Source organism: Embleya scabrispora DSM 41855, assembly GCF_000372745.1.
GTDB lineage: Bacteria > Actinomycetota > Actinomycetes > Streptomycetales > Streptomycetaceae > Embleya > Embleya scabrispora.
Genome location: NZ_KB889618.1, coordinates 57,672 through 115,342 on the forward strand (window position 1 = coordinate 57,672; position 57,671 = coordinate 115,342).

Annotated in this window: 48 protein-coding genes and 4 pseudogenes (1 of these 52 only partly in view); 33 read left to right on the forward strand and 19 right to left on the reverse strand. The window is 71.6% G+C overall.

The window, feature by feature from the left end:
- The 5 genes in view from A3IC_RS53990 to A3IC_RS0112485 are tightly spaced (at most 29 nt apart) and all read right to left on the reverse strand, a layout consistent with a single transcriptional unit that may run on beyond the window.
- A protein-coding gene (locus tag A3IC_RS53990; protein ID WP_020550386.1) for an APC family permease crosses the window boundary here: on the reverse strand, positions 1–58 show its 5' end (the start). It extends 1,454 nt beyond the left edge of the window; 58 of the gene's 1,512 nt are visible here — the first part of the coding sequence; the start codon lies at positions 56–58; its stop codon lies off the left edge, out of view.
- A 1-nt stretch (position 59) separates the two neighbouring features.
- Positions 60–1,037: a hypothetical protein gene (locus A3IC_RS0112470; RefSeq protein WP_020550387.1), complete on the reverse strand. Its 978-nt coding sequence runs from the start codon at positions 1,035–1,037 to the stop codon at positions 60–62.
- Positions 1,038–1,066: 29 nt separating this feature from the next.
- Positions 1,067–1,672, reverse strand: coding sequence for a flavin reductase family protein (locus A3IC_RS53995; protein ID WP_020550388.1), 606 nt, complete (start codon positions 1,670–1,672; stop codon positions 1,067–1,069).
- A complete protein-coding gene (locus A3IC_RS0112480) occupies positions 1,669–2,205 on the reverse strand; it encodes a hypothetical protein (protein WP_020550389.1) in 537 nt (178 codons plus the stop codon). The genes A3IC_RS53995 and A3IC_RS0112480 overlap by 4 nt, the downstream gene beginning before the upstream one ends.
- 28 nt (positions 2,206–2,233) lie before the next feature.
- Entirely contained in the window at positions 2,234–3,370 is a 1,137-nt protein-coding gene (locus A3IC_RS0112485) for an acyl-CoA dehydrogenase family protein (protein WP_020550390.1), read from the reverse strand.
- A gap of 234 nt (positions 3,371–3,604) precedes the next feature.
- On the opposite strand from A3IC_RS0112485, the gene A3IC_RS0112490 reads away from it, so the two are divergent.
- Together A3IC_RS0112490 and A3IC_RS54000 are read left to right on the forward strand one after the other, a co-directional pair.
- Positions 3,605–4,618 carry a DUF2156 domain-containing protein gene (locus tag A3IC_RS0112490; protein WP_026218177.1) on the forward strand — a complete coding sequence of 338 codons (1,014 nt, stop codon included), beginning with the start codon at positions 3,605–3,607 and terminating at the stop codon, positions 4,616–4,618.
- Between the two features lie 79 nt (positions 4,619–4,697).
- A complete protein-coding gene (locus tag A3IC_RS54000) occupies positions 4,698–4,898 on the forward strand; it encodes a hypothetical protein (protein ID WP_106668879.1) in 201 nt (66 codons plus the stop codon).
- Here the strand turns inward: A3IC_RS54000 and A3IC_RS0112500 are convergent.
- Both A3IC_RS0112500 and A3IC_RS0112505 read right to left on the reverse strand, forming a co-directional pair.
- Positions 4,872–6,392, reverse strand: a complete 1,521-nt coding sequence (locus A3IC_RS0112500; protein ID WP_020550393.1) for an MmgE/PrpD family protein — start codon at positions 6,390–6,392, stop codon at positions 4,872–4,874. The genes A3IC_RS54000 and A3IC_RS0112500 overlap by 27 nt on opposite strands.
- Positions 6,389–7,342 (reverse strand): diacylglycerol/lipid kinase family protein, encoded by a 954-nt coding sequence (locus A3IC_RS0112505; RefSeq protein ID WP_020550394.1) that lies wholly within the window; start codon positions 7,340–7,342, stop codon positions 6,389–6,391. The genes A3IC_RS0112500 and A3IC_RS0112505 overlap by 4 nt, the downstream gene beginning before the upstream one ends.
- Positions 7,343–8,023: 681 nt before the next feature.
- Between A3IC_RS0112505 and A3IC_RS0112510 the strand changes: the two genes are divergently transcribed.
- A complete protein-coding gene (locus A3IC_RS0112510; RefSeq protein WP_026218178.1) occupies positions 8,024–8,794 on the forward strand; it encodes an AfsR/SARP family transcriptional regulator in 771 nt (256 codons plus the stop codon).
- A 103-nt stretch (positions 8,795–8,897) separates the two neighbouring features.
- Positions 8,898–8,990, forward strand: a pseudogene (locus tag A3IC_RS68580).
- 301 nt (positions 8,991–9,291) lie between these two features.
- Here A3IC_RS68580 and A3IC_RS0112520 read toward each other — a convergent pair.
- Genes A3IC_RS0112520 through A3IC_RS0112540 form a run of 5 tightly spaced genes read right to left on the reverse strand, consistent with a single transcriptional unit; the run spans position 9,292 to position 19,426 of the window.
- Complete coding sequence (locus A3IC_RS0112520; RefSeq protein WP_020550397.1) at positions 9,292–10,266, reverse strand: LLM class flavin-dependent oxidoreductase; 975 nt, start codon at positions 10,264–10,266, stop codon at positions 9,292–9,294.
- A 51-nt stretch (positions 10,267–10,317) separates the two neighbouring features.
- Complete coding sequence (locus tag A3IC_RS0112525) at positions 10,318–11,109, reverse strand: thioesterase II family protein (protein WP_020550398.1); 792 nt, start codon at positions 11,107–11,109, stop codon at positions 10,318–10,320.
- The gene (locus A3IC_RS0112530; protein ID WP_020550399.1) at positions 11,106–12,734 is read right to left on the reverse strand and encodes a long-chain-fatty-acid--CoA ligase; all 1,629 of its coding nucleotides are present in this window, start codon (positions 12,732–12,734) and stop codon (positions 11,106–11,108) included. The genes A3IC_RS0112525 and A3IC_RS0112530 overlap by 4 nt, the downstream gene beginning before the upstream one ends.
- 46 nt (positions 12,735–12,780) lie before the next feature.
- A complete protein-coding gene (locus A3IC_RS0112535; RefSeq protein ID WP_020550400.1) occupies positions 12,781–19,080 on the reverse strand; it encodes a type I polyketide synthase in 6,300 nt (2,099 codons plus the stop codon).
- Positions 19,070–19,426: an acyl carrier protein gene (locus tag A3IC_RS0112540; RefSeq protein ID WP_020550401.1), complete on the reverse strand. Its 357-nt coding sequence runs from the start codon at positions 19,424–19,426 to the stop codon at positions 19,070–19,072. The genes A3IC_RS0112535 and A3IC_RS0112540 overlap by 11 nt, the downstream gene beginning before the upstream one ends.
- 418 nt (positions 19,427–19,844) lie before the next feature.
- On the opposite strand from A3IC_RS0112540, the gene A3IC_RS0112545 reads away from it, so the two are divergent.
- From A3IC_RS0112545 to A3IC_RS0112560, 4 genes are all read left to right on the forward strand, one after another.
- Positions 19,845–20,225, forward strand: a complete 381-nt coding sequence (locus tag A3IC_RS0112545) for a nuclear transport factor 2 family protein (RefSeq protein ID WP_020550402.1) — start codon at positions 19,845–19,847, stop codon at positions 20,223–20,225.
- Between the two features lie 187 nt (positions 20,226–20,412).
- Positions 20,413–21,876 (forward strand): MFS transporter, encoded by a 1,464-nt coding sequence (locus tag A3IC_RS54005; protein WP_020550403.1) that lies wholly within the window; start codon positions 20,413–20,415, stop codon positions 21,874–21,876.
- 110 nt (positions 21,877–21,986) lie between these two features.
- The gene (locus tag A3IC_RS0112555) at positions 21,987–23,186 is read left to right on the forward strand and encodes a cytochrome P450 (RefSeq protein ID WP_020550404.1); all 1,200 of its coding nucleotides are present in this window, start codon (positions 21,987–21,989) and stop codon (positions 23,184–23,186) included.
- A 263-nt stretch (positions 23,187–23,449) separates the two neighbouring features.
- A complete protein-coding gene (locus A3IC_RS0112560) occupies positions 23,450–24,250 on the forward strand; it encodes a helix-turn-helix domain-containing protein (protein ID WP_211232281.1) in 801 nt (266 codons plus the stop codon).
- Positions 24,251–24,272: 22 nt separating this feature from the next.
- Here A3IC_RS0112560 and A3IC_RS62200 read toward each other — a convergent pair whose 3' ends face one another.
- On the reverse strand, positions 24,273–25,412 hold the full coding sequence (locus A3IC_RS62200; protein WP_020550406.1) for a glycosyltransferase family 4 protein: 1,140 nt from the start codon (positions 25,410–25,412) through the stop codon (positions 24,273–24,275).
- Between the two features lie 634 nt (positions 25,413–26,046).
- Between A3IC_RS62200 and A3IC_RS68585 the strand changes: the two genes are divergently transcribed.
- The 6 genes from A3IC_RS68585 (at position 26,047) to A3IC_RS68595 (ending at position 31,010) form a co-directional block, all read left to right on the forward strand.
- A complete protein-coding gene (locus A3IC_RS68585) occupies positions 26,047–26,202 on the forward strand; it encodes a hypothetical protein (RefSeq protein ID WP_158695931.1) in 156 nt (51 codons plus the stop codon).
- A 79-nt stretch (positions 26,203–26,281) separates the two neighbouring features.
- Positions 26,282–27,256 carry an HEXXH motif domain-containing protein gene (locus A3IC_RS68590; protein WP_020550408.1) on the forward strand — a complete coding sequence of 325 codons (975 nt, stop codon included), beginning with the start codon at positions 26,282–26,284 and terminating at the stop codon, positions 27,254–27,256.
- Entirely contained in the window at positions 27,253–28,485 is a 1,233-nt protein-coding gene (locus tag A3IC_RS0112580) for a YcaO-like family protein (RefSeq protein WP_020550409.1), read from the forward strand. The genes A3IC_RS68590 and A3IC_RS0112580 overlap by 4 nt, the downstream gene beginning before the upstream one ends.
- A 73-nt stretch (positions 28,486–28,558) precedes the next feature.
- Positions 28,559–29,407 (forward strand): class I SAM-dependent DNA methyltransferase, encoded by an 849-nt coding sequence (locus tag A3IC_RS54015; protein ID WP_020550410.1) that lies wholly within the window; start codon positions 28,559–28,561, stop codon positions 29,405–29,407.
- On the forward strand, positions 29,404–30,744 hold the full coding sequence (locus tag A3IC_RS0112590) for a cytochrome P450 (protein ID WP_020550411.1): 1,341 nt from the start codon (positions 29,404–29,406) through the stop codon (positions 30,742–30,744). The genes A3IC_RS54015 and A3IC_RS0112590 overlap by 4 nt, the downstream gene beginning before the upstream one ends.
- The gene (locus A3IC_RS68595) at positions 30,741–31,010 is read left to right on the forward strand and encodes a ferredoxin (RefSeq protein ID WP_020550412.1); all 270 of its coding nucleotides are present in this window, start codon (positions 30,741–30,743) and stop codon (positions 31,008–31,010) included. The genes A3IC_RS0112590 and A3IC_RS68595 overlap by 4 nt, the downstream gene beginning before the upstream one ends.
- Positions 31,011–31,225: 215 nt before the next feature.
- Here A3IC_RS68595 and A3IC_RS0112600 read toward each other — a convergent pair whose 3' ends face one another.
- Complete coding sequence (locus A3IC_RS0112600; RefSeq protein WP_020550413.1) at positions 31,226–32,167, reverse strand: WD40 repeat domain-containing protein; 942 nt, start codon at positions 32,165–32,167, stop codon at positions 31,226–31,228.
- A gap of 456 nt (positions 32,168–32,623) precedes the next feature.
- Here A3IC_RS0112600 and A3IC_RS0112605 point away from each other — a divergent pair, with 456 nt between their 5' ends.
- From A3IC_RS0112605 to A3IC_RS0112630, 6 genes and pseudogenes are all read left to right on the forward strand, one after another.
- Positions 32,624–33,517, forward strand: a complete 894-nt coding sequence (locus A3IC_RS0112605; protein ID WP_245599243.1) for a hypothetical protein — start codon at positions 32,624–32,626, stop codon at positions 33,515–33,517.
- 97 nt (positions 33,518–33,614) lie between these two features.
- Positions 33,615–35,327 (forward strand): DUF885 domain-containing protein, encoded by a 1,713-nt coding sequence (locus A3IC_RS0112610; protein ID WP_020550415.1) that lies wholly within the window; start codon positions 33,615–33,617, stop codon positions 35,325–35,327.
- A 200-nt stretch (positions 35,328–35,527) separates the two neighbouring features.
- A pseudogene (locus A3IC_RS72995) lies at positions 35,528–35,782 on the forward strand (methyltransferase); the annotation flags it as partial.
- Between the two features lie 143 nt (positions 35,783–35,925).
- Complete coding sequence (locus tag A3IC_RS73000) at positions 35,926–36,189, forward strand: class I SAM-dependent methyltransferase (RefSeq protein WP_321184079.1); 264 nt, start codon at positions 35,926–35,928, stop codon at positions 36,187–36,189.
- A 365-nt stretch (positions 36,190–36,554) separates the two neighbouring features.
- A complete protein-coding gene (locus tag A3IC_RS0112620) occupies positions 36,555–37,277 on the forward strand; it encodes a neocarzinostatin apoprotein domain-containing protein (protein WP_020550417.1) in 723 nt (240 codons plus the stop codon).
- Between the two features lie 160 nt (positions 37,278–37,437).
- Positions 37,438–37,809 carry an STAS domain-containing protein gene (locus tag A3IC_RS0112630; RefSeq protein WP_020550419.1) on the forward strand — a complete coding sequence of 124 codons (372 nt, stop codon included), beginning with the start codon at positions 37,438–37,440 and terminating at the stop codon, positions 37,807–37,809.
- A 135-nt stretch (positions 37,810–37,944) separates the two neighbouring features.
- Here A3IC_RS0112630 and A3IC_RS54030 read toward each other — a convergent pair whose 3' ends face one another.
- From A3IC_RS54030 to A3IC_RS67385, 3 genes and pseudogenes are all read right to left on the reverse strand, one after another.
- The gene (locus A3IC_RS54030; protein WP_020550420.1) at positions 37,945–39,102 is read right to left on the reverse strand and encodes a hypothetical protein; all 1,158 of its coding nucleotides are present in this window, start codon (positions 39,100–39,102) and stop codon (positions 37,945–37,947) included.
- Between the two features lie 365 nt (positions 39,103–39,467).
- A pseudogene (locus tag A3IC_RS70880) lies at positions 39,468–39,841 on the reverse strand (SDR family oxidoreductase); the annotation flags it as partial.
- 74 nt (positions 39,842–39,915) lie between these two features.
- Entirely contained in the window at positions 39,916–40,839 is a 924-nt protein-coding gene (locus A3IC_RS67385) for a hypothetical protein (protein ID WP_020550422.1), read from the reverse strand.
- Positions 40,840–40,894: 55 nt separating this feature from the next.
- On the opposite strand from A3IC_RS67385, the gene A3IC_RS54045 reads away from it, so the two are divergent.
- Positions 40,895–42,358 (forward strand): pyridoxal phosphate-dependent decarboxylase family protein, encoded by a 1,464-nt coding sequence (locus A3IC_RS54045; RefSeq protein WP_052173434.1) that lies wholly within the window; start codon positions 40,895–40,897, stop codon positions 42,356–42,358.
- Positions 42,359–42,531: 173 nt separating this feature from the next.
- Positions 42,532–43,833, forward strand: coding sequence for a WS/DGAT domain-containing protein (locus A3IC_RS0112655; RefSeq protein WP_020550424.1), 1,302 nt, complete (start codon positions 42,532–42,534; stop codon positions 43,831–43,833).
- Between the two features lie 78 nt (positions 43,834–43,911).
- On the opposite strand, the gene A3IC_RS54050 is transcribed toward A3IC_RS0112655, so the two are convergent.
- Entirely contained in the window at positions 43,912–44,538 is a 627-nt protein-coding gene (locus tag A3IC_RS54050) for a PP2C family protein-serine/threonine phosphatase (RefSeq protein ID WP_020550425.1), read from the reverse strand.
- Between the two features lie 67 nt (positions 44,539–44,605).
- On the opposite strand from A3IC_RS54050, the gene A3IC_RS54055 reads away from it, so the two are divergent.
- The 11 genes and pseudogenes from A3IC_RS54055 (at position 44,606) to A3IC_RS0112715 (ending at position 56,988) form a co-directional block, all read left to right on the forward strand.
- Complete coding sequence (locus tag A3IC_RS54055) at positions 44,606–45,973, forward strand: ATP-grasp domain-containing protein (RefSeq protein WP_079026404.1); 1,368 nt, start codon at positions 44,606–44,608, stop codon at positions 45,971–45,973.
- Positions 45,970–46,806 (forward strand): annotated as a pseudogene (locus A3IC_RS54060) (Rossmann-like domain-containing protein); the annotation flags it as partial. The gene A3IC_RS54055 and the pseudogene A3IC_RS54060, both read left to right, overlap by 4 nt.
- 188 nt (positions 46,807–46,994) lie before the next feature.
- Positions 46,995–48,146 (forward strand): PLP-dependent cysteine synthase family protein, encoded by a 1,152-nt coding sequence (locus tag A3IC_RS0112675; RefSeq protein ID WP_020550428.1) that lies wholly within the window; start codon positions 46,995–46,997, stop codon positions 48,144–48,146.
- Positions 48,143–49,198 (forward strand): enolase C-terminal domain-like protein, encoded by a 1,056-nt coding sequence (locus tag A3IC_RS0112680; RefSeq protein ID WP_020550429.1) that lies wholly within the window; start codon positions 48,143–48,145, stop codon positions 49,196–49,198. The genes A3IC_RS0112675 and A3IC_RS0112680 overlap by 4 nt, the downstream gene beginning before the upstream one ends.
- Positions 49,195–50,499 (forward strand): MFS transporter, encoded by a 1,305-nt coding sequence (locus A3IC_RS0112685; RefSeq protein WP_020550430.1) that lies wholly within the window; start codon positions 49,195–49,197, stop codon positions 50,497–50,499. The genes A3IC_RS0112680 and A3IC_RS0112685 overlap by 4 nt, the downstream gene beginning before the upstream one ends.
- On the forward strand, positions 50,496–51,290 hold the full coding sequence (locus A3IC_RS0112690; protein ID WP_020550431.1) for a class I SAM-dependent methyltransferase: 795 nt from the start codon (positions 50,496–50,498) through the stop codon (positions 51,288–51,290). The genes A3IC_RS0112685 and A3IC_RS0112690 overlap by 4 nt, the downstream gene beginning before the upstream one ends.
- Before the next feature lie 43 nt (positions 51,291–51,333).
- Positions 51,334–52,932 carry an ABC transporter substrate-binding protein gene (locus A3IC_RS0112695; RefSeq protein ID WP_020550432.1) on the forward strand — a complete coding sequence of 533 codons (1,599 nt, stop codon included), beginning with the start codon at positions 51,334–51,336 and terminating at the stop codon, positions 52,930–52,932.
- Positions 52,929–53,882 carry an ABC transporter permease gene (locus A3IC_RS0112700; protein WP_020550433.1) on the forward strand — a complete coding sequence of 318 codons (954 nt, stop codon included), beginning with the start codon at positions 52,929–52,931 and terminating at the stop codon, positions 53,880–53,882. The genes A3IC_RS0112695 and A3IC_RS0112700 overlap by 4 nt, the downstream gene beginning before the upstream one ends.
- Positions 53,879–54,724, forward strand: coding sequence for an ABC transporter permease (locus tag A3IC_RS54065; protein WP_052173438.1), 846 nt, complete (start codon positions 53,879–53,881; stop codon positions 54,722–54,724). Before A3IC_RS0112700 ends, A3IC_RS54065 begins: the two co-directional genes overlap by 4 nt.
- Positions 54,721–56,442: an ABC transporter ATP-binding protein gene (locus A3IC_RS54070; RefSeq protein ID WP_020550435.1), complete on the forward strand. Its 1,722-nt coding sequence runs from the start codon at positions 54,721–54,723 to the stop codon at positions 56,440–56,442. The genes A3IC_RS54065 and A3IC_RS54070 overlap by 4 nt, the downstream gene beginning before the upstream one ends.
- Positions 56,443–56,643: 201 nt before the next feature.
- Positions 56,644–56,988, forward strand: coding sequence for a LysM peptidoglycan-binding domain-containing protein (locus A3IC_RS0112715; RefSeq protein ID WP_158695932.1), 345 nt, complete (start codon positions 56,644–56,646; stop codon positions 56,986–56,988).
- A gap of 74 nt (positions 56,989–57,062) precedes the next feature.
- Here A3IC_RS0112715 and A3IC_RS54075 read toward each other — a convergent pair whose 3' ends face one another.
- A complete protein-coding gene (locus A3IC_RS54075; protein WP_020550437.1) occupies positions 57,063–57,338 on the reverse strand; it encodes a peptidoglycan-binding domain-containing protein in 276 nt (91 codons plus the stop codon).
- Positions 57,339–57,671: the final 333 nt, after the last annotated feature.

Here is a 57,671-nt window from a genome sequence, read left to right on the forward strand (position 1 = left end):
GCGTGGTCAGCGTGCGCCGGAAGTCGGTGCCCGGCGCGGTGGATGCGGAGCCGGCCATGTCAGGTCAGCCGCAGGATCTCGACGGCTTCCGGCAGGCCCATGTACGCCAGACGGATCGCCGCCATCTCGTCGGTCCAGCGCTCGGCCGTCGCGTAACGCTCCTCGGCGTCGGTGTCCACCAGCCGAGTCCCCGGCCAGACCTCGTAGTCGCCGACCAGATCGGCGTGACGGCGCAGGCCCTCCTGGAACAGGTGCTCGCGGACCATGATGTATTTCCGGTCCGGGATGGTGTCCCACAACAACCGGCCGCGCCGGATCACCCGCAACAGCCGGTCGCGCGACTCGGGATGACGCAGCAGATGCTCGCGCACGATGGAACTGCCCACCGTCAGATGGCGGATCTCGTCGATCGCCGCCCCCCGGGCGATGGCCGCGGCGGCCGGGTCGAGCAGGCACCACTTGCGCTCGCTCAACTCGGCCGCCGGCGCCAACACACCCTCGATGACGATGGTGAACACCGCGACGCCGCCGATGAAGTCGCCGTCGTCGCGGACCGTGCGCACCGCGAAGTCGAGAATCGGGTCCAGCACGTCGTGCCGGTAGTCGGTGCTCAGCTCGTCGATCGTCGCGTGCAGGTCGGCGGCGGGCACGCCCATCTCCACCAGGTGCCCGCGGAAGACCATCGAGTGCCGGGCCTCGTCGAGCAACTGGGTGGCGAAGAAGTCCAGTTCGGCGAGCCCGGGAGCACTCGCCACATAGTGCGCCAGCGCCCGGGTGCCCTGCGCCTCGGCAACCGAGCGGCAACCCAGTTCCAACAGTTGCGCATCGCGCAACGGGCCGTCCACGCACATGTGTGCCGGCGTGGGCTCGGCCGCGGTGTGCCCGGTCCGCGCCCGGTCGCGCAGTGTGCCCTGGGCGACCCCGCGCAGCCAGTAGGCCAGATCGCACTGTTCGGCGGTCAACTCCAGGTTCATCGCGCCGTCGAGCAGGCCCGGCGCGGTGTCCCAATCGGTCTCGGGCGGTATGGACGTTGCCATGACGGGATCTCCCGGTTCGTGGGGGTGACTCAGTCGAGGGTGGTCGTGGTGTCGGTGCGCCAGCCCTGGCGGCGGCGCACCCCGTGGAACTCGACGTCGTGCAACCGGCCGGCGAAGCCGATCAGCGGCCGACCCGAGCCGGCGCGGGCGTGCACGATCTCCGCCACCAGCAGGTGCTCGCCCGCGCCCAACGGCACGTGATTGCGCAACCGGCAGTCGAACCAGGCCAACGCGTCCACCAGCAGCGGGATGTCGGTGCCCGGATCGAGCTCGGACCGGACCAGATCGAACTGGGCGATCCCGGGCGGACGGCGCGGATTGGCGAACCAGTCGGCGAGCAGGGCCTGGCGCGAGGAGAGCACGTTGACGAAGAACCGGCCGCTGCGCCGGATCAGCTCGGTCATCGGCGAGCCGCCGCGCAGGCACACGCCGAGCCGCAGCGGCTGTTGGGAGAGCACCGTGGTGGTGGAGACCGTGGCGCCGTGCGCCGACTCCTGGTGGGCCGAGGTCAACACCGCAACGCCGGTGGGCAGCAGCCGCGACATCTCACGCAACTCCCGCGCCCGGTCGCCCTGGGGCCGGGGCCGATCGGCGAGTCCCAGTGCCGGCTCCGGGCCGGTCGACTCCGCACTCATCGGCTCGGCCGGGCGGCGGAGGCCGCCGCCGGGGTCGATGCCGCGGTGGCCGCCGGGGTCGATACCCGCCCCGGATCGGTGCCCGGGCGGCCCTTGCCGAACAACCGCCGTGACAACCGCGCGAAGTCCTCGTCCGGGGTCGGCTCGAAGGGCAACGCGAAGGGCTTGAGGAAATTGCCGAACACGCCCCGATCGGCGCACAGGTGGATGGGGATCGCCAGCAGCGCCCACTCCGCACCGCTCAGCCCGATCCACACACCGATCACCGCCGCCTGGGTGATCAGGCTGTGCATCGTGTTGTAGGCGATGTAGTAACCCTTGGGGATGCGCTTGGTGGTGCTGCGCCGGAAGGCGATCGCCCCCGGGATGTAGCCGATGAGGTCGATGTAGACGAACAGCAGGACGGCCGGCAGCCAGCGCACGTCGCCGCTGTGCGCGATGAACAGCGCCAGCGAGACGCCCAGCCCGACCAGGTATTCGCCGCGGTGGAGGCGGAAGGTGGTGGGGGAATCGAACACGTTGACCTGATCCATCTGAACTCCACTGGTCGAGGGTGCCGGTTCAGATCCGCAGCGGTCCGCCGTTGAAGTACTCGACGAGGTGCGGCGAGGAGGAGGTCCGGCCGGGCGGGTGGAAGGCCAAGGGGTGCAGGGCCGAGGACAGGTAGGCGATCTCCGGCGACTTGATGAAGGCGATGCCGCCGAGGAGTTCCACCGCCTGCTCGGACACCGTCGCCAGCGACTTTTGAATGGCGAACCGGGCGGTCAGTGCCGCGGCGACGGATTCCTCGCCGGTGACGCCGTCCCGCAGCGCCCGGGCGGTGCCCTCGGTCAGGCCGACGGCCGCTTCCAGCTGGATGCCCAGCGCCGCCCGGTCGGTGACCGTGCCGCGTTCGCGCTTCATCACCGATTCGGTCAGCGCCGACGCCGCGCCCACGTAGGCGGAGGTGATCAACAACTCGAACCAGACGAAGGTGGCCTCCTGGAGGTCGTCCAGCCGGCTGGGATCGTCGGCCGTGCCCCGGATCACCAGGTGCTCGGGCACGTGCACGTCGTGCAGTCGCACCTCGTCGCTCTGCGCGGCGGCCAGTACCGGACTGTCCCAGAACGGATGCACCGAGATCCCGGCGGAGTCCGCCGGGATCAACAGCACCGCCAGCGAGGTCCGGCCGTCCGCATCGGGCACCGTGACGCTGGCCGTGAGCAGATCCATGGAGCGGGAGAGGCTGCACGGCTTCTTCGAGCCGTTGACGACGAACCCATCCGCGACCGCCTCGGCGGTCACCGCCGGGCTCAGGATGTCCTGTTGGGTGCGCCCCTCGGCCCAGCCCGAGGCCAGCAACATGCCCTCGGGCGCGATCCGGGCGAGCACCTGCTTCTGCTCCGGCGTCGGCGGCACCACGCGGTCCGCGAGGGCGAACAGCATCGCCACGGTGAAGTTGTGCATGGTGGCGCCGGCCGCCAGCGATGGCGAGTACGCGCCCAACGCCCGGGTGACCCGGACGGCGTCCAACGCGTCCGCACCGATGCCGCCGTAGGCCCGGGGCACGAGCAGACCCGCGCCGCCGTGCTCCTTGAAGATGTCCACCACGGGACTGCCGCTCGCCTCGCGCTCGGGCATCGGCAGTGCGTCCAGTGCCTTCAGCAGGCCGGGATGATGCCGTTCACAGGTCTCGCGGGCGATGTCGAGAGAAAGCATCCGGGGTTGCCTCCGGTATTTGATGGGAATGCCGTGGGCTCACCGTCACACGACACTCTGACTGCCGCCTGACATCATTCTGATGAAAGGAGAACCGACATCGGTGGCGATGCTTCTGACACGGTGATGACGCCCGACTGACAGTCGACCGACAAACTCGCACCGGCATTGCGTGCGACGGTGCTCCGCATCATCATGAGCGGTGGATCGTGACACCGCTGACCAGGAGCCCAAATGACACAGGGAACAGTGACAGAGGCGGCGCACGCCTCGGCGGAATACGCGCTCGAAGCGATACGCAAATACACCCGTGCGGAAAACCCGAGTTCCTTCCTCGCGGTCAACCGGGGGAATTCGTATTTCACACTTCCGGGACGCCCGGGAATCATCGTCTACCGCCCCGCCGGGAAATACCTGGTTCAGTTCGGCGGACCCTTCGCGCCGGACGAGTCCTACGTGGACCTCATGCGCGCGTTCACCGAGTACACCGTGGCACACGGCCGGCGTCAGGCGATCATCCAGCTCCAGCTGCACGACGCCCGCATCCACGCCCGGCACGGCTACACGGTGAACCAGGTGGGCGCGTCCTACGCCGTCGACCTGGGCGCCTTCACCGTCGCCGGCACCCGGTACATGCAGCTGCGCAACAAGATCTCGCGGGCCCTGCGCAGCGGCCTGACCGTGGTGGAGGCCGACTACGAACAGTGGCAGGAGGGCGTCGCGGACATCGACCGGCGCTGGCTCCCGCTCAAGGGCGAGGGCGCCCGTCCGCTGGAATACCTGGTCGGCCAGACGGGCGGGGACATGCAACGGCTGCGCCGGTTGTTCCTGGGCCACATCGACGGCGAGGCCATCGGATACGTCTCCTATTCACCTGTGTACGGCACGTACGACGGATGGATGCACGACCTGAGCCGGCGTCTTCCGGAAAGCCCGGCCGGTGTCATGGAGGCCTGCAACAAGGCGGCGATCGATACCTTCCGGGCCGAGGGAGTGCCCTGGCTGCATTTCGGCTTCACGCCGTTCACCACACTCGAGGAGGAGCGCGAGATGCCCGGCCACAGCCTCGGCTTCAAGTGGCTCATGCATTACCTCTGGGAGAACCAGGTCGTCTACCCGGCCTCGTCCCAGCTGGCCTATAAGGACAAATGGAACCCGACGCTGGTCACCACGGAGTACGCGGGATTTCCGGACGGGGCCAGTGCGGAGGGTTTCGTGAACATCTGGCGGGCCGCGAACGCGATGTGACGAGTCGGGAAACAAACGAAAACGTGATCGGGATCCACCGTTCGGACCCCACCCGAACCTTCGGGAGATGGAGATGTCGATGAGCGCGAACACGACCACGAATGTCGAGAGCGGCTCGATCGAGGCCATGCGGGAGCAGTTGACCTCGGGCTTCCTCGCGTTGTGCGCCGACCCGGACGACGCAGCGGCGGCCGGCCGCGCGGACGGCGCGCTGCACGCGCTGGATGTCCTGCTGGCGACGGCCGCGGAGGGTTCACAGGCCGAGGGCCTGTTCGAGTAGCGCACGCAGCCGTGTCGGGTCGGTCCGCGCCAGCCCCGGCCACTGCCGGGTCACCGCGGCCGGCCCGCCCAGCGCACGGAACTTCGCAGCGATCAACTCACGGTGACATGACCGTAGTTCCGGCCCGATGCCACCCTTGGGGATGCGGTACTCGCGGACCAGGACCCGACCGTCGCGCAGTTCGACCCGCACCCGGGCCGGCGTCGGCTTCTCGGCGGCGGTGAAGTCCTCGGCCGGTGCGCCCGGCGCGGGAGCGAGGTCGAGCAACTCCGCGCCGCCGAACTCCGCCAGCCAGGCCCGTCCCGCAGCGCCCGCCTGCCGCAGCGCCTCCCCGAACGGCGCGTCACCGGCCAGCAGTTCGCGAGTCATCTCGCGATCGTGCACGAGTCGGACCTTGGCCGCGAGCCGCCAGCGCTCGGGTGTGTCGACCCGGGGCGTGGTGAAGTCCTCGATGACCAGTTGCCCGGTCAACAGCGCGGTGGCCACCGGGTAGGGGGTATCGAGTACCAGGGCGCCGATCGGTGTCCGCGGCCCGTCGAGATAGGGCCCGGCCTTGCGGGCGGCGAAGAGCGTGTAGACGGAGCACTCCACGACTACCTCGTGCACGTCCTCCACCGCCCACGTGCCCAACTCACGGTGCAGGTCGATGGCGCAATCGACGGCCGCGTCGATGCCGGGACCGCCGGGGTGCAGCTTGAACGAGAGCGTCTCGGTGTGCCAGCGCCGGCCCAGGCCCAGGGCCGGCGCATCCGGCAGCGGAACGGTGGCGAACCGGGCGAGGAAGCCGTCGGGATGCTCGACGATGTCGGCCGCGCCGTGCAGGCCGCCGGTCGCGGCGTCGCAAGCGTCCAGGCCCATTCGCACGGCGACCGGGACGTGCAGCAGTCGGGCGTCGCCCGCGATGAAGCCGCGCAGCAGGGTCCACGGCGGCGCGCTCAGGGCCAGTGCGAGGGCGTCGAGCCACCGTCCGGCAGGGGCCCGTTCGCACGCGAGCCGGCCGGCGACCGCGCCGACGACATGGGTGTGCAGCGCGGTCTGCCCGCGGAACGGGCCCAGGGTGGCCGCCGAGGTGATCCGCGCGGAGCATTCGTCGGCCAGGATCACCGCACGCAGCAACTCGGCGCCGGACAGCCCGAGAGCATGTGCGTACGCGAGCGGGACACCCACCGTCGAGGGGCCCAGATGGCCGGCGTAGGCGGTGTCGTCGAGGTTGAGCCAGGCGCCGACGCCGCTCAGGACGCGCGCGGACTGGGCGGTGTCGGCCTGGAACGGGACGCCCAGCGCCCGAACCAGACGGTGTCCGTCCGGCTGTCGCAACCCGGTTCGGATCGCCGCGACCTGGGAGAGCACGTGGGTGGCGGCGAAGTCGACCACTCGCGGCGGGACATCGGACAGTTCCAACCCGGCTGCCCAGTGGGCCAGTTGCTCCAGCGGACCGCCGCCGCCCGCGGTCGGCGCGACGGGTGTCGTGCTCTCGACCCGCCGGTCGCTCATCCGCCGGTCCGCTTCGGGGAGGCGAGCACGTGCAGCGCGCGCGGCAACACGTCGACGGTGATCGTGCCGCGCTCGGTGGGCACCACCTCGCCGTCGTGTTCGAAGTGCAGCGGGAGGCCGTCCAGTCGCTCCAGGGTGACCGATCGCCCGCGGGCATAGGTCGAACCCGCGACGTCGAGATGGTCGCCGGTGCGCATCAGTTCCAGTGCCTTCTCGGCGGGGATACCGGTGTCGAGCACGCACACGTCCAACAGTCCGTCGTCGCGGATCGACCTCGGCAGCACGTTCAGCACGCCGGCCCGGTGCCGCCCGCCGCCGACGTTGGCCAGGATCGTGCGGCCCGACTGGATCACCGCGCCGTCCACGAGCACCCGGCCGGGATAGGGCCGATAGGTGCGCAACGACTCGGCGATGGCCTGTTGGTAGCGCGGACGCCCGGCGACCGGGGAGTTGCGGGCCCGGTCGGTCGCTTCGGCGAACAGGCCGGTGCTCAGCCCCAGCACGACCAGCCGCGCGGGGTCCGCGAGCCGGGCCAGGTCCAGGTGGCGATGGTCGGCGTCGCCGTTGAGGACGGCGAGCAGCGACTGTTGCCACGGCACGTCGTCCCACAAAGAGCGGTAGTTGGAGTTCGCGGTGCCGCCGGGCAGGACGGCCAGCGGCGGCGGTGCGGCGGCGCCGCCCCCGACCAGGCCCGCCACGACGTCGCGCAGCGTCCCGTCGCCGCCGATGCACACCACCAGGTCGGCGCGTGTCGCACCGGCCGCCAGGTCGGCCGCCAACGCGGTGGCGTGTCCGGGGTGTTCGGTGGGCGCGACCCGCACGTGGTCCGAGTGCTCCCGACAGACGTCGGTGACCGCCGACAGATACTCGGGGGTCGTGGAGCCGGCCCGCGGGTTGACAATGATTACGATGTTGGGAAAGCGACTTCCGTAAGTCCCGAACTCGTCCAAGGCCGGTCCACCGCCCGTTGTCTAGCCGTTAACCATTTCCGGATGCGGGGTGCGGAGATGATCCATCGACCAGTTCGCCGGTCCCGACGGAATACACACTGCTCGATGCATCTGATCTCGCTCTGACACGGTTCTGACCCGCGGGTGCGCCCGGCCTTTCTTGATCCGCGGCTTTCCGGTGTCAAGATCGGAAAAGCGATCGCGCCCGACTTCCGGCAAATGATTCGTAAATACTCTTGTAGGTATGGCAGGGTAATGTGCAACGATTCTGCCGATGACTGCCGATCGGTCATGGATCGGGGTTGATCAAAAGACGGGGTGATATATTTGAGCCAACCATTGACTGGCTCCGCATCTTTGAGCCATCAGGGTATGAGGTCTCGCCACGGGGGATGAAGATCAATTTTCTGGCGTTTAAAATTTGTCGCATAATTGCGAGATGCCCGATGTCGACGTCTTTTTGACGTCTGGTCGACTCGGGCTTGGCCGGGGTGCGGGTGTGCGGAAAATACGGTCGCGCCGCCGGCCCGGGGGTACGGGGGACCCGTTGTCGTGCGGCCGGGTTGTCGCGTGCTCCGCAGGGCCTGGTGACCGGAGGGGGCCGGCGTGCGCCGCTTTCGCCTTCTCGGGGGCTGAGTGCCCGGTTCGTACGATTCAGGGTGTGGATGCGCAGGAGGCGTGATGCTTACGTTCCAGCTGCTGGGAGCCATCGGGGCAAGATCGGAAAAGGGGGAATTGCGATTGTCGGGGACGCTCCAGCGAACCCTCTTGGCCGCGCTGCTGATAGCCGAAGGTAGTCCGGTATCGAGAGGCGGCCTGATCGACGAAATGTGGGGGAGTAACCCTCCGGTTGTGGTCGAGAACGCCATCCAGGCACACGTCAGTCGACTTCGTCGCAAGCTCGCGGCGCTCGAGGACGATCCCGAGAAAACCAGGTTACTCACCGAGCATGCGGGATATCGCCTCATTCTGGACGGCGCGACACTCGATGTGGCCGTCTTCGTCCAGGAATACGAGCGGATCAAATTCGGCAATCTTCCGCGCGGCGTGGCGGCGCGGGAAATACGTGGTGTGCTCAAGATTTGGCGCGGACCGATCTTCGGCGGCTCGCACGTGGGCCAGGCGTGCCAGGCCGCGGCCGCGCGCTACGAGGAGACCAGGCTCGCGCTGCTCGAGTTCCTCTTCGACTGCGAGCTGGAGAACTTCGAGCATCGGCGGATCATCCCGGAGCTGCAGACCCTCCTGGTCGAGCACCCGTACAACGAGCGCTTTCGCCAGCAACTGATGGTCGCGCTGTACCGCTGCGGCCGGCAGACCGACGCGCTCGACGTCTACCGAGGGTTGCACATCCAACTGTCCGAGGAATTGGGACTGTCCCCGTCGCCCATCATGCGGGACTACGAACGGGCCGTGTTGGAACAGGACCCCTCGCTGCACGTGCGGTCCACCTGAGGACAGGCGAGGGCGTCATCGCGACGTCAGCGCCCGGTCAGCGGGGGCCGGCATAGTGGAACACGTGAACGACACCGAGTCCCAAGGACTCGGGTCGGGATCGGGAGAGGTGCCCGGAGCGGCTGATCGGGGACCGAAGGCATCGCCGAGGTCGGATTCCACGGAGTCCACGCAGGTTCGAATCCTGCCCTCTCCGCCCACGCGAAACCGAGCCCAGAGGCCCGCCGTCGGCGTCACCGCCCATGTGGGACCCGGAGCCCGAGACCCGGCCGTCGATCCGGGCCGGCAACGCGGGCATCCCACGCGGCATCGCGGATCGACGGGGCCGGCGCACGATCCGCCCGCCCTCCGCGGTTTTCGGCCGGTCCATTCGCGGCCGGATCCGCGCGCATCGGCGCCGCCCACCGCTCGGGTGAGCAAACCCCGATCGCCCGTGCCCGACCCGCACACGCGTGCGACGGGCCGACCACGGGCGATGGGAAACGCCACCGGCGAGGTCACCGGTGGATCGCCGGCAACACCCGCTCGGCGATCTCCTCGAGTTGTCCGGCGGGCTCCAGCGAGCCGACCCGGATGACGATGTGCCGGGCTCCGGCGCTCACGTAGGCGGAGAGCCAGTTCGCACACTTGGCCGCCGAGCCCCAGCAATACGCCTGGATCTGCGCCATCTCGGCCAGCGAACGCCGGTAGTAGCGCTGCGCGTAGTGCTCCAATTCGGCCTCTGCGGCGGCCTCGTCCCGGTTCACGTTGACGGTCGCGTACAACCCCGGCGTGACCGCGTCCGCCGGCCGCCCGGCCTTGTGGACCAGCTCCTGGATCCGCTGCCACGCGCGGGCGTAGGCGGACACCGAGGGCAGGTACGGCAACCAGCCGTCGTAGCGCCGGGCCACCCGACGCAGCACCGCCGGTGTATCGCTGCCGGCCAGCCACAGCGGCGGCCCGCCGATCCGCGCCGGACGCAGCAGCAGGTCCAGGTCCGCGGCCTGCGGATGCCGTCCGGCGAAGTCGGTCGGGATGCCGGATTCGCCGCTGCACCAGGCCCGGCGCCACAGGTCGACGATCTCGTCCAGGCGGCCGGCCCGGCCGGTGTAGACCGCCCCGACGGCGGCGAACTCCCGTTCGGTCTCCGGGATCGGGAAGCCCGAGCCCAGGCCCAGGGTCAACCGGCCGGCGGCCACGTGGTCCACGCTGGTGATCAGGTTCGCGCCGATCAACGGATGCCGCAGAGCCGGGGTCAGCGCCGCGGTGCCCAGGCCGATCCGGTGGGTGGCCGCCGCGGCGGCGGACAGCACCACCAGCGGATCCAGCCGCGCCCGGGCGATCAGCGAGTCCCCGGCCCACAACGAATCGAAGCCGAGCAGCTCCGCCCGGATGGCGAAATCGATCAGCGGGCGGGCATCCGGGGCACCGACGATGGCCTGTTCGCGAGTCGGCAACAGGATCCCGAAGTGGGGCAGGGCAGAGCGGGGCATGGTGTGCTCCTTGACGGCTACCGGGACGGCGGTCGGGCCGGCACGCGCGGATCAACCGCGCGCGGCGGCCTCCAATCGGTAGAGGTGACCGCAGAAGTCCTGGGTGATCGCCTCCACGTGGGTGTCGATGAAGAAGTGACCGCCCGGGTATTCCCGGTGCCCCAGATACTGCGGGCTGCGCGGGATCCAGGACTCGAACGCGTCCTCCTCTTCCTGGAGTCCGTCGCTGCGACCGCCGTAGGACACCAGCGGACACGGCACCAACGCGCCGAGGTCCACCCGCTGGGCGGCCACCGAAAGGTCGGCGCGCAGAGCGGGGATCACCATCGCCAACATCGCGGGGTTGTCGTAGATTTCGGCCGGGAACGAACCGAGCCGCTTGATCCAGGAGACCAGTTGCTCCTCCGGCATCTCGATGTGCTCGTCCGTCGGGCAGAAGAACCCGGTCGGCGCCCAGCCGGACATGCCCACCATGAGTGGTCCCGGTACCCCGTCCCGCTCCATGCGCACCGCCAACTCGTAGGCGAGCTGCGCGCCGAGGCAGTGTCCGAAGAAGGCGAACGGACGGTGGTCGGAGGCGCCGAGGACGGCCTCGTACAGTCCTTCCACCAGGGGCTGCCACTCGGTGTACGAGGTCTCGCCGCGGCGCTCCTGGCGGCCCGGCAGGGTCACCGCCTGGGCGCCGATGTCGGCCGGCAACACTTCGGGCCAGTCCCGGTAGATGATCGCCCCGCTGCCCGCGTGCGGGAACAACAACAGGCGGATCCGGGCCTCGGGGTCCGCCTCGGCGGGCTGAAACCACTGGCCCGGCCTGGACATCTTCTTGGCTATCGCGGTGCTCACCGTGAAGTTCCTTCCATTGCCTCGGCTGTCGTCGCGGGCCCGTGGCCCGCGGTGTCCGTGTCCGGCACGGACCGTGCACTTTCCAACCGCTCCCGGACCACCCGGCGCAGGATCTTCCCGGCGGGATTGCGCGGGAGCGCGGGCAGGACGTGGTAGGCGGAGGGGATCTTGTAGTCGGCGATCCGGCCGCGCAGGAAGAGCATCAACTCGCGCGGTGTGGCCCGCCGATCGGGCCGAAACGCCACACACGCGTGCACCGCCTCGCCCCAGCGGGCATCGCCGAGGCCGACCACCGCGCTCTCCGCGACGGCGGGATGCTCGGCGAGTTCCTTCTCGATCTCGGCCGGATAGATGTTCTGGCCGGCGACGATGATGGTGTCGTCGATGCGGTCGCAGACGTACAGGTAGCCGTCCTCGTCGAGATAGCCGTTGTCGCCCATGTACAGCCAACCATCGCGCAGCGTACGGGCGGTGGCATCGGGGCGGTTCCAATAGCCGAGCATGCGAGAGGGGGTGCGGATGCAGATCTGGCCGATCTCACCGGTCGGCAACTCCCGCCCGGCGTCGTCCAGGATGCGCAATTCGTTGCCCGGACACACCCGGCCGGCCGAGCGCAGCAGCGGACTGCCCGGCCGGTGGTCCGCCGGCGGCAGGCACACCGGAACACTGGCCGTCTCGGTGCTGCCGTAGATCTGCACGAACTCGCAGCGAAAGACCTCCAGGCTCCGGGTCAGCAGGTTGGTGGAGATGGGTTCGCCGCCGTAGGCGACCTTGCGCATCGACACGAACGCCTCGGGGCTCGCGTCGCGTTCGTCGAGCATCATCCGCAACATGGCGGGCGCGGCGAAGGTGGTGGTCACGCCGAGCGTGCGGATCAGCCGGACCGCCTCCTGCGCGACGAACGCACGCATGACCACGTTGGTCAGACCGGCGTTGAAACCCTGCCAGAACCATGCGGTGCCCGCGGTACCCAGACCGGGCAGCGAGATCAGGTTGACGTCCTCGGGCAGCCAGTCCACCCAGTCCACGCCGGCCGCACGCATCGCGGCGGGGAAGGTGAAGAAGCTGCGATGCGGCACCACGGCACCCTTGGGCAGGCCGGTGGTGCCACTGGTGTAGATCTGCACCACCGCGTCCTCGGGATCGACCACGGTGTCGATGTCGGTGTCCGGCGCGTCCGCCGACCACGCGTGCAGACCGCCGCCGACGTCGTCGCCGCGGTCGATCCGCACCAGGGTCCGCAGTGCCGGCAGGGTGGGTTGTACCGGCTCGACCACCGAGTCGAACTCGCCGTCGAAAAACAGCAGTTGCGCGCCGGAGTCGCGCAGGATGTGATCGGCCTCCCGGGCGGTCAGCCGCCAGTTGACCGGCACCAGCACCGCGCCGACCTTGGCGCATGCGAGCACGATCGTGTAGTAGTACTCGGACTCGCGGCCGAGCCAGGCCACCCGGGCGCCGTGCCCGACGCCCGCCGAACGCAGGGCATGGGCCGCGCGGTTGCTCATGCGGTGCAGCTGCGCGTAGTCGATCCGGCGGCCCTGGCAGATGATCGCCGGGTGCTCGGCGCGGTCGCGGGCATGTGCGGCGGACGTGGCGACCAGCGTCCACTGCCTGGCGTCGTCCATGGTCTCCTCCGAGGGTGATGCGGCCCGGGGGCCGGTCGGTCCGGGCTCAGCCGGCCGGGGGCACGAGTTGTCCGTCGAGGAACTCGGTCAGCAGCTGCGGGGACGGGAAATCGAAGGCCAGCGAGGCGGGCAACGGGACGCGGAAGGCCGACTCCAGGCCGGTCTTGAGCTCCAGGGCCATCAGCGAGTCCAGCCCCAGCGCGACGAATTCGGTACTCGGATCGATCTCCTCCTCGTCCTCGGCGTGCAGCGCGGCGGCGACGGCGGCCAGCACCACTTCGGCCACGGCGGCCAGGCGCTCCGGCTCGGGCTTGGCGATCAGCGCGGCCAGGTCCGGTCCGGTGCGCCCGCCGGCCCGCTCCGCATCCGCTTCCGGACCGTCGGCGCCGACCAACCGGGCATACAGCGCGTTGCGCAGCGGGCTCTGGGACAGGTACCGGTCCCAGTCCCACTCGCCGGCCACGTACTGCGTGTTCGGCCCGGACCACAGGCGGCGCATCGTGCGCAGCGCGCGGGCCGGCGAGAAGTAGCGCATGCCGCCGCGTTCCAGCTCCCGGGCGAGGTTGTCGCTCAACCGCGCGGACATGCCGACGCGCGACCACATGCCCCAGTTCGTCGCCCGCCCCGGCAGACCCTGCCGGGCGCGCCACGCGATCAGGCCGTCCAGGAAGGCGAACGCGGCGGCGTAGTGCGCCTGGGTCGAGCCGCCGACCACCGCGGCGATCGAGGAGTGCACGACGAAGAAGTCGAGTTCGGGGCAGTCCAGGCTCGCCTCGTGCAACAGCCAGCCGCCGTACGCCTGCGCGTGCAACTGCTCGTCGATGGCCGCCCAGCTCAGGTTGCCGATCAGCGCGGAGCCCGCGCTGCCCGCGGCGTGCACGATGCCGGCCAGCGGTACGTCGCCGGCGCGCACGTCGGCGAAGAGCCGATCGACATCGTCGGCATCGCCCAGGTCCGCCCGGGCCACGGTGACCCGGGCCCGCTCGCGCAGCGCGGCCAGGATCGGGACGGCCTCCGGGGTGGGCCGGCCGCTGCGGCCGACCAGGACCAGGTGCCGGGCGCCGAGGTCGACCAGCCTGGTCGCGGTGACCAGGCCCAGACCGCCCAGACCGCCGCTGATCAGGTAGGTGCGATCCGGCCGGATCGGCGCGGCCGGCGCCGGGTCGGGGCGCTCGGGTGCCACGATCAGCACCGGTTGTCCGGCGCACCCGTCGCGGCCAGCGGCGAGCGCCTCGTCGGCCTCGTCCAGGTCGAAGGTACGCACCCGGATCGGCGGCAGCTCACCGCGGCGCACGGATTCGACCACCGCCGGCAGCACCTCCTCGACCAACCGGGTGCGCGCCTTCGCGGACAGCTCGGCCAGGTCGGCGGATCGATACCTCGCGTCGGGCCGTGTACCCGCGTCCGCGTCCGCGGCCGCTTCCGCACCCGAACCCGCCTCCGCAGCCGCTTGCGTGCCCGCTTCCGCGTCCGCACGCCCGTCCGCCTGCGGATCGGGCTCGGCGCCGGCGACCACCACATATCGGCCACTCTCGACCAGGCAGCCCACGCCGACCGCGGTGCACCCGCCGCCCGACTCGACGAACACCGCGTCGACCCCCCGCCCGTCGGTGCGTCGCAGCACCTCCGCGGTCGGGTCGGCCAGGTCCGGCGCGAGTTCGTGCCGTACCCCCGCGGTCGACGGCAGGCCCGGGTCCGCGAGGCCGATCACCTCGAACCCGGCCCGGACCGCCAACGCGGTCAGTGCCTGGCCGACCCCGCCGGCCACCCGGACCAGCACGACCGCCCCGGCCGGGACCCCGTCCAGGGCCCGCAGCGCGTGGTGGGCGGCCACGTAGGCGGTCGGCAGCGCCGCCGCCGCGTGCGCCGGCACACCGTCCGGGGCGAGCGCGACCACCTCGGCCGGCACCGTCACCGTGCGGCGCACGGTGCCCGGGTGATGCGCGACCACCGGGTCGCCGACCGCGAAGTCCACGCCGGCGCCGACCGCGACGACCGTGCCGCTGCATCCGGAGCCCGGCACCGGATCGCCGGCCGCGGCCACCCGCAGGTCGTGCGGGTGGACCGCGGCGCTGTGCACCCGCAGTTGCACCTGGCCCGGCCCGGGCGCGAGATCCTCGGCGGGCACCGGACGCAGGTCCGCGGTTTCGCCGGACGCCGATGCGCGCAGCGCGAAACCGCCGTCCCATGAGGGGGTGCGCTCGCCGGGCAACAACCGGCGGGCGTAACGTCGACCGTCGCGGTAGGCCACCTGGAAGTCGCCCACGTCCGCGGCCCGCCACTCGTCGGCCAGGACCGCGAGATCCGCGCCGGCGGGCAGGTCGATCAGGGTGGCCCGATGCCGTGGATACTCGTTGAGCAGGACGTGCCCGAACCCCCACAGCGTTGCCGCCGCGAGCTGCTCGCCGGTGCCCGGTCGGTCGCCCGGCAACCACTGCGCCCGCTCGGTGACCAGCCACAGTCGGGGCGCGCCACCGGGGCCGGAGGCAGTCAGTGCGGCCACCACGGCCGACAGGTCGCGGTAGTTGTGTTCGCACTCGCGGCGCAGCCGGCCCGCGGACATCGGCCCCTCCTGCGCATGCCAGAACCAGCACACGTCGGTCACCGAGGAGTCGTCGAGCGCTCGGGCGAGCCCGTCGGGCCCCTCCGGGTAGGACAACCGGATGCCGGCCGCCGCGTGGGCGAAGACCGGCCGGGTCGGGTCGCCGCCCAGGAGCAGGACGTGCCGCTCCACCGATTCCGGGCCCGGCGTCGCCCGACGCCGCAACCAGCTCAGCCGATGCAGGAACACCGGCCGCCGGTCGGGTGGTTCGGGCAGCGCGAGCCGTACGTCGCGCAGCTCGGCGACGGGTGCGTCGCCGTCCAGGAGCAGGAGGTCGACCAGTCGGCGGTCCGCCCCGTCGGCGTTCACGCGGGCGACCACCCGCAGCCGCTCGCCGCGCGGCTTGCGGAACAGCCGCACACAGCCGAACCGCACCGGTGCGAACGCCGGACTGTGCTCGTCCGCGCCGACGGCGACCTGGAGCGCGCAGTCCAACAGCTCGACCGGCAACTGCTCGACGGCGCCGGCCTCGCGACCGGTCAGCTCACCGGTCAGCACGCCGTCCGGATGCCGGTGTACCCGGGTCGTCAGGCGATAGCGCGGGCCGTGCCGGCGGCCCACCGAGGCCAGGTCGGTGTACAGGTCGTCGGCGTCGACGCTCTCCCGGATCGGGCCGGGCAGATCGGCCAGGGCGCGCAGCGCGCGATCGGGGCGGTCGTCCTGCTGCGGCGCGGCCAGGAACGCGGTGGCGTGCGTGCGCTCGTCCTCGGCCGGGCCGCTGACCATCTCGACCCGGGCACCGCCGTCCGCCGACGGGACCAGCCGGGTGCGCAACTCGACGGCGCCCTCCTCGGGCAGCGGCAGCGGTGCGCCGATCTCCAGGTCGCGCACCGCGCCGTGGCTGTCGCCGTACACGACATCACGCAGCGCCAACAGCAGTTCGACGTACCCGGCGGCGGGCAACACGGGACCGTCCGGGCCCTGGTGCCCGGCCAGGCTCGCGGGTCGCTCGGCGGTGTACTCGGCGACGAATCGACGGGTGCCGGCGGGGTCGTCCAGCATGACCGGGACCGGTCGGCCGAGCAGCGGATGCCACGCCGCCCCCGGCGCCGACGCGCCCGCACCGCTGCCGGCCTTCCCGGCCACCGGCAGCCAGTACCGCTTGCGCTCGAACGCGTACGTGGGCAACTGCATCCGTGCCGCCGGGCGCCCCGCGTGCACGCCCGACCAGGACACCCCGATGCCGGCCGCGTACAGCTCGGCCAGGCCGCGCAACACGGTGTCACCGTGCGGGTCGCGGCGCCGGACACTGGCCGCCCATCGGTGCTCCTCGGCAGTGGTGCACCGCTTGGCCAACGCGGTCAGCGCGGTCGACGGGCCGATCTCGACGAAGGCATGCCGGCCGCGCTGCTCGACCGCTCGCACCCCGGCCATGAACAGCACCGGTTCGCCGATGTGCCGCACCCAGTAGTTCGCGGTGCCCAGTTCGGCGAACCGGCCCAGTGCACCGGTGGTGTTGGAGATCAGCGGGATCTCCGGCGGCCGGAAGGTGATCCCGGCGATCGCCGCATGGAATTCGTCGAACACCTCGGCCATCAACGGCGAATGGAACGCGTGGGACACCGCCAGCGCGTCCACCCGCACGCCGCCGTCGCGCAACTTCGCCACCAGTTCGGCAAGTTGCTCGCTGGCGCCGGAGATCGTGCACTGGTCGGGGGCGTTCACCGCGGCCAGTGCCAGATCGGTGCGCCCGGCCAGCAGCGGGCGGATCTCCTCGGCGGGCAGTGCGACCGCGGCCATCCCGCCGGGCTTGCGGACCGACTGCATCAACCGGGCGCGCGCGGCCACCAGCGTCACCGCGTCCGGAAGCGAGAACAGGCCGGCCACCGCGGCCGCGGCGACCTCACCGATGCTGTGCCCGATCAGCACGTTGGGTTGGACCCCCCAGGACATCCACAGCCGGGCGAGCGCGTACTCGAAGGCGAACAGGGCGGGCTGGGTGTACCCGGTGTGATCCAACAGCGTGTCGTCCCGGGCCCGACCCAGGATCAGATCCCGGATCGATTCGGCCAGGTGCGGTGCGAATCGCGACTCGCACTCGTCCAAGTACGCGCGGAACACCGGGAATCGTTCGTACAGGGCGGCGCCCATGCCCGGATACTGGGCCCCCTGGCCACCGAACAGGAAGGCGACCTTGCGCACCGGGGCCGCGGCGGGCCGATCGTCCGGCTCGATCGCCGCGTCCAGCAGTTTGACCAGATCGGCGCGGCTCTTGACGACACCGGCCAGCCGGTGACCCAGGTGCGCCCGGCCGACGTTGGCGGCGTGGCACAACCGGCCGAGGTCGAGTTCCGGAGTGCGGTCCACGAACTCCCGGTAACTCTCGGCCTGCCGGCGCAACCCGGCGGCGTTCTTGCCGGACAGGGTGAACACGGCTGCGGAGCGAGCCGGTTCCGGGTGCGCAGCGGTGGCCGGTTCCGGGGCCTGCTCCAGCACGGTGGCGGCGATGGTGCCGGCGAAACCGAAGCTGTTGACCACCGCGCGCCGGATCGGCGCCCGCCAGGGCAGGCACTCGGTGGGCACGGTGATCGGATACAGATCCCACGGGATGCGGCGTGCGGGCTCGGTGAAGTTCAGGTGTGGGTAGATCGTGGCCGAACGCAGTTGCAGGACCGCCTTGATCACCCCCACGATGCCGGACGCCGGCTCCAGGTGCCCGATGTTGGTCTTGGCCGAACCCACCACCAACGGCTCCTGCGCGCTGTGCGAGTCGGCGAACACGGCGTTGATGGCGCCCAGTTCGATCGGATCGCCGAGCGGAGTGCCGGTGCCGTGCGCCTCCACGTACTGGATGTCGGCCGGGGTCAGTCGGGCCGCCGCCAGCGCCGTGCGGATCACCTGCTCCTGCGCGGGCCCGTGCGGTACGGTCAGACCGGCGCTGTCGCCGTCCTGGCCGATCGCGGTGCCGCGAATCAGTGCGTGCACGGTGTCGTGGTCGCGCTCGGCGTCCGACAGCCGCTTGAGCACCAGCATGCCGCAGCCCTCGGCCCGCGAATAGCCGTCCGCCGACTCGTCGAACGTCTTGCAGCGCCCGTCGCTCGCGAGCATCTGGCCGTGCGAGAACATCACCATGAAACTCGGGTGGTGCACCGCGTTGACCCCACCGCTCAGCGCGATCGTGCACTCGCGGCCGCGCAACGCCTGCACCGCCATGTGCAGCGCGCTGAGCGAGGACGAGCACGCGGTGTCCACACACACGCTCGGGCCGCGCCAACCCAGGAAGTAGGACAACCGGCCGGACATCGAGAAGATCGTGCAGCCCGCCGCCAGGTGCCCGTCCAGTTCCTCGTACGGCAACGCGCCCATGTACAGCGCGTAGTCGAACGAGCTCACCCCCATGTAGACGCCGCCGTCACCGCGTCGCAACGGCGTGGGGTCGATGCCGGCGTGTTCCAGTGCCTGCCACGCGGTCTCCAACACGATGCGCTGCTGGGGATCGATGTAGCGGGCCTCCTTGGGGGAGATGTTGAAGAACGGCGCGTCGAACAGGTCGAGGCGGTCCAGGAACCCGCCACTGTGCGTGCCGATCCTGCCCTTCTCGTCCGGCTCCCGCGCACTGAGGGCCGCGACGTCCCAGCGGTCCTCCGGGATGGTCCGGATGCCGGACCTCCCGGCCCGCAGGAAGGTGTCGAACTCGTCGGGGGATTCGGCCCCGCCGGGCAGGCGCAGACCGATGCCGACGATCGCGATCGGCTCGTCGCCCGGTTCCCACCGGGCATCCTTCTCACGGGGGTCATCCCACATCGCTGGTTTCCTTGCCGGGTATGCGCGAACCGGGCGCACGTGCCGCCGACTCTGCGGGTGGCGGGGTGGACAGGACGTCGGTCAGGTACGCGACGAGCTGCTCCACCGTCGGTTGACCGAACAGGATGGTGGCGTCGATGTCGATGTCCAGCGACTCCTCCAGCCGGGACCTGACGTCGTTGAGCCGAAGGGAGGTCAGACCGAGGTCGAAGTAGCCTTGGTCGAGCGGCAGTTCCTCGGCATCGTCGATCAGCAGGATCTCTTTCAGGTATGCCACGACGAGGTCTTCCAGGGCGTCTCGGCGCTCGCGCCGACTCATCTCGCGCAGGTTCCGACTGGTATTCATCGCCCTCAGGTAAACAGCCGTTGCTGACGCCGGGCTGATTCAGGGCTGATGTGGTCTCGGTGGTCGAACCGACCGATCCGGGCGGCGCCGACCGGGTCCGCGCCGGACACGATCGCGCGGATTTATTACCTCCCGGGTAGTCGACCCGGCTCTCGGCGCGCCGGCAGGCTCGGATCGGTGAAGTGGTGACGAAGCGGCGACGCGCGGCGTGGAAGTGGCGACGCGGCGGCGGTACGCCGGGGCGGAACCCACGAGCCGACGGTCCGGTCTCGACGCGGATTTATTACTTCCGAGGTAATCGACCGGGCTCTCTTCCGGTACCAGGCTTGAGCCGTCGGGGCGTTTTCCGCCCCACGCGAGGCCGAACCCCCGTACGCCCTCGTATTCAATCCCCCGTGTAGCCGTATGAGGAGTGCATGTGAGCGAGATCGAAGCAATCGTGGAAAAGTACGTCGCGACCTGGGCGGAGCCGGACGCCGAGATCCGGCGGAAGAACATCGCCGAACTGTGGGCCGAGAACTGTGTCTACAGCAACACCGCCACCGTGTATCGAGGCCGTGACGGCATCGAGGAGGCGGTCACGGAAGCGTACGAGAACTTCGTCCCGAAGGGCTTCGGGTTCCGGGTCGCCAGGGTGGATGCCACCCAGGAGGCCGTGCGCTACCAGTGGGAAGTGGTCCCGGCGGCCGGCGGCGAGCCGACGATGACCGGTACGCAGGTGGTCATCTTCGACGCGGACGGCCGGATGGTGCGCGACCACCAGTTCATCGACAAGGTGCAGGCCGACCAGGCCGACTGAGCACACCTCGCCATCCGCCGCGCCGCGACCGTCTCGCGGGATCGGGTGCGGTCGATCCTCGCGGCGCGGGTCGATTCGGCACGGGTCCGGGTGTACCGCCCGTGCTCGGCCGGACCCCGCGCCGCCGTCTCCCGGCGGCAGCGAAGCGGCCGGCGGCAATCACGACACATCGATCGGGAGTTCGACCATGTCGACCGACGCAAACACCCGCACCGTCGCGCCCGGCGCGGCACCGGCGGCCGGGCCGGAGGCGGACCGGCACGCCCTGATCCGCATGCTCATCGTGGTCTCCGGCATGTTCATGATCACGTTGGACTTCTTCGTGGTCAACGTGGCCATCCCGTCCACCCGCGCGGACCTGCACGCGAGCTCCGCGGCCGTCGAGTTCATCGTCTCCGGATTCAGCCTCGCCTACGCCGCCTGCATGCTCACCGCCGGCCGGCTCGGCGACCTGTACGGCAGGCGCCGGATGTTCGCCCTGGGCATGGTGCTGTTCACGGTGGCCTCGCTGGCCGCCGGCCTGGCACCGGACTCGGGAGTACTGATCGGCGCACGCGTGCTGCAAGGCGTCGGCGCGGCCGTGATGACCCCGCAGATGCTGGCCATCCTGAACACCTCGTTCACCGGACCACAACGCGTGCGCGCGTTCACCGCCTTCGCACTGTCGATGGGCATCGGCGCCACCTTCGGCCAACTCATCGGCGGGGTGCTGATCCACCTGGACATCGCCGGCCTGGGCTGGCGCACCATCTTCCTGATCAACGTGCCGATCGGCGTCGCCTCACTGGTACTGATGCGCCGCTTCATCCCGGAGTCGCACGGCTCCGGCCGGCTCGGCCTGGACCTGCTCGGTTCACTGCTCGGCTCGCTCGGCCTCCTGGCCATCGTCTTCCCGCTGGTCGAGGGCCGCGAACAGGGCTGGCCGGCATGGTCGTGGGTATGCCTGGCGGCCTCGATCCCGCTGCTCGCCGGGTTCGCCGTCCGGCAGCACCGCCTGGAACAGCGCGACGAGGCACCACTGATCTCGCTGACCCTGTTCCGCGAACGGGCCTTCTCCGTCGGCGTGCTGATCACCCTGGGTTTCTTCGCCGCGATGGCCTCCTTCATGCTCGTGCTCGCGCTCTACCTCCAGGACGGCCACGGTCTGTCGCCGCTGACCACCGGCGTGGTCTTCGGCGCCCTGGGCATCGGCTATGTCCCGGCCGCGTTCGCGGCACCGGCGCTGGGCGCCCGCCTGGGCAAGCATGTGCTGACCCTGGGCGCGCTGGTGGTCGCGGCCGGATACGGCCTGCTGCTCGCCGCGGTCGCCGGGATCGGTGTCGACGGACCCTCGGCGTGGGTGATGCCCGGACTGTGCGTGGCGGGCATCGGCATGGCGCTGTTCATCAACCCGGTGACGCCCACGGTGCTCGCCGGGGTTTCACCGAGCCACGCCGCCGCGGCGGCGGGTGTGTTGTCCACCGCGCAGGAATGTGGCAACGCACTGGGCGTGTCCGCCATCGGCGTGGTGTTCTTCGGTGTCCTGGGCCACGGCCACTCGCTCGCCTACGCGCACGCCTTCGAATGGAGCGTGGCGGTCCTGGCCGGCTTCACCCTCGTGGTGGCCGTCCTCGCCCAACTCCTGCCCGGACCCTCCGCGCAGGAGAGCTGATCGACCTCGGCCCGGTGGCACGGGACACCCACCGGGCCGATGGTCGGCCACCGCACCCGCTCGCACCGCAACCGCGCGATTCGGTTCGACCCTTTGCGTGAGGAGGCACGATGACCGACACGACACAGGCCACGATTCCCACCTGGCCGATGCCCCGATCCTGCCCGCTGCTGCCGCCCGACCGGTACGCCGAACTGCGCGAGGAACCACCCCGGCAGGTGCGCCTGGACGACGGCACCCTGGCCTGGCTCGTGACGCGCTACGCGGACATGCGCGCGGCCATGCTCAACCCCTCGCTCAGCGTCGACATCACACTGCCGGGATTCCCGCTGCGCCTGCCGCTCCCGCCCGACCCGTTGTTGCACTCGTTCCTGCGCCTCGACCCGCCCGAACACACCCGGGTACGGCGCATGGTGATGCCGGAATTCAACAACACGGCCGTGGACGGATATCGGCCCGCCGTACGCGAACTCGTGCAGGGCCTGTTGGACACCGTGGCCGAACAACCGCGGCCGGTGGACCTGCTGCCCGCATTCGCCTTTCCGATTCCGGCGCTGATGATCGCCCGAATACTGGGCGTGCCGGAAAGGGACCTGGATGCCTTTCAGGAACAGAATCTGGCACTGACGCGGTGCGATCTGCGCAATGCGGATGCGGTGGACGCGTTCGGCGCGCTTTCCGAATACCTGGACGGTCTGGTCCGGGACAAGGAACGTGAACCGTCCGACGATCTGATCAGCCGCCTGGTGCATTTGTACGTCGCCAAGGGCGAGTTCGGGCGGGACGAACTCGTGGCGATGGTCCTGCTGCTCCTGGTCGCCGGCGCGGAGACCACCGCCAGCCAGATCGCGTTGAGCATCCTGACCCTGCTCCGGCATCCGGAACAGGTGCAACCGATGCTCGACCAACCCGGTCGGCTGGGCAAGGTGATCGACGAACTTCTGCGCTACTGGTCCATCTCGCAGGACAATCAGGTCCGGGTCGCCAAGCGGGACACCACCTTGGGCGGCGTACCGATCCAGCCGGGCCACGCCGTGGTGTTCGCGATCTCCGCCGCGAACCACGACGACAGCGTGTTCACCGACGCGGCCCGCTTCAACCCGGACCGGGACGCCCGCCACCACCTCGCGTTCGGGCACGGCACGCACTTCTGCCCGGGTGCGGCACTGGCCAAGATGGAGATGGAGATCGCCCTGCCGGCACTGTTTCGCAGGTTCCCGAACCTGCGCCTGGACGCCGACCTCGCCGACCTCTCCTTTCGCTACGACACGGTGGTCTACGGCGTCAACGAACTTCCCGTCACCTGGTGATCGTCCGGTCGGCGTCCCGGGCGCCGACCGGACCGACGGCCCCGACGCGCGATCCGATCCCCGAGACCGCGCGTCGGGGGCGTCCTTCACCCACCGCGCGAAGTCCGCACGCTCCGAACGCCCCTGCTGTCCCGGGCACACGTTCCCGCCGCCACCCCACACCCGATACCCGATTTACCTGCGCCCCGGACCCCGTATATCGACAATGGAGCCAGGTGGGCCGGAGGCCGCTCGCCAGGAGGACGAGGTAGGGACCAGTGACGGTGACCACGACCCCGCGCCAAACACAGCCCATCGGCGACCTGCTGCGCCAGTGGCGCAAACGTCGCCTGCTGAGCCAACTGGAACTGGCCACCCAGGCGGAGATCTCCCCACGCCACCTGAGCTTCATCGAGAACGGCCGTTCCGGACCCAGCCGGGACATCGTGCTGCGCCTGGCCGAGGCGCTCGGCCTGGAACTGCGCGAACGCAACCCGCTGCTGCTCGCCGCCGGTTACGCCCCCGTCTACCACGAGACCAGCCTGGAGGCCCCGCACATGGCGGCAGTCCGAGCCATGCTGCGCCAAGTGCTGGCCGCGCACGAACCGTTCCCGGCCGTGGTCCTGGACCGATACTGGAACCGGGTGGAAGCCAACGAGCCCGCCCTGCTCTTTCGCATCGGCGTCTCGGAGGAACTGCTGCGCGAGCCGGTCAACCTGCTCCGCCTGAGCCTGCACCCCCACGGCCTGGCACCGCTGATCGCCAACCTCGGCGAATGGCGCGCCCACCTGCTCAGCCGGCTGCGCCAACAGGTCACGATGACCGCCGATCCGGACATCATCAAGCTCTACGACGAACTCGTCGGCTACCCGTGCGACCAGCCGGAGCCCAAGGTCGAACTCCCCGGCCCCGGCGACATCGCCATCCCGCTCCGCCTGCACTACGACGGCCGCATCCTCACCTTCTTCAGCACCATGGCCACCTTCGGCACCCCACTGGACATCACCGTCGCCGAGCTGGCCATCGAGTCCTTCTACCCGGCCGATCCGGAAACCGCGGAAATCCTGCGCACCACCAAGTGGTAGCCGCCGCACCGGTGCCGGCGCGTCACGCCGGCCCCGTGCCGCCGAGCTTCTTCGGCACGTCCAGGGCCGCCAACACCACGTCGGCCCGTCGGCGCCACGTGTAGCGATCCAAGACCTGCCGTTGTGCCTCGTCGCCGAGCGACCGGCGCAACTCCTCGTCGGCGACCAGTTCGAGGATCGCGTCCGCCCACGCCGGTGGATCCGCGGGCGGGCGGATCAGGCAGTTGACCCGGTCCGTCATCACCTCGTGCAGGACCGGCAGGTCGGAGACGACGATCGCCCGCCCATAGGACATGTACTCGAACAATTTCATCGGAGACGTCCACCGCCCGGTCTCGCCGAGCCTGCCGGTGAGATACACCTTCTCCTCGTACGGTGCCAGGACCACATCGAACCGCGGTAGGTAGCCCGGTAGTTCGGCGGGCGGCCGATGGCCGTGGAAGTACACGTTGGCGAGCGCACAGGGCCGTTCCCAACGATCCCGGTCCTCGGGCGTACCACCGACCAAATGGAAGTCCAGTCCCGGGAGCCGCTCGGCGAGGTCGAGGATCAGATCGATCCCGCGCCCGTCGTACAGATGCCCGACGTATCCGATCCGAGGCACCCCCGCCCGGCCCGGCAACCGCACGGGCTCGGTCGCGGTTCGAGGCGGGTCGGCGCAGTCGGGCACGACCAGGACGGCCGCCGGATCCAGGCGCGGGTAGGTCGTGCACAGATCGTGGGCGAGTGCGTGGGTGATCACCACGACCCGCGCCAACCGGGGGTGGGCGAGCAGCCGTTGCTCCGTTCCGGGCGGCAGGTCCGCGCGGATCTGGTGTACCTCGTACACGAACGGCGCCACGTCGGCGGCGACGGTGAGACTGTACGGATCGCGCCCGTAGATCAGATCCGGGACACCGTCGCGGACGAGCAACTCGCTTACCCGCTCGCCGCGTTGCCGGTATCCGGCGGGGGAGTGGTCCGGGACCGCCACGGTGTGCATGGGGAAGCGGTGACGGACTCCGTAGTACGCGTACGCGTCGTCGGCCGGGTAGGTGCCGGGGGCGGCGTAGAGGGTGATGTCGTGCCCGGCCGAGGCGAACGCGTCGCACATGCGCATGACATGGACGTTGTTGGCCCAGAAGGAGGGGATGCTCCCGCCGTGCAGGTAGGCGATGCGCATGCCGCCCTCAGCCCTGTGCCGGGGCCGACGTGCGGAGCCGGCGACGGTCGTCGGGAAGGGCTCGGGTAGCTGCGATGCGTGCAGGGCTCATCGGTGTCTCCTCGTCCTGGGCGGCGGGTGATCCGGCGGGACCGGCGTGCGCCCGGGGCGGCGGCGCCGGGTCATCATCACCGGTGATCACCGAGTTGCCAAGAGTGACGCGTGCGGAAGGGCGAGAACCGGTCGGCATCACTGGACCGCGGCATACCACGAGGCCGGCGAGGATCGATGCCCGACATGTGCCGGGGGCGAAACCTCGGGCGCCACCGACCCGGACACGAGAACGCCAGAACGTCCGGATCCGGGTGCCGTGCCCGCCGATCGCCCACCCGCTCCACCATCCCGAGTGCCGCCGAGCCACTCGCCTCGCTGTTTCCGGCCATTGTTCGGCCGATCCGCGGCACCCCGCCGGTCCGAATGAGCCGTTGACAGGCCGCGGCCCGAGGTGACCGGCATTCGCCGCCCCCGCCGAAACGGCAGATGGCTGGACCCATTCGCATGCGAACCGGGACCATCCTCTCGAAGGCAAGGCCGTTTCAGGCTGTGCCTACTCGACCTCCCCCCGCAGCGCGACCGTTGCCTACTCCTTGTGCCGATGACCATCGCGCGCCGACGATGGCGCTCCCGGTGGTCCTCGTCGACGACGGAGGAGCCGGCGATCCGAAGGGAGTCCGATATGCACGACGACATCGAACTTGTCCCGGAAGAAGAACTGCCCGAGCTGGCCTTGATGATCGACCTTCCCAGCTGAGCCGACGTCACCGTGCGCGGCGGGTTGGACTCTCCGGCCCGTCGCCCATCCCGCACCGGGGTCACGAGAGGTACTCGCGATGCGCGTGGAACCAGATGCCGGGCAAAGCGCCGAGGAACGCGCGGTGCTGGCCCACATGACGCAAACGATCCTGGCGCGAGCCGACTTGACGGTCACCCCGCCGGAATCGACACACCCGGCAGTCATCGAGACGGCACACGTCGCCCAGCGAGTCCTGCGGGCCGACCCATCCGACCCACTACGCCTCCGGGCACTGGGCCGAATGCTCGAACGCGCCAGAGCCGACATCGCCGACCCGCCACCCGAACTCGGCTGGCCCGTCGACCTCGTCGCCCCACGCGCACATCTGGAACGCAGTGTGGCCCGGGCGCTGAAGGCCGTTCCGAAGCAGGAAGACCATGCCACGGGCCCACCCGCCTCCGCCGTGGTCGGCTGGCGCGACGCGGACACCGAGACGATCCGCGAGACCACCATCCTGCTGGCCGAGGTTTGGCCCGAGGCATGCGCCGAACTCGGCGAAATCCTGGTACAGATCGCGCTGTTGCACGGCCCGGCGATCGACGGCTTCACCGACTTCGGCGTCCACGGCGCGGTGTTCGTTCGACGCGACCGCTTGGACCGCGGCGCGGACGGGCTGCCCGGCCCGGTCCGCCTGGCCGAGGCCCTCGTCCACGAGGGGGCGCACACCCGCTGCAACGCCGCTACGGTCGCGGCCGAGCCCTTCCTGCGCCCCGCCGAGGGCGACGGCCCACTCGTCGCCACCCCGCTGCGCGCCGATCCGCGGCCGCTCACCGGCCTGTTCCAGCAGGCGGTCGTGCTGGCCCGGAGCGTACTGCTGTACCGGCACCTGCTGGACGCCGACCGGCCGGCGACCACGACGGAGGCGGCCAACGCCATCCGTACCCGGCACGATCTGCTCGCCCGCTCCGCGACCGACGCCGTGGGCACCCTGCGCGATCACCGCGACGCGCTCACCGGCCACGGACTGTCCGTCCTGGACCAGGCCGTCGACGTCGCCCGGACGCACGGGTGACGCCCGCGCCCGCGTGGGACCCGCAGGTGTTCAGCCCCTACGACCGCAGGCCCGACATCGTCATCGCGCGAATCGCCGTGCGCTCGGCACACTTCGACCCGGTCTGCGCGTCCGGCAATCGACCGATCGTGGTCGGCAGCGCAGCCGGACACCGCCGCGAACAGGTCGTGACGAGCGCCCGCGGTGAACTCCTGGAGCGTGTCGGCAACATCCTGGCCGGCCGCGCGGCCGAGGCGAACGACGCGGCACTGGTGGCCACGTACGCCGAGTTGCGCCGCCGCGGCATGCCCGCGCTCGACCCCGCCGCCGCTACCCCGGACGGTTTCGCGAACGCCACGCCCCCGGAGACCGCCCGCACCACCCGGCGACTGTGGGTTCTCGGGCGCCGGGCGCACACCGACGCAGAGATCCACGTGCCCGCCGGAGCGGTCTTCCTGCACCATCGCCCGCCGACCGGCTGCGACCCGGGACCGGGCGTCGGTTCGACCGGCCTCGCCGCGCACCCCGATCCGCAGGCCGCCGCGGACCACGCCGCCTGGGAAATCCTCGAACGCGACCTGATCCGCCGCAGTTGGTACGGCCTGTCGCCCGCCCCGACCCCGTTGCCGACCGGCGAACCGCCCGACTCGCCGGCCACGCTCCTGACCGAACTCGACGTCACCGCAAGCATCCTGGACATCCCCGCCACCCCCGGCACCCGCTGCGTCGTGGTCTGTCTGCACGCCCCCAACGGCACCGGCCAGACCTTCGGAGCCCGTTGCGGCCTCGACTCGGCCGTGCCGCCGCTGATCGAGAAGGCGGCCTACGAGGCACTCATGGTGCGGTGGAGCATGACCAGCCCGGTGGCCGTGGACACCTGGACCCGATGGCAGGGGAGCCACCCGCCACGGACCGCCGTGCAACACGCCCTGTGGGCCTACCACCGTCAGGACAGCCTGGCCCTGTGGACCTCCCGCGACCACCACGACGCCGACCCCGCGGCGCCGCAACAGCCCGCCACCCACGCGACCCCCGAGACCGCGACCGTGCCGGCGAACCGATCCGGCCTCACCGCACTCGCCGCGCACACCGCGCGCGACGTCATCCTCGTCGACACCACGGCCGGCCCCGCCCGCACGTTCGGCACCACCGTCATCCGGGCCATCGCCCCAGGCGCAGCCGCGCTACCCACCGGACCGGCCGACGAGCACCACCCACCGAAGTCACCGGCCCCCCATCCCTTCGGCTGATCGATCCCCGACCCACGGACCCCCGACCCACGGCCCCGACGAACCCGACCCGTCGCGAAGCCAAGGAGCCGCCATGCCCAGGACCGACAGCCCGCCCACCCGAAACCCCCGACCGGTCACCACGACGCCCGACCCCGCCGGTGGCGTGGAGCAGCGATCCGAGGCTGCCGCCGAGCCGGCCGGCTCGGGCTACGCCGACGCCCACGCCGCCGACTACGACCGGTGGTTCGGCAAACCCGGGATCACCGGCGCGACCGTGGACGCCCTGGCCGGCCTCGCCGGTTCGGGACCCGTACTCGAACTCGGCATCGGCACCGGCCGCGTCGCCCTCCCGCTCGCGCGACGCGGCCTGCGCGTACACGGCATCGACGCCTCCGAAGCGATGGTCCGCCATCTGCGCGGCAAGCCCGGCGGGTCGGAAATCCCGATCACCATGGGTGACTTCGCCGAAGTGGGCGCTCCCGGTCCGTTCTCCCTGATCTACCTCGCCGGCGGGACCTTCTTCGAACTCCCCGACAGCCGAGCCAAACAACGCTGTCTGGCCGCCGCGCAGGCCCGCCTGCAACACCCCGGCGGTGTCTTCGTCTTCGACGCACACCTCCCCGAAGCCCTCGCGGTCGCCGCCGCGTCCGGTGTCCCCGAGGTCGTAGCCGAAACCGACGAACACCTCATCCTGTGTCACCGCCGCATCGACGCGTCCACCCAGACGTACCACTCCCACTACCTCATCCACGAGTCCGACCGCACCCGCCATCTGCGCGTCGCGTTCCATTACGCGTCCCCCGGCGAACTCGACCTGCTGGCCCGGCGATCGGGCCTGCGACTCAAACAACGTCTGGGCTCCTGGGCGGGCGCACCCTTCACCCGGGACAGCACGTACCACGTCTCCGTCTACGAACCCGCCACCCCGGAGCAACCGTGACCCCCCAAGCCCCCGAGCCGCGACGGCAGTCGCCTTCCGCCTCCGGAACACGACCACAGCCACCCCGCACCTCCGGAACCGGCCCGGCCTCGGCATCGACACCGCGGCCGCCTGCCTCCCTCGACGGAACCGACCCGATCCCCAAGCCGCGAACGGACCCCACCCCCACCCAGGTCTTCCCCCTCCCGCACCGCGACGGACTCGACCCCATCCCCGAGTTCGCCGACCTGCGTCGGGACGCTCCGTGTACTCGGATCCGACTCCCCAGCGGCGACCGAGCCTGGCTGGTCACCCGCTACGCGGATGTGCGTCTCGTACTGGGCGACCCGCGCTTCAGCCGTACCCGTGCCACCCGAGGCAGCGGCCCGCGCATGGCCGACGTCCCCACCCTGGCCGACTCGATCCTGGCCGCCGACCCGCCCGTACACACCCGCCTGCGCAAACTCGTCGCCGCCGCCTTCACCGCCCGCCGCGCGGAAGCCATGCGACGCGACATCGCCCGCCTGGTCGGCGACCTGCTCGACACGGTCATCGCGCACGACCGCCCGGCCGACCTGGTGCCCCTGTTCGCTCGACCCCTGCCACTGGCCGTCATCTGCGACCTCCTCGGCACCCCGCGCCACGACGGTGACCGCCTCGACGCCTGGTGCGACGCGCTACGCAGCCTCACCGCGATCCCCGACGCGGCCGTCACCCACGCGGTCGGCGAGATGACCGGCTACATGGCCGGGCTGATCGCCGACAAACGCCGGCGCCCGGCCGACGACATGCTCAGTGTCCTGATCGCTGCCCGCGACGACGAGGACCGTCTCACCGAGGACGAACTGGTCTCCTTCTGCGTCGTCCTCCTCGCCGGCGGCTACGGCACGACCTCCGACCGCCTGTCCGGCATGATCCACCTGCTCCTGGCCGCCCCCGAGCGTTACCGGCACATCCGCGACAACCCCGAAGCCATCCCCACGGCCATCGAGGAACTCCTGCGCTACGCGCAAACCAACATCCAGGCCAACCTCCGCGTGGCCACCGAACCATTGACCCTCGCCGGCGTCGACATCGCCGAAGGCGATGCCGTCATGGCGATCAATTCGTCCGCCAACCACGACGAATCCGTCTTCGACACCCCAGAACAACTGGACCTCACCCGAAACCCCAACCCCCACCTGGGCTTCGGCCACGGCGTCCACCACTGCGTGGGCGCCCAACTCGCCCGCGTGCAACTCCAGGAAGCGCTCACCGCCCTGACCCGGCGCTTCCCGACCCTGCGCTCCGCAGCCCCCGCCACCTGGAAGTCCGGCCTGAAGACCCGAGCCCCCCGAACCCTCCCGGTGACCTGGTGACTCCCCGGCCCCCGACCCCGTCCTCGAACGGATCCGCCCAAGGCCCCACCCACGCCCACGTCGACCTCGACCTGTGCATCGCCTCGGGCATCTGCGCCGCCACGGCCCCCACCCACTTCACCCAGGCCCCCAACGGCCAGGCCCGGGTGCGCCCCGACGCCCCGCCCCCGACCACCCCGGCCGAAGACGCCGCGGCCCTTTGCCCGGTGGAAGCCATCACCCTCACCCGGGCTCCGGCCCCACATCCCCCACCGAAGTCGACCTGACCGCCCACACGACCGGGACACCGCGACGCCGGGTCGGCGCAGCGCCGGATACCGCGGTTTCCCGGACACCACACCGACCGAGCGCGCGCTGCGGCCAGCACCCCAGCCCCCTGCGCACCGTTTGCGCCGATGGGCGACTCACACCCGATGGCCGACGCAGGCCGATGCCGCCCACGCGGCCCGCCCGTTCGCGGTCGCCGCGTGGACGACCCGGATCAGCGCTTCCGCTTGAACTCGTACACCGTGGCGCGTGCGGCACAATCACGCGGCGGAATCATCTCCACCCGCAGGACACCCGTACGCCGGTCGTAGTCGTTCCCCTCGGTCTCGAAGTCGGCGGGAGCGCCCGGACATGCGCTCAGCAGCGGCAGCCCACCGAGCGAAGTCACGTGCCCGGTCACCGTCTTCCCGTCGAGCGCCTTCTTCAGCTCGATCTGCAGCAGCGGCTTGGCCACGGGGAACAACTTCGCGTCGGAGTCGTCCGACGCACAGACCAACCGCTTCTCGTCCAGGAACGTGCACCCCTGGATGTCCTTGACCGGCCGGTCCAGTTCGATGGTCGCGGCGAGCGGGAGGGTGCCTCCGGTCCGCGGCGTGGCCGCATTCAGCATCGGTGTGGGAAAGACGAGCAGCCGATTCATCGTGTCCCACTCGCCGGAGACGAGCCAACGAGCATCGGGGGAGACCGCGGCGAAGGAGTTGTTCATCGCCTCACCCGCCGCCAACGGGTGCACGTACTCGTAGGCGTCCCCCGCCGGCGTGGTGACCCGGAACATCTTCGCCGTCGCGTCCCCACCGCCCTGGTAGGCATCGAACACGTATCCGCGCGAGGAGTCCGGGTCACCGATGTGCGACCAGCCACGCTCACGCACGGGCGCCGGAATCGAGGTGTTCCCGGCGTAGTACATGTAGGGCTTCCCGTGGTGCGGCCGCACGCCGGCCAACCCCTGCGCCTGGGACTGCGCGTCGATCTCGTACTTCCCGACCGGCTTCCACCCCTTGACCGCGGACGGGAACGCCGCCCCCGCACCGTCACCCGCCGCCTCCGCCGCCTGCGCCGTACCCGCGAGCCCGCCGCCGGCACACAGCGCAACACAGACCGCGCCGATCGACGCCCCTCGCCATACCGCTCGCAGACCCTTCGCGACCAGCCTCATAGCCACCGAACTCCTCAACCGCGCCGATCCCACGCCAATGTGTTCGAACGCCAAGACCATGGCGCAGAACTGTGTCCGCCAGACGCCCCCCACCTGAACACCCCCAATCCACTTCCCAACGTTCCGCTTCCGGGCGGGTGGACCCGTGAGGACGGCTACCAGGGCCGGTACGGCTTGCACGGTGCGTGAGGAGTGCCGGGGCTGGAAGAGCCCGGCGACTCCCGCCGTGCCTCGGGAACGGTTGCGGGCACGGGCGCCCGCCCGCGCGCCCGCCCGCCCGAAGGCGGCTCCTACCGGGCCGGGTTGGCCAGGGCGGAAACGGGAAGGTTGCCGCTGATCGGCCGTCCGCTGATCCGTGCCCTCAACCGTCGTCCCGTGCGTTCACCCGTTCACCCGTTCGTCTGTTCGTCTGTTCGTCCGTCCATTCGTCCGTTGTGTCGAGAGGGAGCGCCCGTGATGCGCAGAGCTTCACGTACGAGTGCCCAAAAGGGTCATCCATTCGGTCGTCGGCCCACCGGTGGGTGGGCCGACGTGGTGTGGGACTGGTCGAAGTCCGGTACCCGTCACGCGGCCCGGAACCGATTGTTACGACGGCTGCCCGGTGTCGGGTCGGCGACGGCGTACCGATTCGGCCTGGTGGAGCGGGCGCACTACGCGTACGGCGTGCGTCGAGCCACCGAATCGGCCGCGCGCCTGGGGCATCGGGGCGTGACGGTGGTGGAGTTCGGCGTGGCCGGCGGCAACGGGCTGCTGGCGCTCGCCGAGCATGCCCGCTACTATGCCGCCGCCACGGGCGTCACGGTGCGGGTGGTCGGCTTCGACGGCGGAGTGGGCATGCCGCCGGCCGAGGATCCTCGGGATCTGCCCTACCTGTTCGGTCCCGGCTTCTACGCCATGGACCACGACCGGTTGCGCGCCCGCCTGGGGGAGGCCGAACTGGTCATCGGCGATCTCGCCCGGACACTGCCCGGCTACCTCGACACCCACACGCACGAACTCCGGGATCACCCGGTCGGTTTCGTCGCCCTGGACCTGGATCACTACACCTCGACGGCGACCGCGCTGGAGCTCTTCCACCGCCCCGGCCACGAGCACCTGCTGCCCCGCGTCACCTGCTATCTCGACGATCTGCCGGGCACCACCGAGCACATCGGCGAGGCCGCCGCGATCACCGACTTCAACGCCGCCCACCCGGACCGGGCGATCGGCCGAGTTCTGGGCCTGCGCGCGTTCACACCCTTCGACCCACCCTGGGCCGACCAGATCTACGTCCACCACCGCTTGGACCACCCCGACTACGCCACCCTGGAAACCGGCGCCACCGGCGACCAACTCCCCCTCACACCATGACGACCGAAAGCAGCACGCACCACCACCGCGCCGAGACAGCCCACGTGAGCAGGGAACCCATGTGACGCCGGCCCCGTCGCCATACGAGGATGTCCACATGTCAGACAACAGCCCCTCGTTGCCCCGTCGGGTCGCCGACACCTACGTCGACGAGCTCATCGCCCTCGACCCGATCACCGGGACCTACCTCGGCGTCCCGGAAAGTTCCGCCGAATTGCCCGACCTCTCGCCGGCCGGGCGTGAGGCGCGCGCCGACCTCGCGCGGTCCACGCTCGCCAGGCTTGCCCGGGCCGAGCAACAACCCGGCGCCGACGACGACATCGAGCGCCGCTGCGCCCGGCTGCTCCGTGAGCGGTTGACCGCGGAACTCGCCGTGCACGACGCCGACGAGGGCCTGCGTACCGTGGGCAATCTCGGTACGCCGCTGCACGACGTCCGCGAGGTGTTCTCCGTGACACCCGCGCAGACCGTCGAGGACTGGGCGGCGATCGCCGAGCGCCTGCGCGCGGTGCCCGACGCGCTGGAGGGTTACCGCGCGTCGCTCGCCCTGGGCCTGGAGCGCAAGCTGTACGCGGGGCCGCGCCCGACCGCGACGTGTATCGACCAACTCGGCGAGTGGGCCGACACCGACGGCAACGGCCGCGGCTGGTTCGAGGACTTCGCCGCCGACGGCCCGGACGCCCTGCGCACCGAACTCGACGAGGCCGGGCGCGCCGCCACCACCGCCGTCGCGGCCCTGCGCGACTGGATGCGCGACGTGTACGCCCCCGCCGTGGCCGGCGCTCCCGACACCGTCGGGCGCGAGCGCTACGCCCGCTGGTCGCGCTACTTCAACGGCACGGACTTCGACCTGGACGAGGCATACGCCTACGGCTGGTCGGAGTTCCACCGCATTCTGGGCGAGATGCGCGAGGAGGCGGAGAAGGTCCTCCCCGGCGCCGCAACGCCCTGGGTCGCGCTGGCCCACCTCGACGAGCACGGCACCCACATCGAGGGCGTCGACGAGGTCCGGGCATGGCTCCAGAATCTGATGGACCAGGCGATCGACCACCTCGACGGCACCCACTTCGAGCTGGCCGACCGGGTGCGCAGGGTCGAGTCCTGCATCGCCCCGCCCGGGAGCGCCGCCGCGCCGTACTACACGCCGCCGTCCGAGGACTTCACCCGCCCGGGCCGGACGTGGCTGCCGACGATGGGCCGCACCAGCTTCCCGGTCTACGACCTGGTGTCGACCTGGTACCACGAGGGCGTCCCCGGCCACCACCTCCAGCTCGCACAGTGGACCCACATCGCCGCCGACCTGTCCCGCTACCAGGCCACCGTCGGCGTGGTGAGCGCCAACGCCGAGGGCTGGGCCCTGTACGCCGAGCGCCTGATGGACGAACTCGGCTTCCTCACCGACGCCGAGCAGCGCCTGGGCTACCTCGATGCCCAGATGATGCGCGCGACCCGCGTCATCGTCGACATCGGCATGCACCTGGAACTGGAGATCCCCGCGGACTCCCCCTTCCATCCCGGCGAGCGCTGGACCCCGGACCTGGCGCAGGAGTTCTTCGCCGCGCACAGCAGCCGCCCCGCCGACTTCGTCGAGAGCGAACTCACCCGCTACCTGACCATCCCCGGCCAGGCGATCGGCTACAAGCTCGGCGAACGCGCCTGGTTGCTGGGCCGCGAGAACGCCCGCCGGGCCCAGGGCGCCGCGTTCGACCTGAAGTCCTGGCACATGGCCGCACTGTCCCAGGGCTCCCTGGGCCTGGACGACCTGACCGACGAACTCTCCTCGATCCCCGCCCCGGACCCCGCGACGTAACCGCGGCGGTGGCCGGACCCCGCTCACGCGGGAGCGGCGCCCACCAGGGCGTCGTGGGCTGCGTCGCGGGCCATGCCCGCGACGCAGCCGTCCGACGGCCGACAGGACGTCCCGCGGCCCGCCGGCCGGCGCCCGGGACACCGGCGGCCCGGTCCCCGCACCCGAAGTCTCCGCCGAGGGGGTCCGGGCATTCGGGGACGATGTGGTTGCCGAGGCTTCCGGGGACGTACCGTCCACAGGCCGACACGAGACTGTTGGCGTCGGCGTTCGTCGAGCAGGGGCTGTACCGGGCCGGACGGGTGCTCGACGTGGGCGCCGGGACGGGCGCGGTGGCCCTCGCGGCGGCGTCCGCCGGTTCCCGGGCCTGCTCGGTGACCGCGATCGACGTCTCCCGCCAAGCGGTGTGGACCACCCGGCTCAACAGCGCCTGGCGGAGGGGACGCCTGTCCGTACTGCGTGGAGACCTGCTGGAACCGGTCGCCGGACAGACGTTCGACGTGGTGTTGGCGAACCCGCGCCGTACGTGCCCTCGACCCGGGAGAACGCCCCCACGGGCGGAAGCGTCCGGGCGTGGGACGCCGGCACGGACGGAAGGCTCGTGCCGGACCGGCTGTGTGCCCAGGTGCCGCGGCACCTCAATCCCGGCGGGACGCTCCTGGTCGTGCACTTGGCGCTGTGCGGGGTGGGAACGACCCTGGGCCTTTTGGAGTCCCTCGACCTGCGGGCCGAGGTGGTGGCCCGCAGCCTGGAACCCTTCGGCCCGGTCCTGACCGTCCGCGCGACCCTCCTGGAGGAACGCGGTCTGATCGAACCCGGCTGCCGCGAGGAGGAACTGGTGGTCGTCCGTGCCGACGCACGATAGGCCGATCGGTTGTCGCGGCGAGCGGCACGAGTGTGACACCGGGCGGACGCGGGGCACGGACGCGCGCCGAACTTCCGCTCCACTACCGGGTCCACGGGGGCGACGACAGGCAGAGCGACCCGGTCCGGCCCCGGCGCTTTCCCTCGATCGCCCCGGCGCGGCGTGGACGCCGCGTGTCCGGCTCGTCGCGCGGCGTGGATGACCGGGACCCGGCCGGGTAGGGAAGGAAACGAAAGCGATCATCGCGCGTCGTGCCTCGACGCTCCCATGGGAAGCCGGAGTCGAGCCGGCACACACGAGACGAACCCGTCACGCCCACGGCGGGCACGAGCGCGGACCGACGTACGGAAACGGTTGGGATAACCATGGACATGCCCCACGCCTGCCGCCCCTCCCGGTTGGCCCTCGCCCTCGTCGCCGCGCCCGCCCTGATCTGGACGCTCGCGGGCCCACCCGGTCTCGCGCACGCCACCCCCAGTCCGACGAACGACGGGCCGACGTTGACAGCCGACCGTGTCGGCGCACTGGACCCGACCGAAGACCGGATCGCCGTGATCGGCCGCGGTTTCCGGCCCGGCAGCGAGGTGCGGCTCAAAACGTGCGATCCGGCCCAGGGACCCGACAAGGCATGCGATTCCGAATTCGGCGTAGCCCCCGTCCGGGTGGACACCGACGGTACGTTCTCCCGACAACTGCGCGTCCGCGCCGCCTTCGGCCCGGTCGACTGCCTCCGCACCCGCTGCGCCGTGGCCACCACCAAGGTCGGCGGCGGCGGGGACCGCAGCCAGGAGACCTACCTACCGATCGCATTCCGAGGCGAGACTCCCGGCCTGCCGGCGACCTGGTCGGCCGCCCCGGCGGTCGCCCCGAGCGGCGAGGGTGCCTCGGCCGTACCGCCCTCGCCGGTGAGCCCGTCGGCCTCCGCCGACTCGGCGACCTCCAGCGCGCAGAACAACGACGCGGACAAGAACCCCTGGATTCTCCCGGCCGTGATGGTCGGCGTGATCGCGGTGATCGTGGTGATCGTGGTCATCGTGGTCCGCAACCGACACCAGGTGGGCACCGGACAAGGCAGCGGCGACAAGTGACCCGATACCGCTTCCCGCCGACAGGGCCCGACCTCGTCGCCAAGCGTGCGGCCGTGGAGGCCGCCCCGATCGACCGGTACGACCAGCGACGCTACGTCACCGGCATGCTCGCCCCCCTCGCCGCCGTCCACGACACCATCGAGCCCGGGAGCAGCCGGTCATGACCACCGCGCCGCGCGTCGACATCGCCGACACCCGTGGGCAGACGACTGCCCTCACGGTGACCGGGGACCTGGACCTGCAGGCCGTCGCCGTCTTCCACCACACGGTGGCAGACGTGCTCAGCGAGCACCCCACCGTGATTCTGGACCTGACCGGCGTCACCTTCTGCGACTCCTCCGGCCTCAACACCCTTTTGCGCCTTCGGCGCCGCGCCCAGGAGGTCGGCGGCCGGCTCGTGCTGGTCGCGCCGCCCCGGCAGATGTTGCGCCTGCTCTCCGTCACCGGTGCCGTGAGCGTCTTCACCATCCACGGCAGCCTGGCCGAGGCATGGGAGGCGATTCCTGCTTCGGACCCTCCGCCCACAGCCTGACCGAAGCCTTCCGGCCCCTGGCCCCTTCCGCCCCTTCCGGCCCTCCGGCCCTGACGAACAACGCAGCCGCGGACGGCGGCACTGGCGCTCCGGCTCAGGTCCCGCCACCGCTGCGTTCCCGAACCCGGATCAGGGTCACCGTCGGCCCCGGGAACCGCCCCGAGATCGGTTCTCGGTCCGGCCCCGGGCGGCGGTGGTCGTGGTGCCGGTGTGGTCGCCGTCGGCCCGGTGGGCGAGGCGCTCGGCATGCGCGGCGGCCTTCCGGGCGTGGCGTCGGGCGTCGGGCAGGCCGCGTTCGGCTTGTCCGACCCGGTCCCGGGCGTGCTGTTCGGCCTCGGTGGCGTCGCGTTCGGCCTGTTCCGCGTCCGCGACCTCGCGGCGCAGTTCCGCGAGGTGCTCACGGGCTTGCCGCTGTCGTTCCCGTGCGTCGCGGGATTCGGTGCGGGCCTGTTCGAGGGCCGCTTCCGCCGCCACGACGGACGCCGCGGCTTCCTCGGCGCCGCGACGCGCCTCGGCGGCCCGGGCGCGGGCTTCGCGACGGGCCCCGGCCTGCTCCGAGTCGCCCGCTTCGGCCGGCGCCGGGTGCGGCGAGGAACCGGTCCGCCGCCGCGTACCGGAGCCGGACCGCGTACCGGAGCCGGACCGTGAACCGGCGCCGGAACCGGACGCGGAACCGGACGCGGAACCGGACGCGGAACCGGACCGTGAACCGGCGGACGGGCCCGCGGCTGCCGCGGCGTCGGTCGCAACGGACGGGAACACGGGCGGTAGAAGCGGGTGGGCGAGCCGACCGGATGCCCATGCCGCTGCGGCCTCCGGGTCGGCGAGGGCGGCCTGGAGAGTGCTGCGGATCTCGAGGACGGCCTGGTCGCTCAGTGGGTGCCCGGCCTGCCCCGCCAACTCGCCGGCCTGCCCGGCGAGCGCCGTGGTCAGCGCGCGTTGCCGAGCGGACAGCGCCCGCAGCCGGGGCCCGTCGAGATCCCGATGCGCCTGGCGCAACTCCTCGCCGAGCTCCAACAGGCCGCGCACCCGGTCCGGTCGGGCACGCACCAGGACGTTGCTCGCCCAGGCGGCGAGAGTGGGGCGGCGCAGGGCTTTGACCCGCGTCGCGAGGCCGCGTTCCCCGTCCCGGCGGGCCCGGGCGGCCCGGGCGTCGCGTGCGGCGGTGAACTCGGACGGCGGCAGCGCGTACAACTCGTCGGCGACCGCCTCGAAGCCCTCGGCGTCGACGCGGCCGCCGGTGCCCTGCGCGTCGGCGCGATCACCGGAGCCGGATCCGGCGCGACGTGCCATCGGCCCCCGCCTCCTCTCCGCCTCGTCGCCGACCGGCCGGCAGCCGGTTCGCACAGGGCAAAGCTGCCCGAACCAGTCGACGATTACGCGTGCCGGCGCGCCACTACGACGTGATCGGCCGTCCGCGCGGCGGGTTCGGAGACCACCGGCTCGCAGCCGCTGTTCCTGCTCGGCTCCCGTCGCCGGGCCGTCCACCCGAGGCCACGACTCGGCGAAACCGGCGCACCGATGGCGGATGGTACGTAGTCGTGCTCAGGTCCGCGGTTCCGTCGGAGCGCGTTCGGTGAGCTGGTGCAGGCGTAGGGCGAGTTGCAGTTCGAGCGCTTGTTGTGGCTGGTTCCACTCCGGTCCGAGCAGGGCCTCGACGCGGTCCAGCCGCCGTCCGGTGTGCGTGAGGTGCCGGTGATGTGGCGGGCGTGGGGTCGGCACAGGAAGAGGGCCGCCGCGGCGATTTCGTCGGGTTCGATCAGCCGCTTGACCGCCGAGTGGTGGAGCATGATGTCGCGGAGCACGTCGTCGGGGTGGATGCCGTGTGCGGTGGCCTGGGCGGTGATCCGGTTCTCGGTCAGTGGTGTGCGGACGTAGCCGGGGCTGATGCAGTTGCCGGTCACGCCGTAGGGGGCGCCTTCGAGGGCGGCGACCTTGCTGAGTCCCTCCTGGGCGTGTTTGGCGGCCACTGCACCGAGGAGATGTTGACGATGCGCCCCCAGCCGTGGGTGTACGTCATCGACGGAGAGGCGAGCGCCGGCGACGCCTCCTCGGGGCCGGGGCGACGCGGCCGGTCGAAGGGGCGGTGTCCCGGTTCGGGGCACGTTACGGGACGGGGCAGGGTGAGGTCTCCGTTCCGGGCGCCGGTCGGTCGGCCGGCTTGGTGACGGGCGCGGGATCCAGGCCGGCGCGGCGCCGGTGACACAGGCGTTCCAATGCCTGTACCCCCGGTTCCGCGCCGCGGAGCAGGGAGGGCCCGGAGCCGACGAAGCGGGAACAGACGCCCACGTGGGCGTGATGGACGTCGGTCAGGACCTCGACCAGGCGCCGGTGGGCGGGGCGCAAAGTGGAGGACTTCGCCGGCGCGACCAGACCCCACTTGCGCAGGTCCCGTACCAGGACGCGGTGATCGGCCGACCACAGGCCGGAGAATCCGGCTCGCGCAACGTGCGGCGGCGTCATCGAGGGCCGAACGATCTCGTGGTATTCGTCGATGCCGAAGGACGCGGTGACGCGCAGGGCGGCCGCGGAGGCGCGCAGGAAGTGCGCGGCGCTCTCCAAGCCGAGGGCCGACCCGTCCGGCGAGGGAGCGTGCAGGGCGTGTCGCAGGGCGACGACGGTGGCCTGGGTGAGAGCGAAGAACAGGCGATGTCCCTGGACCCAGCGCTCGCGCACCGTGGCCTCCGCCGGAGGCTCGACGGAGTTCGCCCCAGGGGTCAGCCCGGCCGCGTGCGCGGCGAGTTCGAGGTCGGGCTCCGTCAAAGTCCCGTCCGCGTGCCGGGAGAAGGCCCGCACTTCGGCGAGAGTGGCGTACAGGGCGCCGACCAACAGGGGCGCCGGGGCGCAGGCGCAACGTGCGACCGCGAAGTATTCGTCGAACGCGGCTTCGCGGGGCGCGCGATCGGGGAGGCGTCGGTGGTCGGGGGACGTGTGCCGGCAAGCGGATCGACTCGCGGCCTCACGCACGATCGTGAGGTCGTGGGGGAGGCGATCGGGAGGAGCGAGCCACAGCACGGATACGCTTGTCATATGCGTCATTTCAGTAGGTTTATGATGTACGTTAACCGGCATGTCGGGTATTTCTATGGAAGATTCGTTTCGTGGCGTTATCGGCGTGGTCGCGGAGATCCTCGAGGACTATTGGGAGGACCTGCGTGAGGAACGCCTGCCGGTGACGCCCGACCTCCGGCCCGGGGATGTGCGCGCGATGCTGCCCGACCACGTGCCGGCGCACGGCGAACCCATCCGGGACGTGCTGGCCGATGTACGGCGTGTGGTGATGCCCGGGCTCGTGCACTGGCAACATCCGTCGTTCCTGGGCTACTACCCCACTCAGACCAGTCCCGCCTCCGTGGTCGGCGAGCTCTTGGCGTCGGGTCTGGCGGTCCAGCACATGATGTGGTCGACGGGTCCGGCCGCCACCGAACTCGAGGAAGCGGTTTTGGACCAGCTCGCGGTCGCGCTGGGCCTGCCGCAGCGGTTCCTCGGCGGTGGGGACGGTGGCGGGGTCCTGCAGGACTCCGCGTCCTCGGCGGTGCTGGTGGCGCTGGTCGCCGCCCTGTACCGGGCCTCCGACGGGCGCTGGCGCGAGCACGGCACCGAGGGGCGCTACCGCCTGTACTGCACCGACCAGGCCAACTCTTGCGTGCCCAAAGCCTCGCGCATCGCGGGCCTGGGTGAGCCGGCCCTGATCGCCACCAAGGCGGGCACCTGCGAGATGGACCCCCGCGCCCTCCGCGAGAGACTGACGGCCGATCGCGCCGCGGGTGTCGTTCCCGCGATCGTGGTCGCCTCCGTGGGCACCACGGGCACCTGCGCCATCGATCCCGTCGCCGACATCGCCGCGGTGTGCCGCGAGTTCGGGGCGTGGTTGCACGTGGACGCCGCCTACGCCGGATCGGCCGCGATCTGCCCGGAGAACCGCTGGATCAACGACGGCGTCGAACACGCCGACTCCTACGCCGTCAACTGCCACAAGTGGCTGCTGACGGGACCACCCTGCGACGCCATGTGGGTGGCCGACCGACGCAGCCTCACCGCGGCGATGGACATCCGCCCGGACTTCCTGCGCAACCAGGCCAGCGACTCGGGTGACGTCACCGACTTCCGGGACTGGCAGGTGCCGCTCATGCACCCCTTCCGGGCCCTGAAACTGTGGTTCGTCCTGCGCACCCACGGCATCGAGGGCCTGCGCACGCACATCCGCGAACAGCTCTCCCTCGCCGAACTGTTCGCCGACCTGGTCCGGGACAGCCCCGGCTTCGAACTGGTCTCGCACACGCTGGGGCTGGTGTGCTTCCGTCTCGCCGGCGACAACGCGCGCACCGAACGCCTGCGTGCCGACCTGGACGCCACCCGCCGAATCCTGGTGACCCCCACCACCGTCGACGGCCGCTACGTCCTGCGCGCGGCCCTGGGTTCGCGCCTGGCCTCGCAGACCTCCGTCCGCAACGCCTGGGCCCTGGTGCGCGAGGTCGCCGACGCGATCCCCGACGCCCCGCCCACGCCTTCGGACGTGCCGGCGACGGTCTCGGTGGGCGCCCGGTGACCACGAACGCGTCCACTCGTCACTGCGCCCGGGGGGCGGTACCCGCCTCGGCACCGCGGCTGCCGCACCGGCGAGGAGGCCGGGGGCCGAGGTCGAGGACATGACGCGAACCGTGTACGCACGCCCACGGACTCGAACCCGCGCCGCGCGAACGGCATCGAACGGAGAGCACCATGCACGAGCGTGACAGCGAGGCGGGCGAACGTTGGTTCCACTACGGGGCGGCGCACCCCCACTCGACCATGGAGATCGGCGGGGTGGTCCTGGTCTCCGGCCCCGCGCCCTCGACCGACGAACTGCACGCGTTGATCGACATCGTCCGCGCGGCTCACCCACCGCTGCGCGACCGAGCTCGCACGCCCGGTGCGCACGCGCGCGGTCCGACCGTGCCCGCCGATCACCTCGAAGAGTTCGCGCTGCCCGTCGACGGCGGAGAAGCCGCGCTGCACGCGGCGATCGAGCGCGTGTGCGGCCGACCCCTGGCGGACGTCACCTGGGGCACGACCCTGCTCCACGGCCACCGGGAAGACGAGTTCGCCCTGCTTCTGCGCGCCCATCACGGCCTCCTGGACGGCATGTCCCTGGTCGGGATCATGCTCGCCGCGCTGGGTGAACCCAGCCTCAGACGCCACCGCGCACCGCCCAAATCGGCTCCCGTGTGGACGCCCCGCCGTGTGCGTGCCCTGCTCCGGGGGGTCGCCGACCTCGCGCGGCCCGCGGACGCGGTCACGCTGGGCCCGGCGGGTGTCCGGGCGCCGACCGGTCCACCGCGACGCCGATGGGCGCACACTCCGCTGGCCCGGATGAAGGCCATCGCGCGGGCGAGTGGCACCAGCCTGAACGACGTCTACCTCGCCGCCCTCGCCGGCGCGTTGCGCCCCCTGCTGCCCGACGACGCCACCGGCATCGTGCAGGCGATGGTCCCGCTCGACACCCGACGCAGCGACACGAGCGAAGCGGTGGGCAACTTCCACCGCGGCGTCCGCGTCGCCCTGCCCTGCCGAATGTCCACCGCCGCCGAGCGGCTGGCCGCCACACACCTGGCCACCGCGAACATCCGGACCGGCCGCTACGACCCCGACGCGGACACCCTGTTCGACACGCTGCCCACCCGCTGGCACGGTCGGGCCGTGGCCCGCTCCCTGCACCCGCGGCGCACCACCCTGGTGTCCACCCATGTCCCCGGCCCGGCCCGACCGCTCGAACTCCTCGGCCACGGCATCCACACGCTGCTGCCGCTGATGTTCCTGCCTCCCGGCCACCACCTGTCGGTCTGCCTGGCCGAATACGCCGGAACCGCGCACCTGGCCGTCGTCGCCGACCCGAGCCTGCCCGCCGTCGACCAACTCCCCGCCCGATGGCTCGCCGAACTCGACGCACTCGAGCAGACCTCACGCGACGCCGCCTCCACGGTCGCGCCGGAGGCGGTCCACGCTCCGACACCGAACGCCCCGGAGCAGACCGCGACACCGTGACACCGACACCCGTCCGTTGCGACCACCTCGACCGTCGTCGGGCGGACCCGGGCGCGGCGGTACGTTCCGTACCGTGGGTCAGGCGGTGGGCGGGACACGCAAGAGCATCAGGGCGGTGTCGTCGCCGGCGTGGCCGCGGGTGTGCGCGGTGACGGCGTCGGTCAGCCGGGTGAGGGTTTCGTCGGCGCTCATGCCGGTGGTGGCGGCCGGTGCCCGGGCCAGGCGTTGTTCGCCGAACATCGGGTGGCCGCGGCCGATTCGGGCCTCGGTGATGCCGTCCGTGTACAGCAGCAGCGCGTCGCCGGATCCCAGGCGGAAGCTCGTTTCCGGCAGGTGGAGCCGCTCGGTCTCGAACATCGGGCTCAGGAGTGTGCCGTGGCCGGGGACCTCCTCGACGGTGCCGTGCGCTCGGCGGATCAGGGCCGGGGGATGGCCGGCGCTGGTGATCCGGCCGGCGAAGCCGTCCGCGACCGGGTGGAACACGGCCACGGCCACGGTGACGAAACGGTCGCCTGCCGCAGGCTGTTCGATGAGCGCGGTGTGCAGGCGGGTGAGGATCTTGCCGGGCCACGAGTGCTGGGTGGCCTCCGCGCGCAGGGTGTAGCGGGTCAGCGCGGTGACCTTCGCGGCCTCGATGTCCTCGACGATCAGCGGTTCACCGGTGGCGATCAACAGGATCCCACCCGTATTGATAATGAAAACCATTCCCGATACGGTGCGGCGAGTCGAGGCTCTGTGCGAGAGCCGTCGCCGCGGTCGGAGAGGGAGTTCGGTGGGTCATCTGCTGGTTGTCGAGAGTTGGGTCGGGGCGATGAGCGGGTTGTTGCCCAGGGCGATCCATGAAGGCGGGCACGAATTCACCTTCCTGACCCGGGACCTGCACCACTACCTGCGTTCGGCCGCTGAAGGCGAGCCGCATCCGCTGTTGGCCGCGCGGAACATCGTCACCGCGGAGACCAACGACACGACGGAACTTCCGTCCCTGGTCACCCGATTGCACGACGCGTTCGGCTTCGACGCGGTGTTGTCGGCGTGCGACTACTACCTGCCCGTCACGGCCCGGATCGCCGCCCGACTGGGCCTGCCGGCGCCCGCGCCGGACGCGGTAGAGGCGGCCTGCCGCAAGGATCTGACCCGGGTGCGACTGGCCGCCGCAGGCGTTCCCGGTCCGCGCTTCGCGCTATGCCGAGACCTCGGGCAGACCCGGCTCGCCGCACGGGAGATCGGCTACCCGGTGGTGGTCAAGCCGGTCGACCTGTGCGCCGGAATGCTGGTGCGCAAGGTGCACGACGACGCCGAGGCGGCGCGCGCCCACCGGGCGTTGGTCGACTTCCCGGTCAACGCGCGCGGCCAGGAGCGGGCCCCCGTGGTGCTGGTCGAGGAGTTCCTCACCGGTGCCGAGGTCAGCGTCGAGACGGTCACCTTCGACGGACACACCCACGTGGTCGGGGTCACCGACAAGAGCCTCGGCGGAGCACCCTGGTTCATCGAGACCGGGCACATGTTCCCGGCCGCCCTGGACCCGGCTTCGACCCGGGTGGCCGCGGACACCGCCGTACGCGCCGTCGAGGCGCTGGGCCTGGATCACGTGGTCGCGCACACCGAGATCAAGCTGACCCCGGGCGGCCCGCGCGTGGTGGAGGTCAATCCGCGGCCGGCGGGCAACCGGATCACCGAACTGGTCCGCCACGTCACGGGCGTCGACCTGGTCGCCGCGTGCGTGGACGTAGCCCTGGGCCGACGCCCCGACCTCACCGAACGGCCGACCGGGACGCGCAGCGCGGCGATCGGCCTGCTGCTGCCGAACGAGCGGGACCTGCCCGCCGGCGGAGCGGCCACGCTGGTCGGCATCGACGGCGCGGACGCGGTCCGACACCGACCCGACGTGGTCGAACTGTCCCTGGCGCCACCGGGCCGCGCGGTGCGCGCCGCGACCAGCAACAACGAGTACCTGGGCCATGTGATGACCGCCGACACCGAAGGCGCCGCCGCGCGGGAGTCGGCCGAGTGGCTGCTTTCCCGACTGCGGCCGCGCTACGTGGATTCGGGGCCCGTGCCCGGGAGTTCCCCGGCCCCGGGTTCGGTGGACGCGAGTCCCGAGATCGCGAACTCCGCCGGCATGACGGCGGTGCCCCGATGACCGCGCCGCGCTCGCGGCCCGAACCCGTGTGCTCGCTCGACGATTTGCTCGACCGGGTGGCTGCCGGCCGATACGGGCCCGATCCCGCCGGGGAACGGGTGAGCAGCGCGTTTCGTACGATCCAGGCGGTTCGGCACGACGAGCGTGCCGGCGGTTACCGCAACGACGTGCTCGGCGTGCGACTGGGCGCGGCGGTCGGCTCCTGCGCGGCCGAGCCCGGCACGTTGCCCGTCGACACGATCGACGACTGCGTGGGCGCGACCGTCGCCGAACTCCTGGCCCATCCGCTCGCGCCGATTCGAATCGCCGCGCTGGACGCCTACCTGATGTGCCACCGCCCGCACACCCCCGAACACGGTGCCCGTCCGTACCCGTTGCGCGCCGGAACCTCGCTGGACAAATCGCGGGCCCGGGCCCGCGCGGTGGTGGATCTGTTGCCCGTGCACCGGCTGCGCGCGGTACTGGTCGTGGGCGTGGTCAACTCCCTCCTGGAACGGCTGCGCGCGCTCGGCGTGCGGTGCGTGCCGTGTGACCTCAAGGGCGGCACGACCGAGTGGGGCGAGCCGATCCGCCGCGACGCCGAGAGCGAACTGGCGGGCTGCGACGCGATCCTGGCATCGGGGATGACGCTGGGCAACGGCACGTTCGAGCCGCTGCGCGCGCACGCCGCGAGCACCGGCAAGCCGTTGGTGATGTTCGCCCAGACCGGGAGCGCGGTGTTGCCGCTGTTCGTCGGCGCCGGGGTGAGCGCGGTATGTGCCGAGCCGTACCCGTTCTTCTGGCTGGACGGCGGCCCCGGAGTCGTGCACCGCTACGGCGGTTCGAGCGTCGCACCGGGCGCGATGCCCGGAGTCGCGCTCGGAGCGGCCGCGCCGGTCGCACTCGGCGGCGTCGACGTCGGCGCGGAGCGCCATGCCGCCGGCTCCGCCACCGGACCGCCCATCGCGGACCTGGGCACCGGCTCGCCCGCAGCGAGCCGTGCCGCCGTGAGCCGGCCCGCGTACGGGCGCGAGGGCGCCGGGTGAGCACCGTTCCGGCCCCGCGCCCCGCCACGACGGTCACCGCGAACCCGGACCTGCTGGCGCTGCTCGGCCGCACGCCCCTGGTCCGGATCGGCACCGCGCTGCCCTGCCCGCAACCCGGCTTCTGGGCCAAGCTGGAATACCTGAGCGCGGGCGGTATGAAGGCCCGTGCCGCGGTGTCGATGCTGCGCGGCGCCCGCCGGCGCGGCGAACTGCGTCCGGGCGCCCCGGTGGTCGAGTCGACCTCGGGCACCCTGGGCATCGGCCTCGCCTTCGCCGGCCAAGCCCTGGGTCATCCGGTCCTGCTCGTCTGCGACCAGGAACTCGAAGCGTCCATGCGGCAGTTGCTCCGCGCCCACGGCGCAGTCCTGGACGTGGTGGACCGGCCCGCGCCGGCCGGCGGGTGGCAGGCGGCCCGGCTCACCCGGGTGCGCGAGATCCTGCGTCGCACCCCCGATGCCTATTGGCCGGACCAGTACAACAACCCCGACAACCCCTCCGGCTACGCCGCGATGGCGGACGAACTGATCGACCGACTGGACCACTTGGACGTTCTGGTGTGCAGCGTGGGAACCGGTGGACACAGCGCCGGGTTGATCGGGCCGCTGCGCCGGCGCTGGCCGGCGCTGACCGTGATCGGCGTCGACTCGGTCGGCTCGACCATCTTCGGCCAGCCCGCGCGTCCTCGGCTGATGCGCGGACTGGGCAGCAGCATCCACCCGCGCAACGTCGCCCACGACGCGTTCGACGAGGTGCACTGGGTCGGTCCGGCCGCCGCGGTGGACGCGTGCCGCCGGCTGGCTCGCGGCAGCTTCGTCAGCGGCGGCTGGAGCACCGGAGCGGTCGCCCTGGTCGCCGCCTGGGCGGCCCGGGTGCGGCGCGGCACCACCGTGGTCGGCATCTTCCCTGACGGGCCGCACCGCTACCTCGGCACCGTCTACGACGACGACTTCTGCCACACACACGGACTGGACCGCGCTCCCGTCCCCACCCACCCGGTGGAGATCCTGCACCCGCAGGCCGTCGAGGTCGGCGGCTGGGCCCGCTGTCGCCGGGTCGAGGATCCGCAACCGGCTCGGCGCACATCCGTGCCGCCGACCCCGCAGGCGCCGATATCCGCGCCCCGGACCGCGACACAGGGAACGACATGAGGCTCACCTGGCGTACCACGCTCCTCCAACTGTCCGAACCGCTGCGCATCTCGCGCTCGGTGACGGCGAATCGCGACGCGGTATGGGTGCGGATCGAGCACGACGGTCTGCACGGCTTCGGCGAGGCGGTCGCCAGTGTCCGCCTCGGGCTGTCGGCGAGTTCCATCGCGACGGCGCTGGAGACGACGGTCCGCCCCTGGCTCGCGCGCTTCGCCGCCCCCGAGAGCGCCTGGGAGGTCGTGGCCGCCGCCGCACCGCCCGGCCTGCCCGCCGGTGTCCTGGCCGCCGTGGACGCGGCCCTGTCGGATCTCGTCGGCAAGCGCGCCGATCGCCCCGTGCATCGGCTGCTCGGCGCCACCCGCGCACCCAGCGGCGCGACCGCCCGCACCATCGGCATCGTCGACCCCGAACGCGCCGCGATCCAGGCGGCCGAGCTCGCGGCGCTCGGCTTTACCGTCCTGAAGATCAAGGCGGGCACCCCCGACCCGACGGACGACCTGAACCGGGTCGCGGCCGTGCACGCCGCCGCGCCGCACGCCCGGTTGCTGCTCGACCCCAACGGCGCCTGGACCGAGGCCGGTACCCGCGATCTGCTCCCGCGCTTCGCCGCACTGGGCGTCGAGGCCGTGGAACAACCCATTCCCCCGGGCCGTCCCGACCTGCTCGTCCGAATCGCCCGACACGCGCCGATCCCGGTGATCGCCGACGAGGACGCGGCCGGCACCGAGGACGTGCTGCGTCTGGCCGGCCGGGTGCCCGGGGTCAACCTCAAACTCGCCGAATGCGGGGGCGTCCGAGCCGTGTTGCGCCTGGTCGACGTATTGCGCGACAGCGGTACCGAGGTCATGCTCGGTTGCCTGACCGGCAGTTCGCTGAGCCTCGCGCCGGCCGTACAGATCCTCGATCGGGCCGGCCGGCTCGACCTGGACGGCCATCTCTTGCTGGCCCACGACCCGTGGACCGGGATCGGCGGCCTCGACGGCACCGTGCGTGCCGACCCGGACGCCGCCGGCCTGGGTGTCCGGCCCGCGGCCTGGGCAGTGGTCCGATGAAGGCCCTGCGCGCGGTGGCGAGCTTCCCGCTCGCGGTGCGTCTGCTCCTGGTCAATCAACTCGGCGTGAACACCGGCTTCTACCTGCTGATCCCCTACCTCGCGACGCATCTCACCGACGACCTGGGCCAGTCGGCGGCCATGGTCGGCATCGTGCTCGGCATCCGCAACCTCAGCCAGCAGGGCCTGTTCGTACTCGGCGGCTCCGCGGCCGACCGACTCGGCGCACGCGGGGTGATCATCGCCGGATGCGCCCTGCGGACCGTGGGGTTCGCGTTGTTCGCGCTCGGGGACGGGCTGCCCGTACTGATCGCGGCGGCCGTGCTCAGCGGCCTCGCCGGCGCCCTGTTCAACCCCGCCGTACGCACCTACCTGGCGCAGGAGGCCGGTGACCGCAAGGCGGAGGTGTTCGCCTTGTTCAACGTGTTCGCCACGACCGGCGCGCTGCTGGGCCCGCTGCTGGGCAGCGCGCTGCTCCTGGTGAACTTCACCATCGCCGCGCTCACCGCGGCGGCACTGTTCGCCGTGCTCACCCTGGCCCAGGCCGTCGTACTGCCCGCTCGCCCGGTACCCGCTCCCGAGGGATCCGTGGCCGCCGACTGGCGCGAAGTCCTGGGCAATCGCGCGTTCGTGGCGTTCTCGATCGCGATGGCCGGGATGTACGGCCTGGAGACGCAGCTCTACCTGCTGCTCCCGGACGGCGTTCGGCACGCCACCGGCCAGGAAAGCGCGGTGGGGCTGCTCTTCCTGCTCGGCACGACGGCCAACCTGCTGCTGCAACTGCGGATCACCCGACGCCTGCAGGCACGCGGCGACCGGGCCCGCTGGATCGTCGCCGGAACGGCCCTGATGGGACTGGGATTTCTGCCGCCGATCCTGGTCGCGGGCGGCGCCGGCCCGGACGGCACCGCGGATGCCGTACTGCGCCTGCTGCCGCTGCTCGCGGGCGCGTTGTTGTTGCACCTCGGGGTGATGATCGCCCAGCCGTTCGTGCTGGAGATGATTCCCGCGTTCGGCCGCGAGGGGTTGACCGGCACCTGCTTCGGGCTGTTCTACGCGGCGTCCGGCGTCGCCGCCGCCGCGGGCAACGCCGGGATCGGCTTCGCGATGGACAGCGGCGGGCGTACCGATCGCGCCTGGCTGCCGTGGGTGTGCTGTGTGCTGCTCGGATCGGGTTCGGCCCTCGCGGTCGGGTGGTTGCGCCGCAGGGGAGCGTTGCCCGCCGTGCCCGTGACCGCCGCCACCGACGCCCGGGCGGCACGAACCGTCCACCGCTCCCGGGCCGAGAGCGAGCCCCGGTGAGCACTCGCAACCTCCTCACCGACACGCCCGATCTCTACGAACGGCGTTTCCCCGATCCGGACCGGCTCGCCGCCCGCTGGACCGAGGAGACGCTGCGCCGGCACGACGCCGGGCCACGCGTTCTGGACGTGGGTTGCGGTACGGGTCGCGACGCGGCCTGGTTGTGCCGGCACGCGGCGCGCGAGGTGGTCGGCATCGACACCTCGGCGGCGATGCTCGAGCACGCTCGCAGCCGGCACCCGGGACCCGACTATCGGCTCGCCGACATGCGCGACTTCGACCTCGGCCGCACCTTCGACGCCGTCGTCTGCCTGGACAGCGCCCTGCTGTACTGCCACGACAACGCGGACCTCACCGCGTTCCTGGACCGGTCCCGGCGGCATCTCGCCCCCGGCGGGCTGCTGATCGCCGAACTGCGCAACGGCGCCTACTTCCTGCGCGGCGCGGCCGGCGCTCGGGACACGGGCGGACCGAGCGTGGACACCGTCGTCCACGACGGGGTCAGGCACACCTCGCACACCACGCTGTGGGTCGACCACGCCGCGCAACTGCTGCGCCGGCGCCGGATCTGGACCTCCGACGACGGCGCGCCGCCCCGCACGCAGTACTCCGCGTGGCGGCTGCTGTTCCCCCAGGAACTGCGCCACTTCCTCACCGGCGCCGGCTTCGAGGTGCTCGCCCTGTACGACCGCCCGGGGCCCCGCACGGACCCGCCGTGGACCGAGGGCGCGCCGCCCCGGGGCAGTGCGAGCTCGGACCGCCTACACGTGGTCGCCCGCCGGCTCGACTGACGCACCGACCCGATCACCCCCACCATCACGGAGAGCACGACCCATGAGCCGCACCACCTCACCCATACCGTTCGGCGACCGCCTGCCCGCCTCACGACGGGTCTTCCTCGCCGCCGGCGGCGCCGGCGCGCTGGCCCTGGCGGCGGGTTGCGCCGCCGGCGGATCGGCCGATCCCGGTCCGCACCCCGGAGCGGGCAACGAGGGCACGCCCAGGCGCGGCGGCCGACTGCGCGCGGCGTTCCCCGGCGGCGGAGCCAACGAGAACCTCGACCCGCACCAGGCCAACCTGTTCGTCGAGGTGGCCCGGGCCAAGGCCCTGTTCGACAAGCTCGCCGACTACGGGGCGGATCTGGCCCCGGTGCCCCGCCTGGCCGCCGGTTGGGAGGCCGATCAGAGCCTGGCCACGTGGCGGGTCCGGCTGCGCCGGGCCGCCTTCCACGACGGGCGGCCCGTCACCGCCGAGGACGTGCTGTACAGCTTCCGTCGGATCGCCGATCCCAAGCGGGCATTTCGCGCGAAGGCGTCCCTGGAGCCGATCGACCTGGCCGCCAGTCGGGCCCTGGACCCGGCCACGGTGGAGTTCCGGCTCAAGCGTCCCTACGCCGAGTTCGCCAACACCCTGGCCGCGTTCGGCGCCTACATCGTGCCCAAGGACGCCGACGCCTTCGAACGTCCGGTGGGTTCGGGCCCGTTCACCTTCGGCTCGTTCAAGCCCGGCAGTTCGCTCGTACTCCGGCGCAACGACCGGTACTGGGAGGGCGCGCCGCACCTGGACGAAGTGGAGTTCGTGGTCGCGGCCGAGGAGTCGGCGCGCACCAACGCGCTGCTGGGCGGACAGGTCGAGTACGCACACGAGTTGAACCCGGCCACCGCGCGCGTCCACGAGGGCAAGGGCCGAATCACGGTGGTGCGGCTGCGAAACAGCGCGATGCAGGGGTTCGTGATGAAGACCGACCGGCCGCCGTTCGACGACCCCAGGGTGCGGCAGGCGTTCTTTCTGATCGCCGACCGCCGACAACTCGTCGACGGCGCGCTGTCGGGCGCCGGCGAAGTGGGCAACGACCTGTTCGGCAAGGGATATCGCTACTACGCGGCCGGCCTGCCCCAGCGCACCCGGGATCTCACCCGGGCCCGCGCGCTGCTGCGCGAGGCGGGCGCCGAGGCACTGCGGGTCACCCTGGACACCGCGCCCGCCGCCACCGGCTTCGTCGAGGCGGCCGGGATCTTCAAGGAACAGGCCGCCGAGGCCGGGGTCACCATCGACGTGCGGATCGGCAACAAGGACACCTATTGGAAGGACATCCTCACCGGCGGCACCATCGCCTCCTACCGCTCGGGCGCGATGCCGATCGAAGCGCACGTCTCGCAGCGGTTGTTGACCGACTCCACCACCAACGCCTCGCGGTGGCGGGTCAAGGACTTCGACGACCTCTACCAGCAGATCCAGTCCACCTCCGACGAGACGCTGCGCACGGCACTGTACGAGCGCATGCAGCGCCGGCTGCACGCCGAAGGCGGCTTCCTGATCTGGGGGTTCGCGGACTGGATCGTGGCCACCGCGAACCGGGTGCGCGGGGTGTCGGTGACCGCGCCCGCCAACACCCTGGACTGGGCCCGCTTCGACCGGGTCTGGCTCGCGTGAGCCCGGACCGGGCCTGGTTGGGTCGGCGGCTGCTGCTGGGCGTGGGGCAGACGGCGGCGCTGGTCGTACTGATCTTCGCGCTCACCGAGGCGTTGCCCGGCGACGCGGCGGTGGCCCTGGCGGGCGACCAGCCCGATCCGCAGCGGATCGCCCTGATCCGGGAGAACCTCGGCCTGGACCGGTCGGCCGGCGAACGCCTGCTCGACTGGGTCGGCGGGTTGGCGCACGGCGATCTGGGCACCTCGCTGGTCTCCGGCCGACCCGTCGCCGATCTGCTCGCCGACGGGCTGGGCCCCACGCTGGTGCTGGCCGGGGTCACCGCGACCCTGCTCGTGCCGCTGTCGGTGGGGCTGGGGGTGCTCGCCGCGCGCCGCGAGGGCGGGCCGGTGGACCGGACGGTCAGCGGGTTGACGGCGGCGGTGCACGCCGTCCCGGAGTTCGCCCTGGGGGTGCTCGTGATCACGGTGTTCGCGCTGCGCCTGGGGTGGGTGCCGCCCACCGCCATCGGCACCGGCGGCGACCTGTGGGCGCACCCCGATGTCCTGGTCCTGCCGGTGCTGGTGCTGCTGTCCCGGCCCGTGTGCACGATCAGCCGTCTGGTGCGCGCGGGGATGATCGACGCCATGGCGTCGCCGTACGCGGCGCACGCCCGGCGGCTGGGGCTGACCCCGACCCGGGTGCGCTGGGCCCACGCCCTGCCCAACGCCCTGGCCCCGGCCGGTCAGCAACTGGCCCGCACCTGCGACTGGTTGCTCGGCGGCGTGATCGTGGTCGAGGCTCTGTTCGTGATCCCGGGCCTGGGCACGGTGTTGATCGACGCGGTCGCCGCGCGTGACATCCCGGTGGTGCAGGGCCTGGCGGTGGTGTTCGGGGTGGTGACCGTAGTGGTCAACCTCGGCGCCGACCTGGTCACCCGACGCCTGGCGCCGCGCGCGGAGGTGGCGGCGTGAGCGAACGCGGAAAACGGGGCGGACCCGGCTCGCGCCGGCCAGTGGCGCGGCGGTACGCGCTCGCCCTCGGGCTGATCGCCCTGCCGCTGCTGTTCGCGGTGTTCGGGCCGCTGTTCGCGGGCCCGGCCGGAGCGCGCGGCGTGTCGTTCACCGGTGGCCAAGGGCACTGGCTGGGCACCGACTTCGCCGGACGTGACGTCTGGCGCCAGGTGCTCCTCGGCGGTCGATCGGTGGTGCTCGTGGCGGTCGCCGCGACGGGGGCCGCCTACCTGGTGGCGATCCCGCTCGGGCTGGCCGCCGCGCTGACCCGGCGGACCTGGCTCGCGGAAGTGCTGATCCGGCCGCTCGACGTGCTGCTCGCGGTGCCCTCGCTGCTGTTCGTGCTCCTGGTGGCCGCGCTGTTTCGGCCGGGGCCGGCCGAACTGGTCCTGGTGGTGGCTCTGGTGATCGTGCCCGACGCCGCCCGAGTGGTGGTGTCGGCGGCCACCGAGATCGCGGCGCGGCCGGTGGTGGAGGCGCTGCGGATGCAGGGCGAATCGTGGTGGCGGACGGCCGTCGGCTACGTGGCGCGGTCGATGCGACGAACCCTCGCCGCCGATTGCGGCATCCGGCTGGCCGGCGCGCTGTACCTGGTGGCCACCGCCGCGTTCCTGGGCGTGGGGGTGGCCCCCGACGCCTCGGACTGGGCGGTGATGGTGGACCGCAACCGGGTCGGCCTGTTCCTCCAGCCGTGGGCGGTGGTGGTCCCCGCGGCGCTGATCGTGGCGCTGTCGATGGGCACGAATCTGCTCTTCGACGCGGCGCTGCAAGACCCCGACGAGCGGGTGGGAGAACGACTGTGAAGGATGCGGAACCGGTCGTGGCGATCGCCGACCTGCGGGTGGAGGTCGCCGGACGGGCGATCGTGGACGGCGTGAGCCTGACCGCGCGGGCGGGGCGGATCACCGCCGTCGTGGGCGCGTCCGGCAGCGGCAAGACCACCACGGGCCTGGCGCTGCTCGGCGAATTCCCGCCCGGCGCCCGGGTGACGGGCAGCGTACGGGTCACGGGCGCCGGACCGGTGGCCTACATCCCACAACACCCCGGCGCCGTGCTCGGCCCGGCCCGTCGCGTCGGCGCGCTGCTGCGCGACATCGCCCGGCCGGCGGGTGGCGGGCGCGCCGCGATCCGGGAACGGGTGTACGACGCGCTGCGGGCGGCAGCGATCCCGGATCCGGAGGAGGTGGTCCGGCGCTTCCCGCATCAGCTCTCCGGCGGGCAGCAGCAGCGTGTGGTGTTGGCCCAGGCCCTCCTGCTCGGGGCACGCGCCGTGGTCGCCGACGAGCCCACCACGGGGCAGGACGCACTCACCAAACAGGGGGTCGTCGAGCGTCTGGCGGCGGTGGCCGGGCACGGGATCGCCGTGCTGCTGCTCAGCCACGACGTGGACGTGGTGCGCCGACTGGCCGACGATGTGGTGGTGCTTTCCCACGGGCGAGTGGTCGAATGCGGCCCGGCCGTAAGGGCGTTGACGGCATCGGAGCAGCCTGCCGGGCGGACCGTCGCCGCGCGGCGGGCGGCTTTGCCCGCCCCCCGCTCCCGCGCGGTGGCCGAGTCCCGATTGGAGGTCCGCGACCTGGTGGCCCGACATCGTGGGCGCGGGCGGTCGGTCGACGTGCTGCACGGGGTGAGTCTGGCGGTGGGGGCGGGCGAATGCCTGGCGCTGGTGGGGCGTTCCGGCAGCGGTAAAACCACCGTGGGCCGGTGCCTGGCCGGACTGCACAGCGACCACGACGGCCGGATCCTGCTCGACGGCGTGCCGTTGCGGCGCTCGCTGCGCGCTCGCACTCGCGCCGAACTGGTCGGCGTGCAGCATGTGTTCCAGGACGCGCGGGCCGCATTCGACGAGTATCGCCCGGTGGTCGAGCAGGTGGCTCGGACGGCGGTCCGGCTGCGCGGCGTCGAGCCGGGCGCGGCCCGTGCGCAGGCGCTGCGCACGCTGGCCGAACTCGGCCTGCCGGCCGAGACGTCCGGCCGCCGCCCGGGCGCGTTGTCCGGAGGTGAGGTACAGCGCGCCGCGTTGGCCCGGGCCCTGCTCGCCCGACCTCGGGTGCTGGTGTGTGACGAGATCACCTCCGGCCTGGACGCGTCGACCCGACAGGGGATCCTGGATGTTCTTGCGGAATTGCGCGAACGCGTCGAGCTGAGCCTGGTGTTCATCACGCACGATTTGGCGGCGGCGGGTCGGCTCGCCGATCGGATCGCGGTCCTGGACGGCGGGCGGGTGGTCGAACAGGGCCCGGCCCGGCGCATCCTGACCGAGCCTGGGCACCCGTTCACCAGGATGCTGGTGGGCGCCGCGGGTGCTGGTGCGGGGGATGGGGGTGAGGGGATCAGGTTGCCTGGCATCCGGTCACCCGCCGTCGAGCCGTCCGCCGTCGGGCCGACGCACATCGACCCTCCGAAGATCGAACATCCGGCTGTCGATCGTCCGAACAGCGAGGCGGCTTTTCCCGAACCACCCCGCGCCGACGCGCCCGACGCGGATCCGTCCGGATCCCTGCGCATCGGCCGGGAGTGACCGACGGAGGACTGCGGCGAACCCTCCGGGGGAGTTGGGTCCGGCAGGGCGAGGTCGGGCCGCCGAAGACAGGTGGTTACGCCGGTTGCTCGCCGAACGGGCCTGGAAGTTGCTCCAATGGAGGGCACACGACACAACGATGCCGACGCGCGGGCGCGTTCCTCCGCGCGATGGCCGGCTGTCTGGGTTACCGTGACCAATATGTCGACAAAAACAATGCATTTCATCCATTACACGGTCCAGTCCGGCGACACGCTCACGGTTATCGCGAACATGTTCGGGACGACGATCGAACAACTCGTCAAGTGGAACAAGATTGCCAACCCGGACCTGATCAACGTCGGTCAGAAACTCATCGTCAACGAGTCCGACACACCGCACGACACCTTCTACACGGTGAAGTCCGGTGACACGCTCACGTCCATCGCCCGCAGGTTCGGCACGACGATCGAGCAACTGGTCAAGTGGAACGGAATTCCCAACCCGGACGTGATCAACGTCGCGCAGCGGCTGATCGTCGCCAAGTCGGTACCGGTACAGGCCTGACAACAACAGGGGTGAACGGCGGTTGGCATGCCAACCGCCGTTCACCCCAAGCCGTTCGACCCGGATGCGGGGGTTCAGCAGACGAAGTCCGGCGAGTTGGCCCAGAACGTAAGGAACGACCAGGTCTGCGGGCCGCAGATGCCGTCGATGCCGATCTTCGCGCACGTTTGGAACCTGCGCGTGGCGGCCTCGGTCACCGGCCCGAAGATTCCGTCCTCGAGGATCTTGGTCCCGGTCAACGAGTGGTTGAGGTAACACTGCTCCTGTTTGACCGCGTCCCCCGTGGCACCGCGCTTGATCGTGGGCCTGGTGACGGTGAAGTTGCAGGGCTGAGTGATGTCGCCGGGCATGTTCGGCTCCTTGGCGTGGCGCGGTTTGTCAGTCGCTCGGCGCGACGATGGGCGTCGCGCGTTCGGCTCGATTGCCATCGCTCGCGCCCATCCCAGCGGAACACAAGGCGGTACGAACCGCATGTCAACGCGCGCCGCGAGGAGTGACCCGCGAGGGAGTGATCCGGCGATTCGGCGAGCGTCTCGGGCGGCGCACCGATTGCCGACGCACGCATCCGTATTCCGTATACTCCGCCAATCGTGGTACGAACCCGGCCGGCCTCGTCGACGGCCCACATGTCCGCCGGGTCTGTTCGACCGTTCGACCGACTCCCTCCAACCCGGCACACCGTT

Coding starts and splice junctions, on each gene's coding strand:
- A3IC_RS0112470 (WP_020550387.1), bottom strand. CDS start 1,037: ATGGCAACGTCCATACCGCCCGAGACCGATTGGGACACCGCGCCGGGC.
- A3IC_RS53995 (WP_020550388.1), bottom strand. CDS start 1,672: ATGAGTGCGGAGTCGACCGGCCCGGAGCCGGCACTGGGACTCGCCGAT.
- A3IC_RS0112480 (WP_020550389.1), bottom strand. CDS start 2,205: ATGGATCAGGTCAACGTGTTCGATTCCCCCACCACCTTCCGCCTCCAC.
- A3IC_RS0112485 (WP_020550390.1), bottom strand. CDS start 3,370: ATGCTTTCTCTCGACATCGCCCGCGAGACCTGTGAACGGCATCATCCC.
- A3IC_RS0112490 (WP_026218177.1), top strand. CDS start 3,605: ATGACACAGGGAACAGTGACAGAGGCGGCGCACGCCTCGGCGGAATAC.
- A3IC_RS54000 (WP_106668879.1), top strand. CDS start 4,698: ATGAGCGCGAACACGACCACGAATGTCGAGAGCGGCTCGATCGAGGCC.
- A3IC_RS0112500 (WP_020550393.1), bottom strand. CDS start 6,392: ATGAGCGACCGGCGGGTCGAGAGCACGACACCCGTCGCGCCGACCGCG.
- A3IC_RS0112510 (WP_026218178.1), top strand. CDS start 8,024: ATGCTTACGTTCCAGCTGCTGGGAGCCATCGGGGCAAGATCGGAAAAG.
- A3IC_RS0112520 (WP_020550397.1), bottom strand. CDS start 10,266: ATGCCCCGCTCTGCCCTGCCCCACTTCGGGATCCTGTTGCCGACTCGC.
- A3IC_RS0112530 (WP_020550399.1), bottom strand. CDS start 12,734: ATGGACGACGCCAGGCAGTGGACGCTGGTCGCCACGTCCGCCGCACAT.
- A3IC_RS0112535 (WP_020550400.1), bottom strand. CDS start 19,080: ATGTGGGATGACCCCCGTGAGAAGGATGCCCGGTGGGAACCGGGCGAC.
- A3IC_RS0112540 (WP_020550401.1), bottom strand. CDS start 19,426: ATGAATACCAGTCGGAACCTGCGCGAGATGAGTCGGCGCGAGCGCCGA.
- A3IC_RS54005 (WP_020550403.1), top strand. CDS start 20,413: ATGTCGACCGACGCAAACACCCGCACCGTCGCGCCCGGCGCGGCACCG.
- A3IC_RS0112555 (WP_020550404.1), top strand. CDS start 21,987: ATGACCGACACGACACAGGCCACGATTCCCACCTGGCCGATGCCCCGA.
- A3IC_RS62200 (WP_020550406.1), bottom strand. CDS start 25,412: ATGCGCATCGCCTACCTGCACGGCGGGAGCATCCCCTCCTTCTGGGCC.
- A3IC_RS68585 (WP_158695931.1), top strand. CDS start 26,047: ATGACCATCGCGCGCCGACGATGGCGCTCCCGGTGGTCCTCGTCGACG.
- A3IC_RS68590 (WP_020550408.1), top strand. CDS start 26,282: ATGCGCGTGGAACCAGATGCCGGGCAAAGCGCCGAGGAACGCGCGGTG.
- A3IC_RS54015 (WP_020550410.1), top strand. CDS start 28,559: ATGCCCAGGACCGACAGCCCGCCCACCCGAAACCCCCGACCGGTCACC.
- A3IC_RS0112600 (WP_020550413.1), bottom strand. CDS start 32,167: ATGAGGCTGGTCGCGAAGGGTCTGCGAGCGGTATGGCGAGGGGCGTCG.
- A3IC_RS0112605 (WP_245599243.1), top strand. CDS start 32,624: ATGCGCAGAGCTTCACGTACGAGTGCCCAAAAGGGTCATCCATTCGGT.
- A3IC_RS0112610 (WP_020550415.1), top strand. CDS start 33,615: ATGTCAGACAACAGCCCCTCGTTGCCCCGTCGGGTCGCCGACACCTAC.
- A3IC_RS0112620 (WP_020550417.1), top strand. CDS start 36,555: ATGGACATGCCCCACGCCTGCCGCCCCTCCCGGTTGGCCCTCGCCCTC.
- A3IC_RS0112630 (WP_020550419.1), top strand. CDS start 37,438: ATGACCACCGCGCCGCGCGTCGACATCGCCGACACCCGTGGGCAGACG.
- A3IC_RS54030 (WP_020550420.1), bottom strand. CDS start 39,102: ATGGCACGTCGCGCCGGATCCGGCTCCGGTGATCGCGCCGACGCGCAG.
- A3IC_RS67385 (WP_020550422.1), bottom strand. CDS start 40,839: ATGACAAGCGTATCCGTGCTGTGGCTCGCTCCTCCCGATCGCCTCCCC.
- A3IC_RS54045 (WP_052173434.1), top strand. CDS start 40,895: ATGGAAGATTCGTTTCGTGGCGTTATCGGCGTGGTCGCGGAGATCCTC.
- A3IC_RS0112655 (WP_020550424.1), top strand. CDS start 42,532: ATGCACGAGCGTGACAGCGAGGCGGGCGAACGTTGGTTCCACTACGGG.
- A3IC_RS54050 (WP_020550425.1), bottom strand. CDS start 44,538: ATGGTTTTCATTATCAATACGGGTGGGATCCTGTTGATCGCCACCGGT.
- A3IC_RS0112680 (WP_020550429.1), top strand. CDS start 48,143: ATGAGGCTCACCTGGCGTACCACGCTCCTCCAACTGTCCGAACCGCTG.
- A3IC_RS0112685 (WP_020550430.1), top strand. CDS start 49,195: ATGAAGGCCCTGCGCGCGGTGGCGAGCTTCCCGCTCGCGGTGCGTCTG.
- A3IC_RS0112695 (WP_020550432.1), top strand. CDS start 51,334: ATGAGCCGCACCACCTCACCCATACCGTTCGGCGACCGCCTGCCCGCC.
- A3IC_RS0112715 (WP_158695932.1), top strand. CDS start 56,644: ATGTCGACAAAAACAATGCATTTCATCCATTACACGGTCCAGTCCGGC.
- A3IC_RS54075 (WP_020550437.1), bottom strand. CDS start 57,338: ATGCCCGGCGACATCACTCAGCCCTGCAACTTCACCGTCACCAGGCCC.